General features: G+C 72.5%; 35 protein-coding genes and 2 pseudogenes (1 of these 37 running past the window's edge). 19 read left to right on the top strand and 18 right to left on the bottom strand.

Annotation, left to right across the window (positions count from 1 at the left end; all coding sequences use genetic code 11):
- Positions 1–1074, top strand: the 3' portion of a protein-coding gene (locus AB0P06_RS23435; protein WP_363610339.1) for a phosphocholine-specific phospholipase C. Its footprint begins 2046 nt before the window's first position; 1074 of the gene's 3120 nt are visible here — the last part of the coding sequence; the start codon falls outside the window, past its left edge; its stop codon occupies positions 1072–1074.
- Positions 1075–1183: 109 nt separating this feature from the next.
- Here AB0P06_RS23435 and AB0P06_RS23430 read toward each other — a convergent pair whose 3' ends face one another.
- Positions 1184–1387 carry a hypothetical protein gene (locus tag AB0P06_RS23430; RefSeq protein ID WP_363610337.1) on the bottom strand — a complete coding sequence of 68 codons (204 nt, stop codon included), beginning with the start codon at positions 1385–1387 and terminating at the stop codon, positions 1184–1186.
- Positions 1388–1657: 270 nt separating this feature from the next.
- Here AB0P06_RS23430 and AB0P06_RS23425 point away from each other — a divergent pair, with 270 nt between their 5' ends.
- Positions 1658–3778, top strand: a complete 2121-nt coding sequence (locus AB0P06_RS23425) for an MMPL family transporter (RefSeq protein ID WP_363610384.1) — start codon at positions 1658–1660, stop codon at positions 3776–3778.
- An 82-nt stretch (positions 3779–3860) separates the two neighbouring features.
- Positions 3861–4364: a MarR family winged helix-turn-helix transcriptional regulator gene (locus tag AB0P06_RS23420; RefSeq protein ID WP_363610335.1), complete on the top strand. Its 504-nt coding sequence runs from the start codon at positions 3861–3863 to the stop codon at positions 4362–4364.
- 79 nt (positions 4365–4443) lie between these two features.
- On the opposite strand, the gene AB0P06_RS23415 is transcribed toward AB0P06_RS23420, so the two are convergent.
- The 4 genes from AB0P06_RS23415 to AB0P06_RS23400 form a co-directional block, all read right to left on the bottom strand.
- Entirely contained in the window at positions 4444–4815 is a 372-nt protein-coding gene (locus tag AB0P06_RS23415; protein WP_363610333.1) for a nuclear transport factor 2 family protein, read from the bottom strand.
- A gap of 54 nt (positions 4816–4869) precedes the next feature.
- Positions 4870–8271, bottom strand: a complete 3402-nt coding sequence (car, locus tag AB0P06_RS23410) for a carboxylic acid reductase (protein ID WP_363610331.1) — start codon at positions 8269–8271, stop codon at positions 4870–4872.
- 124 nt (positions 8272–8395) lie between these two features.
- Entirely contained in the window at positions 8396–9592 is a 1197-nt protein-coding gene (locus AB0P06_RS23405; RefSeq protein WP_363610329.1) for a cytochrome P450, read from the bottom strand.
- A 148-nt stretch (positions 9593–9740) separates the two neighbouring features.
- Positions 9741–10487, bottom strand: a complete 747-nt coding sequence (locus AB0P06_RS23400) for an SDR family oxidoreductase (RefSeq protein ID WP_363610327.1) — start codon at positions 10485–10487, stop codon at positions 9741–9743.
- 407 nt (positions 10488–10894) lie between these two features.
- On the opposite strand from AB0P06_RS23400, the gene AB0P06_RS23395 reads away from it, so the two are divergent.
- Entirely contained in the window at positions 10895–11983 is a 1089-nt protein-coding gene (locus AB0P06_RS23395; protein WP_363610325.1) for an NADH:flavin oxidoreductase, read from the top strand.
- Positions 11984–12079: 96 nt separating this feature from the next.
- Here the strand turns inward: AB0P06_RS23395 and AB0P06_RS23390 are convergent, their stop codons facing one another.
- The 7 genes from AB0P06_RS23390 to AB0P06_RS23360 all read right to left on the bottom strand — a co-directional run bounded on the left by AB0P06_RS23390 (position 12080) and on the right by AB0P06_RS23360 (position 39368).
- Positions 12080–31153 carry an SDR family NAD(P)-dependent oxidoreductase gene (locus AB0P06_RS23390; RefSeq protein WP_363610323.1) on the bottom strand — a complete coding sequence of 6358 codons (19074 nt, stop codon included), beginning with the start codon at positions 31151–31153 and terminating at the stop codon, positions 12080–12082.
- The gene (gene asnB / locus AB0P06_RS23385) at positions 31150–33144 is read right to left on the bottom strand and encodes an asparagine synthase (glutamine-hydrolyzing) (protein ID WP_363610322.1); all 1995 of its coding nucleotides are present in this window, start codon (positions 33142–33144) and stop codon (positions 31150–31152) included. Before asnB ends, AB0P06_RS23390 begins: the two co-directional genes overlap by 4 nt.
- Positions 33145–33155: 11 nt before the next feature.
- Positions 33156–33407 carry an acyl carrier protein gene (locus AB0P06_RS23380; protein WP_363610320.1) on the bottom strand — a complete coding sequence of 84 codons (252 nt, stop codon included), beginning with the start codon at positions 33405–33407 and terminating at the stop codon, positions 33156–33158.
- 3 nt (positions 33408–33410) lie between these two features.
- Entirely contained in the window at positions 33411–34256 is an 846-nt protein-coding gene (gene fabD / locus AB0P06_RS23375) for an ACP S-malonyltransferase (RefSeq protein WP_363610318.1), read from the bottom strand.
- Positions 34257–34364: 108 nt separating this feature from the next.
- Positions 34365–35348 (bottom strand): LysR family transcriptional regulator, encoded by a 984-nt coding sequence (locus AB0P06_RS23370; protein WP_363610316.1) that lies wholly within the window; start codon positions 35346–35348, stop codon positions 34365–34367.
- A gap of 531 nt (positions 35349–35879) precedes the next feature.
- Positions 35880–37769: a hypothetical protein gene (locus AB0P06_RS23365; protein ID WP_363610314.1), complete on the bottom strand. Its 1890-nt coding sequence runs from the start codon at positions 37767–37769 to the stop codon at positions 35880–35882.
- Positions 37770–37835: 66 nt separating this feature from the next.
- Positions 37836–39368, bottom strand: a complete 1533-nt coding sequence (locus tag AB0P06_RS23360; protein ID WP_363610312.1) for an SDR family oxidoreductase — start codon at positions 39366–39368, stop codon at positions 37836–37838.
- 362 nt (positions 39369–39730) lie between these two features.
- On the opposite strand from AB0P06_RS23360, the gene AB0P06_RS23355 reads away from it, so the two are divergent.
- Both AB0P06_RS23355 and AB0P06_RS23350 read left to right on the top strand, forming a co-directional pair.
- Positions 39731–40357 carry a CBS domain-containing protein gene (locus tag AB0P06_RS23355; RefSeq protein ID WP_363610310.1) on the top strand — a complete coding sequence of 209 codons (627 nt, stop codon included), beginning with the start codon at positions 39731–39733 and terminating at the stop codon, positions 40355–40357.
- Positions 40358–40475: 118 nt separating this feature from the next.
- On the top strand, positions 40476–41126 hold the full coding sequence (locus AB0P06_RS23350) for a beta-glucanase (RefSeq protein ID WP_363610308.1): 651 nt from the start codon (positions 40476–40478) through the stop codon (positions 41124–41126).
- Between the two features lie 45 nt (positions 41127–41171).
- Here AB0P06_RS23350 and AB0P06_RS23345 read toward each other — a convergent pair whose 3' ends face one another.
- A complete protein-coding gene (locus AB0P06_RS23345) occupies positions 41172–41543 on the bottom strand; it encodes a hypothetical protein (RefSeq protein WP_363610306.1) in 372 nt (123 codons plus the stop codon).
- Between the two features lie 149 nt (positions 41544–41692).
- Between AB0P06_RS23345 and AB0P06_RS23340 the strand changes: the two genes are divergently transcribed.
- A complete protein-coding gene (locus AB0P06_RS23340; RefSeq protein WP_363610305.1) occupies positions 41693–42031 on the top strand; it encodes an SHOCT domain-containing protein in 339 nt (112 codons plus the stop codon).
- A gap of 174 nt (positions 42032–42205) precedes the next feature.
- On the opposite strand, the gene AB0P06_RS23335 is transcribed toward AB0P06_RS23340, so the two are convergent.
- Both AB0P06_RS23335 and AB0P06_RS23330 read right to left on the bottom strand, forming a co-directional pair.
- On the bottom strand, positions 42206–44782 hold the full coding sequence (locus AB0P06_RS23335) for an SdrD B-like domain-containing protein (protein WP_363610303.1): 2577 nt from the start codon (positions 44780–44782) through the stop codon (positions 42206–42208).
- Positions 44783–45151: 369 nt separating this feature from the next.
- On the bottom strand, positions 45152–45562 hold the full coding sequence (locus AB0P06_RS23330; protein WP_363610301.1) for an organic hydroperoxide resistance protein: 411 nt from the start codon (positions 45560–45562) through the stop codon (positions 45152–45154).
- A gap of 113 nt (positions 45563–45675) precedes the next feature.
- Here AB0P06_RS23330 and AB0P06_RS23325 point away from each other — a divergent pair, with 113 nt between their 5' ends.
- From AB0P06_RS23325 to AB0P06_RS23315, 3 genes are all read left to right on the top strand, one after another.
- Positions 45676–46152 carry a MarR family transcriptional regulator gene (locus tag AB0P06_RS23325; protein ID WP_363610299.1) on the top strand — a complete coding sequence of 159 codons (477 nt, stop codon included), beginning with the start codon at positions 45676–45678 and terminating at the stop codon, positions 46150–46152.
- A 287-nt stretch (positions 46153–46439) separates the two neighbouring features.
- Positions 46440–47039, top strand: a complete 600-nt coding sequence (locus AB0P06_RS23320) for a sigma-70 family RNA polymerase sigma factor (RefSeq protein WP_363610297.1) — start codon at positions 46440–46442, stop codon at positions 47037–47039.
- Entirely contained in the window at positions 47036–47854 is an 819-nt protein-coding gene (locus AB0P06_RS23315; protein WP_363610295.1) for a hypothetical protein, read from the top strand. Before AB0P06_RS23320 ends, AB0P06_RS23315 begins: the two co-directional genes overlap by 4 nt.
- Positions 47855–48003: 149 nt before the next feature.
- On the opposite strand, the gene AB0P06_RS23310 is transcribed toward AB0P06_RS23315, so the two are convergent.
- A complete protein-coding gene (locus tag AB0P06_RS23310; RefSeq protein ID WP_363610293.1) occupies positions 48004–48648 on the bottom strand; it encodes a hypothetical protein in 645 nt (214 codons plus the stop codon).
- Between AB0P06_RS23310 and AB0P06_RS23305 the strand changes: the two genes are divergently transcribed.
- From AB0P06_RS23305 to AB0P06_RS23275, 7 genes are read left to right on the top strand one after another with little or no spacing between them, the layout of a single operon-like run.
- Positions 48642–49454, top strand: coding sequence for an ABC transporter substrate-binding protein (locus AB0P06_RS23305; protein ID WP_363610291.1), 813 nt, complete (start codon positions 48642–48644; stop codon positions 49452–49454). The genes AB0P06_RS23310 and AB0P06_RS23305 overlap by 7 nt on opposite strands.
- Positions 49455–49460: 6 nt before the next feature.
- On the top strand, positions 49461–51416 hold the full coding sequence (locus tag AB0P06_RS23300; protein ID WP_363610289.1) for a S9 family peptidase: 1956 nt from the start codon (positions 49461–49463) through the stop codon (positions 51414–51416).
- A 60-nt stretch (positions 51417–51476) separates the two neighbouring features.
- The gene (locus AB0P06_RS23295) at positions 51477–52853 is read left to right on the top strand and encodes a serine hydrolase domain-containing protein (protein WP_363610287.1); all 1377 of its coding nucleotides are present in this window, start codon (positions 51477–51479) and stop codon (positions 52851–52853) included.
- Position 52854: 1 nt separating this feature from the next.
- Complete coding sequence (locus AB0P06_RS23290; protein ID WP_363610285.1) at positions 52855–54024, top strand: M20/M25/M40 family metallo-hydrolase; 1170 nt, start codon at positions 52855–52857, stop codon at positions 54022–54024.
- On the top strand, positions 54021–54947 hold the full coding sequence (locus tag AB0P06_RS23285; RefSeq protein WP_363610283.1) for a GNAT family N-acetyltransferase: 927 nt from the start codon (positions 54021–54023) through the stop codon (positions 54945–54947). The genes AB0P06_RS23290 and AB0P06_RS23285 overlap by 4 nt, the downstream gene beginning before the upstream one ends.
- A complete protein-coding gene (gene menC / locus AB0P06_RS23280; protein WP_363610281.1) occupies positions 54944–56050 on the top strand; it encodes an o-succinylbenzoate synthase in 1107 nt (368 codons plus the stop codon). The genes AB0P06_RS23285 and menC overlap by 4 nt, the downstream gene beginning before the upstream one ends.
- Complete coding sequence (locus tag AB0P06_RS23275; RefSeq protein WP_363610279.1) at positions 56047–56367, top strand: hypothetical protein; 321 nt, start codon at positions 56047–56049, stop codon at positions 56365–56367. The genes menC and AB0P06_RS23275 overlap by 4 nt, the downstream gene beginning before the upstream one ends.
- Here AB0P06_RS23275 and AB0P06_RS23270 read toward each other — a convergent pair.
- Positions 56364–56564, bottom strand: a pseudogene (locus tag AB0P06_RS23270) (IS630 family transposase); the annotation flags it as partial. The gene AB0P06_RS23275 and the pseudogene AB0P06_RS23270 sit on opposite strands and share 4 nt — an antisense overlap.
- 84 nt (positions 56565–56648) lie before the next feature.
- Here AB0P06_RS23270 and AB0P06_RS23265 point away from each other — a divergent pair.
- Complete coding sequence (locus AB0P06_RS23265; RefSeq protein ID WP_363610277.1) at positions 56649–56939, top strand: transposase; 291 nt, start codon at positions 56649–56651, stop codon at positions 56937–56939.
- Positions 56936–57571 (top strand): IS3 family transposase, encoded by a 636-nt coding sequence (locus AB0P06_RS23260; protein WP_363610275.1) that lies wholly within the window; start codon positions 56936–56938, stop codon positions 57569–57571. The genes AB0P06_RS23265 and AB0P06_RS23260 overlap by 4 nt, the downstream gene beginning before the upstream one ends.
- Here AB0P06_RS23260 and AB0P06_RS23255 read toward each other — a convergent pair.
- A pseudogene (locus AB0P06_RS23255) lies at positions 57543–57671 on the bottom strand (IS30 family transposase); the annotation flags it as partial. The gene AB0P06_RS23260 and the pseudogene AB0P06_RS23255 sit on opposite strands and share 29 nt — an antisense overlap.

Raw genomic sequence — 57671 nt, 5'->3', positions numbered from 1 at the left:
GCCGTCCGCGGCGACCTCGCCTTCCGCCGCCGGATCGCCGGCCGCTTCCCGTGGGACGAGCGGACCGTCACCGACCCGGCGCTGGGCCTGTCCGACCCGCTCGCCCTGGAGGTCGCCCTCAGGGCCGCCTCCACCACCATCGACGAGGCCGTCCTGCTGCCCGGGCGGCCCGCCCGGATCAGCGCCCGGTTCACCGCCGCCGCCGCGCTGAGCGCGATCGAGGCACAGCCGGTCGTCCCGGCCGGCTGGACGGTCACCGCCGTCACCGCGCCGCCCGCCACGCTCGCGGCGGGCGCCACCGGCACCGCCGAATGGGACGTCACCCCGCCCGCCCAGCTGCCCGACGGTGCCACCCACCGCGTCCTGGTCACCGCCCGGGCACTGGCCGGGAACCGCTTCGCCGTCGCCGACGGCGAGATCGCCGCGCGTACCGCCCCCACGATGGCCGGCCACCTGCTCGGCGAGGACTTCGAGTCGCTGGCCGGGGCCCTCCAGCCGCTGGACGGCGTGCTCGGCTGGACCCCGCAGGCCCCGCAGGGCTGGTCGGTGGTCAACGCGCCGGGCATGCCGCAGGGCACCGTCCGGCTCCAGGGCTGGACCTTCCACACCAAGCGGGCCTGGTCCACCCCGGCCGGCCAGGACCGGGGCAACTTCACCCGCGGTCTGGGCGTCCTCGCGGTCGCCGACCCCGACGACTGGGACGACACCGGCGCGCCGTCCCGCAAGGGCGTCTTCGACTCCACCCTGGTCTCGCCCGCTGTCCAACTCCCGTCCGGCGCGAGCACGCTGTACCTCGCCTTCGACTCGCACTACCGTCAGGAGGCTCCGCAGAAGGCCGCCGTGACGGCCGTCTTCGACAACGGCACCGAGATCCGCCTGCTCAGCTACAGCAGCGACGCCACCGGCAACGACAACGCCGGCAAGGACGTCCAGAACGCCTTCGTCACCAAGCAGTTCGCCGTTCCGGCGGGCGCCCGTACGGTGACCCTGAAGTTCCGGATGTACGACGCCGGCAACAACTGGTACTGGGCCGTCGACCACATCCGCCTCGACACCGGGCCCATCGCCGGCTGACCCCCACCGCCGTGCCGGTCCGGCCCGCGCACCCCGGTGGGTGCGCGGGCCGGACCGGGCGGGGCGACGGCCCCGGGCCGGAGCCCGGGGCCGTCGGTGCCGCGAGGGCTCAGAGGAAGTAGATCGCGTCCACCTGCCCGTCCGGGCGGTAGGAGAACCCGAACTCCCCGGCGCCCTGGGCGGGCGCGAGGTTGACGAAGGTCACGGCGTCCTGGACGGTCGCGAACGTGAGGGAGTGCCACGTCTTGACCTGGTCGACGGTCACGGCGAGGGCGGACTTGAGGGTCTTGGCGTCGGCGATGGGGAGGGCCATGGGAACAACTCCTATGGTGAGGGTGTGAGTTGAGGCTGATGGGTCAGCCATGGACTAGTGTTTCCGGGCCGATTTGTTTCTATGCGCACCAACCGCCACTCGATCGGGTGAATCTGCGTGTCCGGATCCCGGAGGCCCTCGGCGGGTGCGCGCTCCCGGTGACCGCTCCGCCGACGGGGCGGGAGGCCTCTCGACGGTGAAGTATCTCGATCATCGAGAGATATGATCCCGCTGTCCGTGACCCGCCCCCGCGCGAAGGGCGTTCCCGCCATGCTCACCGCCCCCCCTGCCGTCCGGCGCCGCACCAGGCTGCTGATCCCGCTGGCCCTGCTCGTCGTCTGGCTCGGGCTGGGCGGAGCCTTCGGCTCCTACGCCGGAAAGCTCTCCCAGGTCGCCACCAACGACCGGGCCGCCTTTCTGCCGCGCAGCGCCGAGTCGACCGAAGTGGCGAGGCTCGGACGGGAGTTCCAGACCGGGGCCGCGATGCCGCTGATCGTGGTCTGGGAGAGCCGCACCGGAGCCGTGGACGACGCCCAGCGGGCCGCCGCCGAGCGGGCGCTGCGCGCGGCCGCCGGCGTCACCGGTGCCACCGGGCGGGTCTCGCCGGCCGTGCCCGCCGAGGACGGCCGGGCCCTGCAGGGCGTCGTCCAGTTCCGCTCCGACCTCGGGAGACAGACCGGCGACAGCGTCCGGGCCGTCCGCGAACTCGCCGGGCAGGTCCCGGACTCCACGGTCGGCCTGACCGGGCCGGCCGCGATCCTGGCCGACCTCGGCGGTGCCTTCGCCGGGATCGACGGGCTGCTGCTCGGTGTCGCCCTCGGGGTGGTGCTGCTGATCCTGCTCGCCGTCTACCGCAGTGTGCTGCTGCCGCTGCTGGTGATCCTCGGCGCGGTGTTCGCCCTCGGCATCGCCTGCGCGCTGGTCTACCTGCTCGCCGACCACGGCGTGGTCCGGGTGGACGGCCAGGTGCAGGGGCTGCTGTCGATCCTGGTGATCGGCGCGGCCACCGACTACGGGCTGCTGCTGTCGGCCCGCTTCCGCGAGGAACTGCACCTGCACGGCGACCGGTTCGCCGCGATGCGCACCGCCTGGCGGCAGTCCGTCGAACCGGTCGCCGCCTCCGGGGCGACCGTCGCCCTCGGCCTGCTGGTGCTGCTGATCTCCGACCTGACCAACAACCGGGCGCTCGGGCCGGTCGGCGCGATCGGGATCGGCTGCGCGGTGCTCTCCGCGCTCACCTTCCTCCCGGCCGCGCTGGTGCTGCTCGGCCGCGCCGCGTACTGGCCGGCCCGCCCGGCCGCGGACGGGCGGGCACCGGTGCACGCCGTCTGGGCCGGGGTGGCCGGGCTGGTCGGCCGGCGGCCGCGCGCGACCTGGGCGGTGAGCCTGGCCGTCCTCGCCGGGCTGGCGGCCTTCGCGCCCACCCTGGACGCGGGCGGGGTGCCGCAGACCGAACTGTTCATCAAGGCCCAGCCCTCGGTGGCCGGCCAGCGGCTGCTCTCCGCGCACTTCGCGGGGGGCTCCGGCAACCCGGCCGTGGTGATCGCCGCCGCCGGGCGGGCCGAGGCCGTCACCGCGGCGGCCGGTGCCGTCCCCGGGGTGGCGGCCGTCCGCCCGTACACCGGCGGGGCGCCGGGCGGGCCGGCCAAGGAGGTGGACGGGAAGGTCCGGCTGGACGTCACGCTCGCCGACCCGGCCGACAGCGACGCCGCGATCGCCACCGTGCGGAGCCTGCGGCAGGCCGTGCACGCGGTGCCGGACGCGGACGCGCTGGTCGGCGGGTACACCGCGCAGCAGTACGACACCCGCGTCACGGCCGAGCGCGACCGGACACTGATCATGCCGGTCGTGCTGGTCTGCGTCCTCGCCGTGCTCGTGCTGCTGCTGCGCTCGCTGCTCGCCCCGGTGCTGCTCGCGGCCACCGTGGCGCTCTCCTACCTGGCGACGCTCGGGGTCAGCGCGCTGGTCTTCCCGCACGTGTTCGGCTTCTCGGCCACCGACCCCTCGGTGCCGCTGTACGGATACGTGTTCCTGGTGGCGCTCGGGGTGGACTACAACATCTTCCTGATGACCCGGGTGCGCGAGGAGGCGCTGCGGGCCGGCACCCGGGAGGGGGTGCTGCGCGGCCTGACGGCGACCGGCGGGGTGATCACCTCGGCCGGGGTGGTGCTCGCCGCGACCTTCGCCGCGCTGGGCGTGATCCCGCTGGCCTTCCTCGCCCAGATCGCCTTCATCGTGGCGTTCGGCGTGCTGCTGGACACCCTGCTGGTGCGCTCGCTGCTGGTGCCCGCGCTGGTCCGGGACCTCGGCGACCGGGTCTGGTGGCCGGCCCGGCCGCGTCCGGTGACGGTCCGCCAGGCCGTCCGGGAGCCGGTCGCGGACCAGGTGTGAGCGGCCGGCGGCCGCGTCCGGCGCTATCCCGGCCGTTAGGCTGAACGGGTAGGAACGCCGTCCGCGACCGGAGAAGATGACCTTGTCGGAGCAGGAGCCGATCACGACCCCGCCGCCCCCGGGGCCGTCCGACACCCCGGTACTCGGCCGGCTGCTCCAGGACCTCGCCTCCGAGATGAACCTGCTCGGCCACGGCTTCGCCGCCGCGAGCGGGCTGCACGCGACCGACGTCCAGGCGCTGCTCGCCGTCATGCGGGCGGCGCCCGGCCCGGCCGGCGAGCCGGGCGGGATCACCCCCGGCCGGCTGGGCGAGGAGCTGGCGCTCAGCTCGGGGGCGGTCACCGCCGTGCTGGACCGGCTGGAGCGGGCCGGGCACGTCCGGCGGACCAGGGACGCCGCCGACCGCCGGCAGGTCCTGGTGCACTACCTGCCGGGGGCGGGGCGGATGGCGGCCGAGTGGTTCGCCCCGGTGGCGCGCCGGACCGAGGCGGTACGCGGCGAGTTCACCGCGGCGGAGCTGGCCGCGGTGGCGCGCTTCCTCGGCCGGATGACCGGTGAGCTGGAGGAGCTGCGCCGGTCGCGCTGAGCGGTGCCGGACGCCGAACGGGCGGCATGGACGGCACGGTTGCGACCGGCTGCCGCGCGGCCACCTGGCCGCCGCCCGACTATCCCGGCGTGCCCGCCGGCACGGTGTAGACGTACTCCTCGATCCGGTCGATGAGGCCGCCGTCGAACCGGAAGTACACCGCGGCGTGGAGTTCGCTGCGGGACCCGTCGGCCATGGCCAGGTGAAGTACTTGCTGCTGGAGCACCTCGTTCGGATTCTGGAACTGGCGGATCACGTCGTACCGCAGCGAATCGAGGGTGGTGACGAAGGACTTGAACTGTTCCAGTCGCTCGTCGATCGCCTGCTCCGCCTTGCCGTCGTTCTGCCACACGGTGGCCCCGTCGGTGCACATCGCCCGGACGCCGGCGAAGTCGTACTCCTCCAGCCGCCGCAGACACCGGATCGCCGTCTCGCTGATGTTCTGTTCCATGCCGGGTTCTCATTTCGTTCTCGTGACGCCACCGCCAACGGGCGGGACCAAGCCCTAGAGCAGGCCGAGCCGGCGCAGGTCGGTGACGTACTTGCGGATGAGGGCCGCCGACAGGTGGGGGATGTCCTCGCCGGGGCCGATCTTGGCGGCTCGTACGGCGGCGTGGAACCGCTCGGCGGGGACCGCCGGACCCGGGCCGCCTTCCTGGGGTTGCGCGAAGGCGTGCAGCAGGGGCAGCAGCGAGTGCGGACGCTGCCTCTCCGGCAGGGCGCGGACCGCGGCCGTGACGCGGGCGAGCCATTCGTCGTAGTCGTCGATCCGCTGGATCGGGTGGCCGGCCTCGGTGAGCCAGTCGGTGAAGGTGTCCAGCGAGATGCCGTCGTCGTGCGGGTTCAGCACGTTGAAGGTCCGGTAGCCCTCGGTGGCCCGCGCGCCCAGCGAGGCGATGGCCTCGGCGGTGAAGTCGACCGGCAGACCGTCGTAGTGCGCGCGGGCGCCGGTCCGGTAGAACGAGCCCGGCGCGATGCCGGTGGCGACCAGGCTGAGCAGCAGCCGGGTGAACATGTCGGGCACGTTCACCTGCCCCGCGTACCGGCTGTGCGCGAGGATCATGTCCGACCGGAAGACGGCGACCGGCAGGCCGCACAGGTCGTGTGCCTCCCGGAGCAGGACCTCGCCGGCCCACTTGCTGGTCGCGTACCCGTTGGCGTAGCCCTGATCGAGCCGCCGCACCGGGCTGGTGCCGCGGATGTCGGCGTCCTCGTCGAGGGCCGCAGCCGCGGCTCCGGCCTGCACGGCGACGCTGGACACGTAGGTGACGGGCTTGATCCGCGTGGTGAGCGCCAACCGGATCAGTTCGGCCGTGCCGACGACGTTGGGTCCGAACAACTGGGTGTACGGCAGCACGTGGTTGACCAGGGCGGCCGGATGGACGATCAGGTCCACGGTGTCGGCCAGCCGGTTCCAGGCGTCCTCGCCCAGGCCCAGGTACGGCTCGCCGATGTCACCCGCGAGCACTTCCAGGGTCCCGTCGGCCAGCTCCCGGTACCGCCGGAGCAGTTCGGCGTCGCCGCTGTCGAAGGCCTTCTCGAGCCGCTTCGCCGCTGCGACCGCGTCGCTTCCGCGGACGACGCAGATCAGCCTGCCGCCCGAGGGCGCCAGCCGCTCCAGCCATTCCAGGCACAGGAACCGGCCGAGGTAGCCGTTGGCCCCGGTCAGCAGGACGGCCCGCACGGCACCGTCGGGGCGGGGCAGCGCCGGGGCGGCGGCGAGCGTCGGCGCGTCGACGAACTTCTCCAGGGTGAGGTCGCCGGCGCGGACTTCGGAGCCGTTCCCGCCGTGGACGGAGGCGAACGTGGGCCGCTTCGCCCCGGACTCGCGCTCCGCCTCGATGTACCCCGCCAACCGCGCCAGGTCGTTGGTCGGGCTGATGACCACCCCGACCGGAACCTCGATGTGGAAGATCTCCTTCATGAGGCTGGAGAAGGACAGCGCGGACAGGGAGTCCCCGCCCAGGGCGGTGAAGTGCGCGTCGGCGCGCAGCTCGGTGTCCGGGCAGCCCAGCAGTGCCTGGGCGGCCCGGCCGACCGTTTCCAGCACCGGCTGGTCCGGCCCGGCCTGCCGCAGTTCGCGCAGTCGCCTGGCCTGCCCGTCGGCGAGTTCGGCGTAGAGCCGTTCGAGGGCCTCGCCGTAACGCTCCCTGAGCCTGGGGCGCAGCAGTTTGTGGCTGTCGGCGAGCAGGCCGTTCGCGGAGCTGAAGGGTTCGGTCTCGATCACGAAGTCGCGGGGGATCTCGTACGAGTTGAGTTCGGCCTCCCCGGCGATCCGCTGGAGCGACGCGCTGAGCAGCGGCTTGAGCGACTCGACGTCCCCGCCGCTCCTGGCCAGCGCCTCCGGGGTGGGCACCACCACCGCGAGCAGGTAGGCGCGTTCACTGTTGCCGTACACGAAGATCTGCCGGACCAGGGGGCCGGCGACGAAGAGGGCCTCCAGGCGGGAGACGGCCACGAACTCGCCCTGGGACAGCTTCAGGACGTCCTTGGTGCGGTCGACGTAGACCAGCCGGTCGGGCCCGAGCTCGGCCATGATGTCGCCGGTCCGGTAGTAGCCGTCCTCGTCGAAGATCTCGGCGGTGACCTCGGGCCGCTGGTAGTACCCGGGAATGACGCTGGCCGTCTTGAGCAGCAGTTCCCCGCGCGGATGCGGGAGGTCGGTTCGGAAGTAGCCCAGTTCCGGGACGTCGACCAGCTTGTAGTCGATCACCGGCGGGCGCTGCACCACCGTGTCGAGCAGCACCCCGCCGGCCTCGGTGGAGCCGTAACCGGTGTACAGGTGGAGATCCAGGCAGGACTCGACGAAGGCCGCCAGCTCGGCGGAGATCGGGGCGGTCCCGACGAAGGCCTTGGCGACGCGCCCGCCCAGGAAGTTCTCCCGCAGCTCCCTCCTCACCGCCGCCTCGACGTCACCCGGCTCGCCGGCCCGCCGGTCCAGCTCGCTCCGGTACTGCTGGAAGAGCATGTCGCACACGCGCGGAACCATGGTCAGCTCCGTGGGGCGGACCAGCGCGATGTCCTCGAACAGGGTGGAGAGGTCGCTCCTGGCGGTGAAGTGGCCGACACCGCCCCGGGCGAGCGAGCCCATCAGCGAATAGCGGCCGGCGAGGTGGCTCTGCGGCATGTAGTGGACGACGATCGCGGGCACGTCCGCCGAGCCGTAGGTGAACCCGTTCCACGCGGTGCCGACCAGCCGCTGGGTGTACATGGCACCCTTGGGGGTCCCGGTGCTGCCGGACGTGTAGATGAGCAGGGCCAGCGGATCGTCGCCGGCGTCGGCGGTGAACAGGGGAGCGGGCGGCAGGCGGGTTCCGCGTTCGATCACCGCGGCCAGCGATTCGACGACCACCGGGCGGCCGGCTTCGGCCAGGCGCCGCCGGGTGGACTCGAAGGCCTCGCGCTGGTCCGCGACCTCGGGGCGGTAGTCGAACACGATCACGCGCTGGATCGACGTTTCCCCGAGAACGGCTTCGACGGCGGTGTCCAGGCGCTCGGTGCTCGCGGCGAGGACGCGCGGCCCGGTCTCCGCGATGATCGGCCGCAGCTGGGACAGCGGCGCGCTGGACTGCAGCGGCACGGACACGATGCCCGAGTGGATGCAGGCGAGGTCGAGCGTCGCGTAGTCGGTGCTGCTGAAGCCCAGGATGCCGATCCGGTCGCCCGCGCCCAACGGATACTCCGGGTCGTGGTACCAGGTGCCGGCGACCGCACGGACGCGTGTCCACAGTTCGCGGTAGCTGATGGTGCCGAACCTCGGGAGCAGGCGCCCCGTCGAAGGTTCCCTGACACGTTCGCCGAGGGCCGGCCGGTCCCCGTAGCCCTCCATGACGGCCGCCATGACCTCGGCAAGCCCCTTGCCCGGGTCATGCACCGCCGCAGTGATCGCCTCCAGTGGTTCGGCCATGGTCAGCCCTCCCGTAGCGTCCCGGTGATGTCGGCGAGTCGTGCAGGTCGGACTGGGTACTGGTCGAGGGGCAGGGGACGCGGGCGACGACAGCCTCCGGCGGCCCTTCCCGCCGGTGAGAGCCTCACCAGCTGACCGGCAGCGCGGCAGCCCCGCGGATCAGGCGCTCGGTCCGCCAGGACACCTGGTCGGCCGGCACCGCGAGGCGCAGACCGGGCAGGCGGCGGACCAGGGACTCGAGCACCACGCGCAACTCCGTCCTGGCCAGTTGCGCGCCGAGGCAGTAGTGCACGCCGTGCCCGAAGGTGACGTGCGGGACGTTCCCGCGGTGGAAGTCGATCTCCTCGGGGCGGTCGAACACCTCGGGATCCCGGTTGGCCAGGGCCAGTTCGGCGACCACGGCGTCGCCGGCGCGAACGGTTCGCCCGCTCAGTTCCACGTCCTCGGTGGCGATACGGGTGAAGCCGGCCAAGGCGCTGATCGGGATGATCCGGGAGAGCTCCTCGACCGCACCGGGCACCAGGCCGGGATCGGCGACGAGCTCCCGCCAGAGACCGGGCTCGGTCAGCAGCGTGTAGACGAAGTTGCCGAGCTGGTTGGCGGTGGCCTCCTGACCGGCGGACAGCAGGCTGACCCCGAGGCTGACCAACTCCTCCTCGCTGAGCCGGTCCCCCTCGTCCCGCACGGTGACCAGCTCGCCGAGCAGGTCGTCGGTGGGGGCGGTACGGCGGAGGGCGACCAGACCGGCGAGGTAGTCGTTGAGGTCTTCGCGGGCCCGCGCGGACCGGGCCGGATCGGACAGCATCAGCAGGCCGTCCACCCAGACGCTGAACCGGTCGCGGTCGGCGACGGGCACGCCGAGCAGTTCGCAGATCACCGTGAGCGGCAGCGGCCAGGTCAGCGTCCGAGTCAGGTCGGCGGGCGGTCCCGCGGCGATCATGGTGTCGATCAGGCCGTTCACGATCTGCTCGATGCGCGGGCGCATCGCCTCGACACGGCGCAGCGTGAAGGCGTTTGCCACCGGGCGCCGCAGCCGGCTGTGTTCCGGCGGGTCCATGCTCAGCATGGAGGTGCTGGGCAGCCCGGCGGAGACCGTGCGGGGCACGTCCTCGCCGACCGCGGCGGCCCGGCTGAAGCGGGGGTCGGCCAGCACCGTCTTGACGTCCGCGTGCCGCGTGACCAGCCAGCCGTCGCCACCGTAGGGCAGGCTCACGCGCAGCACCGGCTGTTCGCCGCAGATCTCGGCCAGCTTCGGGTCCACGTCGAGCCGGTCGGCCGGACCGAACGGATAGGCCGGCACCCCGTCCTCTGTCGCGGTCATCGTGTCCGTCCTTCCCGTCCTGGCAAGCGGTTGTCTGTGCGTCCGTGGTTACTGGGCATACGTGGTGACTGGTCCGGCCGGAGTCCGTGATCCTCGGAGTTCGCGGGTCTGCGGCCGATGCCGGATCCCGTCGGGTGTCAGCCGCTGGTCACAGGGCCGTGGTCCGCCCGCCGTCGATGACGAGATTGCTGCCGGTGATCCACGAAGCGCGTCGGGAGACCAGAAAGCCGACCGCATCGGCGATGTCCTGGGACTGGCCGATCCGCCCGAGCGGAATTTCGTCGGCCCACTCCTCGGACTCGCTGCCGAGATAGTCGACGATCTTCTCGCGGGCCTCGTCCGCCCCCGGTGTCATCACGTTCCCCGGAGAGACGGCGACGACGCGGATGCCGTGCGGTGCCAACTCGGCCGCGAGCCCCTTGTTGTACGTTTCGAGCGCGGACTTGGCGGCGGCATAGTGCAGGATCATCGGATAGGACGAAATGGTGGCGATGGACGAGAGGTGCACGATGACCCCGCCGCCGTTCGCGCGCATGGACGGCACAAGTGCGGAATTGAGCCGGACGGCGGCCAGAAAGTTGATGTCCACCGTGTACTGCCAGTCGTTTTCAATGTCCAGCGCGCTCTGAAAGGCCCGACAGCCACCCGCGTTGTTGACGACGATGTCCACTCCGCCGAGATCTTCCAGCGCGGCGGCCGCGAACCCGCGCACACCGTCCGGCGTGCTGAGATCGGCCCGCACGAACGTGGCCGCGGACGGGGTGTGCTCGGTCGGGTTGCGGGCGGAGGTCACCACGGTGGCGCCGGCGTCGAGCAGGTTCTGTACGATCGCGGCGCCGATACCGCGGCTACCGCCGGTAACCACGGCCCGCTTGCCTTCCAGCCCGTCGGGCATCCTTGCGGTAAGGCGACTTTGGCTCACCCTGGGTTCTGCCCCCTTTTCCTGCCTCGACAACCCTGTCCGCGACACGGATCAGCAGGGGAAATCAATTCTCCGGTCGCGATTTGCCGTGGGAGTTTCGCTCCGGCTGATCATGGCGGTGCGGAATCACTACGACCACTATCAGCGATCTCGTTGACACGGTCAAGCTGATTATGTCGATGCACTGGATCGCATCAGGCAATCCACCGGCGGCGTCACCGTCACCACCGGCTGGACGTTTGCGGTCGGAAAGGGCGATAATCATGCGCTGCCCGTGCGGCCACAAAACTTTCCGAACAGCCTGGAAGCGCTTTGTCGGGTTGGGGGAAAGGCGCACACGGGGCGTCTGTCCAAGTAGTGCCGACCATTCGGGAGGAACAATGGCAAGCCTTGACGAGCCGTTCACCGTGGGTGATCTCAGGCTCCCCAACCGGATCGTGATGGCCCCGATGACCAGGATGCAGTCCCCCGGCGGGGTGCCGGGCCAGGACGTGGCGGAGTACTACGCCCGCCGGGCGGCCAACCAGGTCGGGCTGATCATCACCGAGGGCACCTACGTCAACCGCGCTGCCGCCGCCGCGTACGAGAACGTGCCCCACTTCTACGGTGAGGAGTCCCTGGCGGGCTGGGCCCACGTGGTCCGGCGGGTGCACCAGGCCGGCGGCAGGATCATTCCGCAGCTGTGGCACACCGGGGTCGCGCGGACCGGGACCGAGCCGCCCGCCGAGGGCCCGTCCGGGCTGGGGCTGGACGGCGCCCCGACGGGGAGGGCCATGACCCAGCAGGACATCGACGACACGGTGGCCGCCTTCACGGAGGCCGCCGTGGCCGCCGAGCGGCTCGGGTTCGACGGCGTCGAACTGCACGGCGCGCACGGCTACCTGATCGACGACTTCCTGTGGAGCGGCACCAACCGGCGTACCGACCGCTACGGCGGCGACCCGGCCTCCCGCGCCCGCTTCGGCGCCGAGATCGTGCAGGCCGTCCGCGCGGTCGTCAGCCCGGGGTTCCCGGTCTTCTTCCGGCTCTCCCAGTGGAAGGTCAACCAGTACGGGGCCCGCATCGCGGAGAGCCCGGACGAGCTGGCGCAGCTGCTGACCCCGCTGGCGGACGCCGGTGTCGACGTGTTCCACGCCTCGACCCGCCGCTACTGGCTGCCCGAATTCGACGGCAGCGAGCTCAACCTGGCCGGCTGGGTGCGCAAGCTCAGCGGCAAGGCCACCGTGACGGTCGGCTCGGTCGGCCTGGACCGGCAGTACGGGGAGGGCGAATTCGCCCAGGGCTTCACCCGGCAGGCCGGCGTGACCGGCATCGACGAGCTGGTGGCCCGTCTGGAGCGCAACGAGTTCGACCTCGTCGCCGTGGGCAGGACGCTGCTGGCCAACCCGGACTGGGCGGCGAAGGTGCTCCGCGGTGAGCTGGCCCAGACCGTCCCCTACGACCCGGCCGTGCTCAGGACCCTGGCCTGACCGTCACGTTCGGGCGAGCGACGGCATCCGGGCCGTGACGACCGTCGCGGCCCGGATGCCGTGCGGCGCCCGGCGTCGCCGGGGCGCGACGATCCCTTATCGCAGGCCCAGCTCACTCTGAATGATCGAATACCACTCGTCCGTCATACGGCGCGCGGTGGCTCCACTGAACGCATTCGCGTCGTACTTGAGGAACATCTTGTACCCGTCACCCTCCCGATAGAATTCCGCGGAGAGTACATATTCCCCGGTGTACGGCAGGTCGTCGAACAGCCGCAGGTCCAACTCGCCCTGACCGGCCGGCGAGTCGTTGGTGAGCAGTTCCGCGCCGTCGAAGTTCTGGAACAGGAAGTTCGTCAGGACCAGCGGTTCGTCGTCCGTTCCCAGCGCGCGGGTGATCTCCCGCAACGGGTAGGCGCCGTGCTCGATGCCGGCGACCATCTTGCGCTGCACGGATTTGAGCAGTTCGGGGAAGCCGTCGGTGACCGTGCAGCGGATGGGCAGGCAGTTCGCGAACTGGCCGACCACGCCCTGGAACCGCTCCTCGTGGCGGGCGGCCGTGGTCATGCCCAGGACCAGGTCGTGCTGCCCGGTCAGTTGGTGCAGGAACCGCACGTACGTCGTGAACAGCACGGTGGCGACACTGACCCGGTGTTCCCTCGCCTTGTCGGCAAGCGCGGTGACCAGCGCCGGCGGCAGCCGGACCGTCGCCACGTCCACGCGGGGCAGCCGCTTCGGGTCGTACGGACGGTCGTAGGGCAGCGCGAGCGTGGCACGCGGCCCCTCCAGCTCATGGACCCAGTAGTCCCGGTGCTGCTGTGCCCGCGGACCGGCGAGCATCGCCTCCTCCCAGGCGACGAAGTCGCCGTAGGTGGCCAGGACCGGACTTCCCTTGCCCTGGTAGGCGTCCTTGAGCGTGCGGATCAGGACCGCCGTCGACGTGCCGTCCAGCAGGATGTGGTGCGCCGTGATCAGCAGCAGCCGTCGTCGCCCGGCCAGGGAGACCAGGTGTGTCCGGACCAGCGGGCCCGCCGCCAGATCGAACGGGACGTCGACCAGGCCCCGCAGCCTGGCCAGTTGCGCGACGCGCGAGCCGGCCGCGATGTCGACCCGGTCGAACGACGGGGCCCTGGTGGGGTCGATGTCCATGTACGGCACGCCGTCCCGCTCACCGAAGACCGCGCTCAGCACCGGGTGGATCTCCGTCTGGGCGCGGATCGCCCGCTCCAGGGCCGCCTCGTCCAGGTCACCGTGGATCTCGAAGAGGATCGGCAGGTTGTAGGCGGTCGACTCCGGCCGGCGCCGCTGGTCCCGGTACATGGTCAGCTGACCGCGCGAGAGGTTCCACCGTTCGCCCGCCGTGCCCGCGAAGTGGGCGCACAGGCCGTCGACGGATTCGATGTCGAAGAGCAGGGTGGAGGAGACGTCGTCGCCGAAGTCCTCGCGCAGGGCGTTGGTGAGCTGGAGGACCAGGATGGAGTCCAGGCCGTAGCCGATGAGCGGGGCCGAGGTGTCGATCCGGTCGGCCGGGATGCCCAGGACAGTGGCGGCTTTGGCCAGGATGAGCGCGGACAGGTCGGATTTCGTCGCCGGCCCGGAGGAAGCGGAAGGAGCGGCCTCGGGGCTCACGGCCGCGGGCCGGGGCACGGGGATCGGGGTGGCCTCGGGGCTCATGGCCGGGGGTCGGGGCACGGGAACCAGGGCGGGCGTGGGCTCCGGTCGCCGGGCCGGCACCGGCCGCTCCGAAACGCCGGCTCCCTGCCGCGCGGCTCCCGCCGGCCTGACCCCGGCCCCTTGCCGAGCCACCCCGTCACTCTCCGCTGCGATGACCTGCTGCCCCAGCGGCAGCGCCTGCGGCAGCGGGAACACGACCGTGCCGAAGCCCTCCCCGGCCAGCACGTCCCGCCAGCTCTCCGGTGACAGCGCCGGCGAGCCCGGGATCCGCAGCGACCGGTCGTCGAACAGCCACCAGCCTTCGAGCAGCCCGAACGTCAGGTGGCTGAACAGGTCGAACGCCGACAGCTCGTTCAGCAGCAGCCACCCGCCGGCCCGCAGGGCGGCCTTGGTGTTGCGCAGGGTGGTGCGGGTGTCCCTGGTCGCGTGCAGCACGTTGGCGGCGATCACCAGATCGAAACCGCCCTCGGCGATGTCCTGCCCGGCCAGCGGCTGTTCGATGTCGAGCAGCCGGCAGTCCAGGTACGGCACGTCCGGCCCGTACGTGGTACGCGCGTGGTTGAGGAACGCCTTGGACAGATCCGTGTAGACGTAGGTCTCGATGCTCTCCCGGTACGGCTCGAGCGCGGCGAACATCCCGGCGCTGGTGCCGCCGGTACCGGCACCGATCTCCAGAATCCGCAGCCGGGCACCGGGTTCCCGGCGCAGCCGCTCCGACACGATGCCGACGGCGGCACGGGCCATGGCACGGTTGAACAGGTCGGCGACGTGGTTGTCCCGGTAGCAACCCTCCACCAGTTCCACGGAACCGCGCGGGAACATGACGTCGGTGGGCCTGGTCCGGCCGGTCAGGATGGAGGGCAACGCCCTGAGCGTGGCGGAGACCAGACGCAGCTCGGCCGTGCGGTCGGCGTCGGCCGACCACAGTTCGCACCGCCGGTCCCACTGCCCGAGCACGACGTCCACCGGCTCGACGGCCGACGACCCGAGGACTCGCCTGGCGTGCTCCAGCCAGTCGGCGTACAACGGCAGGATCGTGGCGTGGTCGACGGAGGCCAGCTGCGCCGCCAGAACCCTGGCCAGCCACGGATCCCGCTCGGTCCGGCGCCACCGCACGACCTCGTCCAGGAGGCCGTCCACTCGGTCGGACGTGATCAGCAGCTCACCGCGAACCCGGGACGGCGTCCGATCGTGCACGGTGACCCTGGTGGCACGATCGAAGTTCGCCAGGGTGTTGTGCTGGTCGGTCTTGACGAACGCGAGCTGCCGCTGGTCCCCACCGAGCAGTGAGTCCAGGGCGACGAGCCCCTCGCGCGGTTCGATCGACACCAGCCCGACCCGGCTCAGCTGCTCCCGGTAGAACTCGGACGTGACGCTCCCGAGGTTGCCCCACCACCCCCAGTTCATGACCCTGACCGGTGTCTCCCAGTGCTGTCCGAGCGCGTGTGCGTAGGCGTCGCTGAAGGTGCACCCGGCCGCGTAGTTGCCCTGGCCGGCCGCTGTCGTGAAGGACTGCATCGACGACAGCAGCACGGCGAAGTCCAGCTGCTCGCCGTCGAAGACCTCGGCCATCGCGGTCGTGACGTCGACCTTGGCCGCCAGCCCCGCGCGGAGCGTGGCCTCGTCCATCCTGGCGAAGGTGGAGTCCCGCAGCACGAGCGCGGCCTGCACAACCCCGTTGACCCGCGGGTGGCGCTGCTTGATCTCCGTCAGGGCACGGCGCAGCGCGGCCGGATCCCCGGCGTCGGCGCTGAGGTAGCGGACCGTGCCGCGCCCCTTGACCGTGCGAATCCTCTCCTCGATGGACGAATCGTGGGCGCTGCGGCCGATCCAGATGACGTGCGCGCCGAAGTGCCGCACCACGTGCTCGGTCCACGCCGTGCCCAGACCGCCGGCACCGCCGATCACGACGTAGACGCCACCTTCGCGGTACACCGGTTTCGCCGGTGCCTCGCACGGCGCCCAGTGCCGGGCGAGCCACTGGCCGGCCCGCCGGACCCAGGCGTCATCGGGCGACCGGGCGGGCAGGGCCGTGAGATCGGCGGGCCACTCGGGGCCGTCGAGGTCGACGCGGCGAACGGTCCACTGCTGGTACTCCCGCCCCAGCGACCCGAACAGGCCGTGCAGCCCGGCGTGCGCCGGCTGGACGGGGTCGCCGGCGTGGGTGGCGAGCGCGCGGGCCGTGACCAGCGTGATCCCCAGCGGCCGGGCGTCGTACCCGGCACCGATCAGCGCCTTGATCATGCGGAACGCCGCGACGACGCCGTCGTTCTGGGCGGCCACGTGGCCGGCGGCGTCGGTGGGCTCCAGTTTGGTCTCGGGCGCGGTCCAGACCAGGTGGTCGATCGGTCCGAGGCCACGCAGCGCGGCGGTCACCTCCTCGACGGACGCCGACGGCGGCAGCGGCCAGGTCAGGGTGGTTTCGAGCGCCGAAGGCCCGCCGACGACCAGTACCCGGTCGGTACGGGAGGGCACGTGCGCGTCGACCGCGGTGATCGGGTCCCACACGGGAGCGAACAGCGCGGGCCCGGTCCGGGCCGTGCGGCGCGAGGTGTATCCGGTCAGCCGCACGCAGACCTCGCCGTCGGCGTCGACCAGGTCGATGTCCAGCTTGCTGAGCGGCCCGGACTCGCCGCCCCGCACCACCGCCCACATCGTCGGCGTGCACGGGGAGAACAGGTCGAGCTGATCCAGGGCGAACGGCACGGCGGTGTCCCGCATCCCGGTGAGGTGGGCCGCGACCGCCGCCTGGATCGCCGAGTCCAGCATCGCGGGCGTCAGCGGCCCCGGCTCCGCCGACTCGGGCAGCACCAGTTCGGCCAGCACGATCCCGGAGCCGACGTGGGCCTGCCGGATCGCCCGGAGGGTCGGGCCGTGGTCGATTCCCATCGACACCAGGGCGTCGTGGATCCGGTCGGCGGAGACGGTTTCCCGGCAGCCCACGCTCAGTGCGGCGAGGTCGACCCGGGGCGGGCGCGGGGCGTCGGACGGCGCGATGCCGCCTTCACAGCAGACGGTTCGGCCGGTGGCGATCTCGAACCGGTGACCGCCCTTGCCGGTCGCGCGCACATCGACCCGTACGTCGACCGGACTGTCCGCAACCTCCAGCGGCTGTACCCACGTCACATTGCGCATCCGCACCGTGACGGCGCCCAGCGCCTTGCGCGCCAGTTCGAGACAGGCGACCGCGGGCAGGATGTGGCGGCCCTGCACCACATGGTCGCGCAGCAGGCCGTCCGCACGGGTCAGCGTCACCTGGTCGCGCGGCGGGCCGTCCGCACGGGCCGGCGTCACCCGATCGTCGCCGGTCGCGGGCCAGTGCCGGTCGCGGGAGAAGGGGTAGGTCGGCAGCGGGATGCGCCGGCCCTGGGCCGGCACCCGGCCGTCCTCGGGCAGCCGGGCCGGGACCGTGCCGTCGAGGACCTGGAGCAGCTCGTCACGATCGCGGACCACGCAGGCGAACCGGTGCGCGAACCGCTCCCTGCCGACGGCCAGGGTGTACGCGAGGTCGCCGAGGTCGATCGACGCGTCGGCCCGGACGTGTGCCGCCAACCGGCGCTTCTGTTCGACGAGTTGCCGCTCGCTCCGGGCCGACAGCACCACCGGGTGTTCCGCCGGCGGTGCACCGGTTCGCGCAACGGGCGGAGCCTCTTCGATCACGAGGTGCGCGTTGGTCCCGCTGGCGCCGAAGGAGCTCACCACACCGCAGCGCGGGACGCCGGGCGGTGAATTCCAGCCGTGGGTACGGGTGCTCAGGTAGAACGGGCTTCCCGCAAGGGGAATCGCCTCGTTGGCGGTCTCGAAGTGCAGTGAGGCGGGGATCTGCCGGTGCTTCATCGCCAGCAGCACCTTCAGCACGCCCGCGATGCCGGCCGCGAACTGGGTGTGGCCGATGTTGGTCTTCAGCGAGCCGACCGCGCAGTACTCCGTCCTGTCGGTGCGGGCACGGAACGCGCGGTTGAGCGCCTGGAACTCGATGGGGTCGCCGAGCCTGGTGCCGGTGCCGTGCGCCTCGACGAGTCCGATGCGCTCCACGTCGACACCGAACCGCTCGTACACCTCGCCGAGCAGGCTCTCCTGGGACACCGAGCTCGGCGCGGTGATGCCGTTGGTGGCGCCGTCCTGGTTGACCCCGCTGGCCTTGATCACGCCGTGGACGTGGTCGCCGTCGGCCAGCGCGTCCTCAAGCCGTTTGAGCACAACGACTCCGACGCCCTCACCGGGCACGAAACCGTCGGCGCGGTGGTCGAACGTGTGGCAGCGGCCGGTCGGCGAGAGCATGCCGGCGCGGTCCGCGAGCGCGTACAGCCGCGGTGTGGACTGGAGGAACACCCCGCCCGCCAACGCCATCGAGGTCTCACCGGACCAGAGGTCCTTGCACGCCAGGTCGATCGCCACGAGCGAGCTGGAGCACGACGTGTCGACGGCGATCGCCGGGCCCTTGAGGTCGAGGAAGTAGGACACCCGGCTCGGGATGACCGAGGTCATGTTGCCCCACAGGGTCTGCGCCGGTGCGTCCCGGTCGAGCAGCCCCTGGTAGTCGCCCGCCCAGGCCCCGACGTAGACGCCGCAGCGCCGCCGGCCCATCCGGCCCGCGTAGCCGGCGTCCTCCAGCGCCTTCCAGGACTCTTCGAGCAGCAGCCGCTGCTGCGGGTCCATCACGGCGGCCTCGGTGCCGGAGATGTTGAAGAACATCGCGTCGAACTCGTCGATGCGGCTGAGGAAGCCGCCCCGGGTGCAGATGCTCACGCCGTCGAGGTCGAACCGGGCCGTCCCGGTGACCAGGTCGTCGCCGTCGGCCAGGTGCGTCCACAGTTCGTCGAGCGAGTCGGCGCCCGCGAACCGGCCGCTCATGCCGATCACCGCGATCGGTCCGCGCTCCCCGTCCACGGAAGAGCGTCCCCGGTGCCCGATCCCCACGGGTACGGGTTCCACGGCCGGTCCCGGGACGGTTTCCGGCGTCGGCACGGGCACCGGCGCCGGCGCCGTCTCCGGGACGCCTTCCGTGTGGACGATGGTGTCCCTGTACTCGGTGAGCAGGTGCGCGGCCAGCCGGTCGGCCGTGCTGAAGTCGAAGACCACGCTCGTCGGCAGGTCCAGCGACAGCGCCTCGTTGAGCTGGTGCACCACACGGATCGCCAGGATCGAGTCCAGGCCGTAGTCGGCGAACGCCAGCCCGCCCTCGACCTCGGCGACCTCCAGCGCCAGCGCGCGGGCGATCTTCTCCCGCACGACGGCGGGCACGAGCTCGTCCGGACCGCGCCGCACCGCGTCCGGACTCCGCCGCACGACAACGGGTTCGACGACCGGAGCCGCAGCCGGCGCGGGCATCGGCCGGGTCAGGTCACCGATCCAGAACCGCTCCTTCGCGAACGGGTACGTGGGCAGCGACACCACCCGGCGCGGCGCCCCCCGGTGCAGGCGCTCCCAGTCCACCTCGACGCCCGACGCCCACAGCGCCGCGAGCCTGGACAGCTTGCCGGCGGCGATCCACCGCTGGACCAGCAGCTCCTGGAGATCGCTGTCGCCGGTGATCTCCGCGAGCAGACCACCGGAAGCCCCGACGGTGCCCCGGTGTCCCCGGCCGGCCCGCAGGCCGGTCCTCAGCTCCGCGGTCGACGACACCGCGACCGCGTACCGCTCGGCCATCGCCTCCCGTCCGACCTGGAGGGTGAAGGCCAGGTCGGCGAGGTCGGTGTCCGGGTTGCGGTCGAGGAACCCGGCCAGCCCGTCGACGGCCGCGGTGAGCTGCTCGGGAGTCCTCGCCGAGAGGACGACGACCTGTTCGGTGCCGCTTGTCGCACCGTCAGTGGGCTGCACGGGATACTCCTCGACGATCACGTGCGCGTTCGAGCCACCGGCACCGAAGGAGGACACCGCCGCGATCCGCGGGCCGTCGGAGTGCCACGGGCTCAGTTCGCGCTGGACCCGGAACGGGGTCCGCTCGAAGCTGATGTTCGGGTTGAGCTGTTCGGCGTGCAGGCTCGGCACGAGCTGCCGGTGCTTGAGCTGGAGCAGGACCTTGGTCAGGCCGGCCACCCCGGCCGCGGCCTCCAGGTGGCCGATGCCCGACTTCACCGAGCCGATCGCGCAGTACTGCCGGTCCGCGGTGTCCTGCTCGAACGCCGTGGTCAGGCCGGTGATCTCGATCGGGTCGCCCAGTTCGGTGCCGGTGCCGTGCGCCTCGACGTAGCCGATCTGCCGCGCGGAGACCCCGGCCCGGTCCAGCGTCCGCCGGATCAGATCGGCCTGGGCGACCGGGCTCGGCACGGTGTAGCCGGTGGTGCGTCCGCCGTGGTTGACGCCGGAGCCCCGGATCACCGCGAGCACGCGGTCCCCGTCGGCCACCGCCCGGGACAGCGGCTTGAGCAGCACGCATCCGACGCCCTCACCGGGTACGAACCCGTGGCCGCCGGCGCCGAAGCTGCGGCAGTGCCGGTCGGGCGAGAGCATGCCGGAGCGGCACAGCTCGACGTAGTCCAGCGGGTGCGTGTAGAGGTTCACGCCGCCGGCGATCGCCACCTCGCACGCGCCGCGCCGGAGTTGTTCGCACGCCTCGTGGATCGCGGTCAGCGACGCCGAGCACATCGTGTCGATCGTCAGGCTCGGTCCGCGCAGGTCGAGCAGGTAGGAGGCGCGGGCACTCAGCGAGGCGAACGACAGGCCGGGCACCACGAGCTCGCCCGAGGGCAACCGGCCCACGCCGTGCCGGGCGTGGCCGATCTTGGTGACGCCCGCGAACACCCCGATCCCGTGGCCGTGGCGGTCGGCGAGGCGTGCCCTCGTGTAGCCCGCGTCCTCGAGGACCTCCCACGCGGCCTGCACGAACAGCCGTTCCTGCGGGTCCATGGCGTACGCGTCGCGCGGGGCGATGCCGAAGAACCTGGGGTCGAAGGCCGCGAAGTCGTCCAGGAAGCCGCCCCACTTGCTGTAGCTGCGACCGGTGGCGACCGCCGTGTTGCGGTCCGGTTCGAAGAAGCCGTCCAGCGGCCAGCGGTCCACCTCACGGACGCAGTCACGGCCGGCCCTGAGGTTGTCCCAGAACTGGTCCGGGTCGGCGGCGCCCGGGTAGCGCCCGCTCAGCCCGATGATCGCGATCGGCTCGTCGGTGCCGACGGTCGGCTGTTCGACGGTGGCGGCCGGCTCGTCGGCGGTGGCCACGGGCTGCTCGGTACTGATGGTCGGCTTGTGGGCGGTGGCGGTCGGCCGTCGGCGCGCCGGTTCCGGCCGGCGGCCCGCGAGCTGGTCGGCCACCGCCCGCAGGGTCGGCTGCTCGTAGAAGATCGTCGAGGAGACATCGGGATGGCTCTTGACCAGCTCCCGGTTCAGCTGGAGGACCAGCACCGAGTCCAGGCCGATGTCGATGAGCGGGCGGTCGGGGTCGACCGAGCCCGGCGCGAGCCTGGTGACCTCGGCGAACAGGGTGACGAGGTGGTCGAGGACGTGCGGGTCGCCGGCGGGTTCGGGAGTCGCCGCCGGCAGCGGCGGGGGCGGGGCCGGCGTTCCCGTCCGCGCCCGCTCCGGGTCGCCGTGGTGCACCCACACCTGGTCCGCCCCCGCGTTCCAGGCGTCGGTCAGCGCCGTGAACCCCGCCTCCGTGGGCATCGGCGACAGCCCCCGGTCCTCCCACAGATACGCCCGGGTGCTGTCGCCGACCCGCATGCCGCCGTCCTCCCACAGCGGCCACGCGACGGACAGCGTGCGCCCACGGCGGTGCCCGTCCGCGACCAGGGCGTTGCGCACGGCGGCGAACCCGTCGAGGAAGGCGTTGGCGGTCGCGTAGTCGGACTGCCCGGGGTTGCCGGTGATCCCGGCGCCCGAGGAGAACGCCAGCACGAACTCCAGCGGACAGTGCGCGGTGGCCCGGTCGAGGTGCACGAGACCGTCCACCTTGCTCGCGAGCACGTCGTCCCACTGCTCGACGGTCTTCTCCGCGAGCAGCGAATCCCGTACCACGCCGGCGGAATGCACGATCCCGGTGATCTCGCCCGCCTCGGCGACGAGGTGCCGCACCTCCTCCCAGCGGGAGACGTCGGCGCGCACGTACCGCGCGACCGCGCCGGCCTGCCGCAGCTCGGCGAGCAGGCTCTCGACCCGGTCGTCACCCGGCGACCGGCCGGCCAGCACAATGGTCGGCCGCCGCACGTCAGCGGCGATTCGGCGGGCCGTCAGGGCACCGATACCACCGGCACCGCCCGTGATCAGATACCCGCCACCGTCTCGCCAGGGCCTGCCGGACGCCGCTCCCCGGGGCGCGGCCGGGGCCCAGGTGCGGGTGTGCCGGACACCGTCGCGGTAGACGATGAGGTCGTCGGTGGCACCGGCGTTCTCCGCCACGACGGCGGCCACGTCGACACCGCCGTCACCGCCGTCACCGTCGACACCGATGACCTGGCCGACGATCCGCGGGTTCTCCTTGGTGACGGTCCGCAGCAGACCGGCCAGGGCGATGTTCTCCGTGATCACCTGGACCAGGGTGGTGCCGTCCTGGGCACCGAGGCCACGGATGCTCTCCAGCACCTGCCAGGACAGATCACGGAACCGGCTCTCCGGCCGCTGCTTGACCGTGTCGAGGCGGATGGCCCCGGGCACGGACCCGTCGACCCCGCACAGCAGGACAACGCGACGGTCGTACCGGCCGGTCGCGGCGGCGGGCGTCGGCGTCCACCGCGGAGTCAGCAGCGTCGTGCCGGTCTCCTTCGTGGTGCCGGGAAACCAGAACCGGTCCCGGGCAAAGGGGTATCCGGGCAGCTGTGCGCGCCTGGGCGGCTCGCCGCCGGACAACGAGCGCCAGTCGACGGTGGCACCGCCGATCCACCGCCCGATCGGGTCCCCGCTGACACCACGGTCGCCGGTGGTGACGAACGCCCGCAGCCTGTCGACGAGTTCGGCACGCGAGGAGACGACCCAGCCGACTCGTTCCGCCATCTCCTCGCGGCCGACCTGCAGACTCCACGCGACGGACCGCAGCGGGACCTCGTCCGACGTCTCCAGGTAGGACAGCAGATCCCGGGCGCGGTCGGTCAACTGCCGCGCGGTGCGTGCCGACAGCGGCACCGCGACCGTCCCGGCGGCCTCCTCGGTCAGGTCGCCGGGAACGTATTCCTCGACGACGACATGGGCGTTGACGCCACCGAACCCGAAGCTGCTCACCCCGGCACGCCTCGGCGCGGGGCTGCCGTCAGGGTTGCGGGGCCGCGGCCAGGGCTCGTTCTCCCGCACGAGGTGGAACGGACCGCCGGCCAGTTCGATGTACGGGTTGACCTGCTCGACGTGCTGAGTCGCGGGCAGCACACCGTGCTTGAGCGCGAGCAGCACCTTCAGCAGTCCGGCGATGCCCGCCGCCGACTCCAGGTGGCCGATGTTGGTCTTGACCGAACCGAGGCCGCACGCACCGTCGTCGCTGCGCCCCAGCCGGCGGAACGCCGTGCGCAGCGCGCGGACCTCCACCGGATCGCCGAGGGCCGTGCCGGTGCCGTGCGTCTCGATGTAGCCGATGGTGTCCGGGTCGAGGCCGCCGACGGCGGCCGTCACGAGCTCGGCCTGGGCGTCGGCGTTCGGCGCGGTCAGCGAGTTCGCCCGGCCGCCGTGGTTGTACGCGCTTCCCCTGAGCACGCCGAGGATCGCGTCACCGTCGCGCTCCGCCGCGGCCAGCGGCTTGAGCACGACCGCCCCGACGCCCTCGCCACGGACATAGCCGTTCGCGCCGGCGTCGAAGGTCTTGCACAGGCCGTCCGGGCTGAGCATGCCCGCGCGGTGCGCGCTGACGAACGTGTCCGTGCTGAGCAGCACGTTCACCCCGCCCGCGACGGCCATGTCACACGCGCCGGAACGGATCGCCTCGATCGCGCGGTGCACCGCCACCAGCGAGCTGGAGCAGGCCGTGTCGATCGGTTCGCTCGGGCCGCGCACATCGAGCAGGTACGAGATGCGGTTGGCCAGGATCGAGTGCGTCGTCCCGGTCGACGTGAACGCGTCCGGCCGCACGCCGAACGTGGTGAGCAGCGTCGCGTAGTCGTTGCCCGTGACGCCGATGAACACTCCGGTGCTGGTCGGCAGGTCGGCCGGCCGGTACGCGCTGTCCTCCAGCGCCTGCCACACCGTTTCCAGCGCGAGGCGGTGCTGCGGGTCCATCAGCTCGGCCTCGCGCGGCAGGATGCGGAAGAAACCGGCGTCGAAGGCGTCGATGTCGTCCAGGGCTCCGATCCGCTTGGGGAAGTCCTGGGCCTCGATGGTCCTGCGGTGGTTCTCGTCGTACCGGTGCAGCGGGAACGCGGTGACGGAGTCCTTGCCCGCCACCAGGTTCGCCCAGTACTCGTCCAGGTTGCGGGCGTCCGGGAACCGCCCCGCCGCGCCGATGACGGCGACCGGCATGCGCGGATCGGACTCGACACGGACCGGCTGCGGCCGTGGTTGTGGCTGCGGCTGGACCTCGACGGTGGCACCGTGTTCGTCGGCCAGGTGGGCGCCCAGCGCCTCCAGCGTGCTGACGTCGAAGAAGACCGCCGGACTGACCGTGACACCGAGCCGCTCGTGGATCTCCTGCGCGAAGGTCACCAGCGAGATGGAGTCGAAGCCGAACGCGTCCAGGCCGGTACCCGGGTCGAGTTCCTCCGGCTCGAACTTGAGGATGCCGGCGGCGATGGACCGCAGAGTGTCCACGACGGCCGGTACGGCCGGTGCGACCGGCTTCGCGCTCACCGGGACCCGGTCGACCGGGATCAGGGCCGGGCCGGCCTGCGGCACCGTCCGGTCAGCCGGCGTTGTCCCGCCGACCCCGCGCCGCACGCCGCTCAGCTCTCCGACGATCTCACCCGTGCCCCCGACCAGGACGATCCGGTCGTCCCCGAACACCACGTGGGTGACCGGCGAACCGGCCCGCACCCGGATCTCCCCGACCCGGTTGAGCGCGACCCGGGTCCAGTCCGGCGCCCCGGCGTGCTTGGCCTCCCACTGCACGCCCTGGGCGATCACGGCGAGCACGAACGGCTCGATGGTGACGTTGCGCCGGACATGGTCCTGTTGGAATCCGGGCCGGCCGACGCCCAGCACGGTCCGACCGTCCGGCGTGCGGAACACGCCGTCGGCCGCGCACGACGCGGGCTTGTAGTCCAGCCCGCCCTCGGCCAGCTCGGCCAGGAACCGTTCCCGCGTGAGGACGCGCCGCAGTCCGCTCAGATCGACCCGGCCGGACGGTGCCGTGGCGGCCCGCACGGTGAACTCGACGGCCGCCGAGCCGTCCTCGGTCCGTACGGTGCCGTGACCGTCGGTGAACTCCGTGACGAGCCGCTTGGCCGTGGACCAGTCGACCGGCCGCAGCACACGGAGGTCGTGGACCGACGCCTCCGTGGCGAACCCGCTGACCCTGGCGGTGGCCAGCGCGAGATCCACGGCGAAGGTGGACACGACGGCCGGCACCTTGTCCAGGCGGTAGCCGTAGTCGAGCAGGTCGGCGAGGTGGACGTCCAGGCCGTAGCGCAGGCCGCGGACATCGGATTCGTTGCGCCCCAGGAACGGGTGCAGCCGCTCCCGCAGCGCCAGCGGGGCCAGCACGGACGGCGCGCCGTCGGTCTGCTCGACCCAGCAGCGCACCTTCTCGAACGGGTACGCGGGCAGCGACACCCGGCGCGCCGTCGGCAGCTGGTCCCAGTCGACGCTCCGGCCGGCGACCCAGGCCGTCGCGAGTTCGTGGGCGGGCAGATCCCGTCGGCCGGCCAGGTATCTGTCGACGGCCGCCAGCGCGGACCGCTGGTCACCCGCCACGAACGCCCAGCGGGTGGGCAACTCGTTCTTGCCCACCCGCAAGGTGAACGCGATGTCGGGAAGGTCGGCTTCCCGCACCCCGGCGAGGTGGTCACGGAAGGCGGCCAGGTAGCGCCCGAGCGCGGCCTCGTTCATCGCGGAGAACACGAACAGCTGCTCGCCGAACGGCTCCCGGCGCACCGGACGTTCGGGATACTCCTCAAGAATGATGTGGGAGTTCATGCCGCCGGCGCCGATCGACGTGATGCCGGCCCGTCGGGGGTGGGTGACCTGCCGGCCGTCGACCACGGTGACCGCCGGCCGCCAGTCGGCGAGCGACTGCTGCACCCGGAACGGCGTGTCGGCGAAGTCGATGTCCGGGTTGAGCTCCGTGCTGTGCAGGGACGGCACCAGCTTGCCGTGCCGCAGCTGGAGCAGCACCTTGGCCAGGCCGATCATGCCGGCCGCCGCGAGCAGGTGTCCCATGTTGGCCTTGACGGACCCGAGCGCGCAGAACTGACTGTCCGGGGTGTACTTCCGGTACGCCGACGTCAGCGCGCGGACCTCGATCGGGTCGCCCAGCGCGGTGCCCGAGCCGTGCCCCTCGACGTAGCTGATCGTCCTCGGGTCGACCCCCGCGTCGTTGATCGCCTTCTCGATCGCGTGCGCCTGCATGCCCGGACTCGGCACGGTGAAGCCGTTGCGGGCACCCGCGTTGGACAGGGCGGTGCCCCTGATCACGGCGTACACCTGGTCGCCGTCGCGCTCGGCGTCGACCAGCGGCTTGAGTACCACGGCGCCGACACCCTCACCGAGGATGGTGCCGTCCACACCGTGGCCGAAGCTGCGGATCACATCGGAGGTGCCGGTGGTGAAGTGCTCCTCCGACGAGGTGATCAGGTTGTACGGGTGCAGCATCAGATTGACGCCGCCCGCGACCACCATCCGGCACTCGCCGGCCCGCAGCATCTGCACGGCCTGGTGCACGCACGTCGACGAGGCCGAGCACATGGTGTCCAGGAAGATCGACGGCCCGGTCAGACCGTAGAAGTAGGACAGCATGTTGGGGAGCGTCCCGGTGTAGCTGCCGCTCTGCGGCGCGCCGCGGGTGAGGCTGTTCTGGAAGCCGTACAGGTTGTAGTGGTTGCTCATGGTCCCCACGAGCACGCCGACGTCACCCTGGTAGCGGCGGTGGATGGTCTCCCGCGAGTAGCCGGCGTCCTCCAGCGCCTGCACGCCGGCCTGGAGGAACAGCCGCACCTCCGGGGACATCTGTTCGGCCTCGCGCTTGGAGATGCGGAAGTAGCGGGGATCGAACTTGTCGAGATCGCGGAGGAAGGTGCCGCTCCTGATCACGCTCTTGCCCGGCACGGCCCGGTCGCTGTCGTAGACGGCCTCGTGGCCCCAGCGGTCGGCGGGGATCTCCTCGAAGGTGTGCCGGCCGTTCTCCAGCAGCTCCCACAGCTCGTCCATCGTGTCGGCGCCGGGGTAGCGCCCGGACACGCCGATGATCGCGATGTCGTGCCGGTCGTCGCGCCCGGGTTCGCGGACTTCGGTGGCGGCGGACCCGGCCGGGTCTTCGAACCGGGTGGCCGGGGCCTCCGGCTGCGCGGCCGGTGTGCCGGCCCCCTCCGTCGCCCCCAGCACGGCTTCCAGCTGCTCCCGCCGCGACTCCACGAAGTGCGCGGCCACGTCCGCGAGGTTCAGGTACTCGAAGAAGATCGTCTTGGACAGCGGCCCGAACAGCTTCTCCAGCCGGGCGGTCACCTCCAGGATGCTCAGCGAGTCGATGCCGTACTCGATGAGGTTGCTGGTCGGCCGGATGTGCTCCGGGGCGTGCCGAAGGACCTCGGCGACGACCCCCCTGAGCAGGTCCTCGGTCCGCTCCAGCAGGTCGCCCGCCACGTCGCCACCGGAGGGCGCCGTGACATCACCGGGCGACGCCGTGAGGCCGCCGGAGGACGCCACGGGGGCCGGTACCGTTCGGCGCTGTACGGCGAGGGTGGCCTCGGCGCCGTAGGCGACGACGATGTGCGCGGGGGCGTCGGCGAGCAGGGACCGGCCGAAGGAGCGCAGCCCGTCCTCGGTGGGCAGGGCCTCCCACCCGCGCTCGCGGCGCATCGACTCGCGGGTGACCTCGTCCAGCGTCATGCCGCCGTCGGCCCACAGCGGCCAGCTGATGGCGACGGTCCTGCCGTTGCGCTCACCCGCGTCGACCAGCGACTGCCGGTGCCGGGCGAACGCGTCCAGGAACGCGTTGGCCGCCGAGTAGTCGGACTGTCCCGGGTTGCCGTAGACACCGGCGACCGAGGAGAACAGCACGAAGAAGTCCAGGTCGAGGTGGCGGGTGGCGGCGTCGAGGTTGAGCGTGCCACGGACCTTCGGCGCGGTCACCAGCCGGACGTCGGTGAGGTCCTTGCGCAGCAGGTACTGGTCGCGCAGCACACCGGCCGCGTGCACGACGCCGTCGAGCGAACCGTGCTCCCGCAGGATCGTCCCGACCGCGGCTCGGACGTCCTCGGCGTCGGCGACGTCGACCGGCAGGTAGTGCGCGTCGACACCCTCGGCGCGCAGGGACTCGGCGGAGCCGGCGGTGGATCGTCCGCTCAGGACGACCGTCGCCTCCGCACGGCTCAGATAGCGGGCGATGTCGGGGCCGATGCCACCCAGGCCACCGGTGACCCAGTACACGCCGCCCGCCCGCAGTTCCGGCACCCGCGGACCGGCGCCGAGCCGCGTCTCGACGGGTTCCAGCACCTGCCGGGTGCCGTCGGCGGAGTAGCGGACCTCCGTGTCGGCGGAGTCGTCGGCGCACTCCTCCCGCACGATCCGCGCGACCTGTGCGGGGGAGGCCGAACCCAGGCCGGCGACCCGGACCACACGGCCCGAGACGAGCGGGTTCTCCAGCGTGACCGTTCGGAACAGGCCCGCCAGCGGTTCGTGGAAGTGCGCCGGCGTCCGGCCGTCGACCAGCACCACGAACCGGTGCCCGGCCCGGGGCCCGGACGCGAGCAGCCGCTGGACCTCGGCGAAGACCTGATCCGTCATGGCGTCGATGCCGTCGGCCGGATCCGCCGGAGTGATCTCCGGCAGGGTCACGGTGTGCGCGGTGCGGGAGCCACCGTCCGGGTTCAGCGGCCTGTCGATCCACCGCGAGGTCGCCGTGACGACGCGCGGGCCCGCGGCGGTGGTGCGCTGGGCGAGCCCCCGCAGACTGGCGCTGATCACGCCGTCGCGGTCGCACAGGTCGATGTCGAACGTGGCGAGCGCTCCGGAGTCCCCGCTCCGCCGGACCCACGCCCAGGTCTCGGACGGGCAGGGCCGGTACACCTGGAGCTCGTCGAGGGCGAAGGCCAGGGTCGGGCCGGCCGTCTCGTCCATCAGGAGCACGGAGGTCTGGAAGGCGGCGTCCAGGACACTCGGCGGCAGCACGCACCCGTCGGTTTCGGTCGCCAGGATGCGGGCGATCGCCTCGTCCCGGCCGACCCGGACCCCGCGCAGCGCGCGCATGGCCGGCCCGTACTCCAGGCCCTGGGCGCGGAACCGGGCGTAGATCTCCTCGGTGCCGCGCGTGGTACGGCAGGACGCGCGCAGGGCGTCCAGGTCCAGTGGCGACGGCTCCGGCACCGTGACGATCTCGGCGGAGCCCGTGCTGTGGATCGTCTCGCCCTGGCGGAACTCGAACGCGATGGAGTCACCACGCGGCGTCAGTCCGATGGGGACATCGACCGGTTCGTCGACGACGATCGGCCGCATCCAGGTGACCTCGCGCAGCCGGACCGACCCGTCCCGGGTGGCCGCGAACTCCACGGCGGCCCGTGCCATCTCCAGGTACGCGACCGCGGGCAGCACCCGCCGGCCGCGGACCTGGTGCGAGGCGAGGAAGGGCTCGGAGCCTGTGAACGTGGAGGTGTAGCGCTGTTGTGCCAGGTCGGAGGTGTTGCGGTGGACGAGCGGGTGCAGCGTAGCGGTGCCCGGAGCCTCGGTCCGCGGCGCGGCATACCAGTGCCGGTCCCGGGCGAACGGGTAGGTCGGCAACCGCACGCGACGGGCCCCGGGCTGCCGGGGCCAGTCGGCGGTTCCGCCGCGCACCCACGTTTCCACCGCCGCCACCACCTCCGGGCCGGCCCCGGCGGGGTTGCCCACCTCACCGGCCACCTCACCGGCCACCGCGGACTCCAGTGCGGACTCCAGCGCGGCGACGAGCTGGTCCCGGTCCGAGACGACGAACGCGACCCGGGCCGCCATCGGCTCGCGGCCGACCTGGAGCGTGTGGGCGATGTCGGCCAGCGACTGGCGTGGCCGCAGCGCGTTCTCCGGTGCCAGCAGGTGGTCCAGCAGCCCCTGGGCCAGCACACGCAGCCGCTCCGGGTTCTTCGCCGAGAGCGGGACGACGTACGGCCCCGGCGCCTCGGCAGCGGGCGCCTCGCCGCCGTGTTCCCGGCCGACGTGTTCCTCAAGCAGCACGTGGGCGTTGGTCCCGCCGAACCCGAACGAACTGACGCCCGCCCGGCGCGGTACACCGTCGCCGCCCGGCCACGGCCGGGTGTCGCCGACGATGTAGAACGGGCTGCCGTCCAGGTCGATCAACTGGTTCTGGGTCCGGAAGTTGACCGTCGCCGGCAGGATCCCGGCGGCCATCGCGCCGATCACCTTCACCACGCCCGCCACGCCCGCGGCCGATTCCAGGTGGCCGATGTTGGTCTTGACCGAGCCGATGCCGGTGCTGTCCGGCCGCGGCCTGGTCCCGTTGGTGTCGTGCAGGCTCTGGAAGGCGCGCTTGAGGCCGACGATCTCGATCGGGTCGCCGACCGGGGTGCCCGGCCCGTGGGCCTCGATGTAGCTCACGGTTTCGGGCGCGACCCCGGCGCGGGTGTAGACGTCCTCGATCAGCGCGGCCTGCGCGGCCGGGTTGGTCACGGTCAGCGAGTTGGTCCTGCCACCGTGGTTGGTGCCGACCCCCTTGATCACCGCGTACACGGAGTCGTTGTCCGCCAGCGCCCTGGCCAGCGGCTTGAGCAGCAGGACCGCGCCGCCCTCGCCGCGGACGAACCCGTCGGCGTCCTGGTCGAAGGCGTGCGACCGGCCCGTGGGCGAGAGCATGCCGGCCTTGCTGAACGCGACGAACAGCTTCGGCGACCAGCACAGGTTCACGCCGCCCGCCAGCGCCAGGTCGCAGTCGCCGTTGTGCAGTGCGGCGACGGCCTCGTAGACCGAGACCAGGGAACTGGAGCAGGCGGTGTCGTTGGTGATGCTGGGGCCGTGGAAGTCGAAGTAGTAGGACAGCCGGTTGGCGACGATCGAGTACGCCGTGCCGGTCGGGAAGTAGGCGTCGGTCGGTACGTCGTCGCGTTCGATGAGCTCGGCGTAGTCGGCGTGGCACAGGCCCATGAACACGCCGGTGCGGCTGCCCGCGAGCTCGCCCGCCCGGTATCCCGCGTCCTCGATCGCCTTCCAGGCCAGCTCCAGCGCGAACCGCTGCTGCGGGTCCATCGTCTCCGCCTCGCGCGGAGAGATGTTGAAGAAGGCCGCGTCGAAGCGGTCGGCGTCCTCGACGAACCCGGCCCAGACGCTGTTCGTCCGCTCCTCACCGCTGCGCGGATCGCCGAAGTAGCGTTCCTTGGACCACCGTTCCGCGGACACCTCGGTGATCAGCGAGCGCCCCGCCGCGAGGTGGTCGAACAGCTCGACCAGAGTGTCGGAGCGGGGGAAGCGCAGGGCGAGACCGGTGATCGCGATGTCGTCGGCACTCATCGGCTCTCCCTCGCTCGCCGCACGGCACGGCGGTTGTCCACGGTCACGCGCAGGTTCGGCGCGGCGGTCGGCGGCGTGGCCGGCCTGCTCTCGTCGCCCAGTACGAACTGCTGGTTGAGCACGGCGGTCGTCAGCAGGTAGAGGAAGGTCTGATCCTCCTTGGTGCTGATCTCCTCGACCGGCGACGACATGATCTTGTTGACCAGGCGGCGGGCGAACTTCTGGTCCACGCAGCCGATTCTGGCCAACTCGTGGTCGGACAGCAGCAGTTCCAGGTAGTCCGGGCGGCTTTCCTTGAACGCGGCGCTGCCCGGCGCGCGGTAGGGCTGCTTGGGTCGGCTGGTGGTCCACTCCGGGAGCTCGGCGCGGAACGCCTTCTTCAGGATGGCCTTCTCGATCCGGCCGTCGTCGTAGCGCAGGTTCACCGACGCGGCCGCGCGCACCACGGCCGGGTCGAGGAACGGGCAGCGGTTCTCCACGCTGTGCGCCAGCGCGGCGCGGTCTCCCTGCGTGGACAACAGGAATCCGGGCAGCAGCGTCTTGTACTCCAGCCACTGCGCCTTGTGCACCGCGGGCATGTCCGCGTAGCCCGGGGTCCCGGCGACGAGGTCGAGCAGGTCGGCGAACGGGTCGAGGCGGTCGGCGAGCAGCCGGGCCGCGAACCTGCCGTTCTGGTAGCGCATCTCGTGGGAGAACAGGCCCGGCAGCCGTTCCACCGAGAACTGCTGGTACAGGCCGAGCAGGTGGGCCTGGTGGGCGGGGCCGAAGTGATCCAGCTCCGGGTGCAGGCCGGCCAGCCCGCTGCGGCGCTCGTCCTCGGGGAGCTCGTTCCACCGCCGGCGCAGCAGGGTCTCGCGGAACAGCGAGTAGCCGAGGAACGCCTCGTCGGAGCCCTCGCCGCTGAGGACCGTCTTGATGCCGGCGTCGCGGACGTGCCGGGACAGCAGGAACATCGGCACGAAGGAGGTGCGGAAGGTGGGGACCTCGGCGTGGTACACGGCGGTCTGGAAGTTGTCGGTGATGTCCGCGCTGGTGATGGGAACCGTGGAGTGCAGGGTGCCCAGGTGCTCGGCGACTAGGCGCTGGCTGTCGGACTCGTCGAAGTTCTTGTCCTGGAACGCCACGGAGAACGTGCGGACCCGGTGCGGGGAGAGCTGGGTGGCCAGCCTCGTCACCACCGAGGAGTCCAGACCGCCGCTGAGGTAGACGCCGACCTCGACATCGGTCCGCAGGCGCAGCTCCACGCTGGTGCGCAGGGTCTCCCTGACGAGGTCGATCGCCTCGGCCTCGGTGCCGTCGAAACCGGGCACGTCGAAGGTGAGGTCCTCGTAGGAGCGCAGCGAGCGGCGGTCCGGGTCGATGGTCAGCACGGAGCCCATCGGCAGCTGGCGGATGCCCCGGAACGGCGTGCGGTCGGGCAGCGGCGTCCACACGGCGTAGGTGGTGGCCAGCTCCCTCGGGTCGAGTTCGAAACTAAATCCGGGAAAGGCGCGGAACGCCTTCATCTCGGACGCGAACAGGAAGTCACCGCCGTGGTCGGCGTAGAACAGCGGGCGTTTGCCGTAGCGGTCCCTGGCGAGGACGAGTTCGCCGGTCGCCGCGTCCCTGATGGCGACCGCGAAGGCGCCGTTGAAGCGTGTGAAGCAGGCCGCTCCCCACTGGATCCACGCCTGGAGCACCACTTCGGTGTCGGAGTGGTCGGTGCGGAACGGGCGGCCGAGACGTTCCAGTTCCGCGCGGAGCTCGATGTGGTTGTAGATCTCACCGTTGAAACAGATCCAGTAGCGCTGTGACGGGTCGGACATGGGTTGCGAGCCATCGGGGAGATCCACGATGGCCAGCCGCGCCGCCCCCATGGCGATGCCGTCGTCCAGGTAGTAGCCGGCCTCGTCCGGCCCGCGGTGGCGAATGTTCGACAGCATCGAGGTGATGACCTCGGCGGTGGCACCGGGGTGCAGCGAGGTCGAGAGGAAACCAGCCAGCCCGCACATGATCCGTCCTTCTAGTTCGCGGAGATCTTCCCGTCAACGAATCCGGCGATATCGGTGAGCGACACAAAGACGTTCATGAGGATGTCCTCCGAGACGATCTCGACGGAGAACTCGGACTCCAGGAACTCCATCATCCTGACGTAGCCGAACGAGTCGATGACACCCGCCTTGAAAAGGTCGGTGTCCGGGGTGATCGCATCGTCGAACTCGAAGAGGAAGCGGTCCTCCAGGTACTGCCGGATCGTTTCTTTCGTCGTTGCCATCCGTCACACTCCAGACCTGATCTTCTGCACCATGTGGGTGAGGGCAGAGCCCCCTATTTCGGTGAATTCCAGCCCGTCGTCGCCGTCGAGCAGGGTGCGGACGCTGTCGGTCCAGCGCACCGGGGTCACCAGCTGTTCCGTGAGCATTCGGGCCACCTGTCCCGGCCGGTAGGGCCGGCCCGTGACGTTGGAGACGACCGGTACGGCGGGTTCGGCGAAGCTGAACCGCTTCAGGAACTCGGCGAAGCGCACCCGGGCCGGCTCCATGTACCGGGAGTGGAACGGCGCACTCACCCTGAGCCGCACGAAACGGATTTCCCGGCGTTTCAGGCAGGCGTGCGCCACGGCCAGTACGGGTGGTGTGGCCGCGATGACGATCTGCGAGGCGGTGTTGAAACCGGCGATGTCGACGCCGTCGACGCCGTCGTCCGCGAAGATCTTCAGGAGGTGTTCCGCCGGTGTGTTCAGCACCGCGGTCATACCGCCGTCGGAGGCCGCCGCCATCAGTTCACCGCGCTTGGCGACCAGCCGTAGTCCCGTTTCGAAGTCGAAGACGCCGGCCGCGAGCAGGGCGTTGTACTCGCCCAGACTGTGGCCCAGGTAGAAATCGGCCGGCCGGTCCTCGCGGTGAACCCGCTCGAAAGTACGCAGCGCGTTGACGACGTAGAGCGCCGGCTGGGTGTACTCGGTACGGGCCAGCAGTCCGTCCGGATTTTCCGTGCACAGCGAAACGAGGTCGTATCCCAGCGTGTCCGACGCGAACTGCACCAGCCCCGGGTAATACCCGAAGACCTCGGCACCCATCCCCTTTTCCTGACTTCCCTGACCTGCGAAGATAACCGCCAGCACAACACTCCTCACCTACGGTAACCCGTGCCGGGCAGCCGTCCGGCAGAAATATGCAAAACGCTGGTACCGGGGAATGGAACCCGGTTTCGAGCCCGACCGGAACCGCGCTCAGGACGGCCGCGTGCCGGCGGTCGCGCCGAGGGGTCTCCCGGGTCGCGCAAGTGAATTCATGCCGTAGCTGATCGAAACCGCTGATCTGAGCACGTCCAGGAAGGCGTCACCGCGGCTGCTCATGGCCAGCTCGGGCATCATGGCGACACCGAGGGACGAAGAAGGCGTATCGCCGGTGATCTCGACGGCTCGAACCTTCCCTCCGTCCAGAGTCGTCATGTTCGAAGCGCGTTGATACATCAACGTGAACCCGGAACCGGCGGCCACCAGACCGCGCATTGTCTCAAGGCTCGTTGTCGTCATCACCTGCGGCATGGGGACGCCGGTGTCGGCGAACATCGTTTCGAAATGGCGGAGAACGGCCGGGATGTTCAAAGTGACGAGCGGTCGGGCGGCCAGCTCCGCCAGATTGACCGGGCCGGCCCTGCCGATCGGGTCGCCATCGGCCACCAGGGCATGGACGGGCAGGTCGACCAGCGGGTGGAACGTGGAATCGCCCGACAGGAAATCATATGTCACAGCCAATTCGCACCGGCCGTCCTGCAGAAACTCCAGAAGCCGGTCGGCGGATTCCTCGTGAACGTTCAACTGCAGCGCCACGGACCGCTCTCTGGTCATTCGGCAGACCAGGGGCAGCAGAAACGGGGCGACCGGGAAGAAGAACCCGACGTCGAGCCGGCCGGCCGTGCCGCTCGCCAGGGCGTCGCCCTGGGCTTTGAGACTCCTGGCCTGCCCCAGCAGGGTTCGTGCCGCTCGCAGCAGGTGCCGACCGCTCGGGGTGAGGGTGACCCCGCGGGCGTGATGGCGAAGAAGCAGCTGAACACCGAGCTGACGTTCCAGCCGCATCACGGCCGACGAGACCGTCGACTGTGATGCGCACAGCTTCTCTGCCGCCTCCGATATGTTGCCGAGCTCGGCGGATACCACAAAGTAGCGCAATTGCGTCAGACTGAAGCCCAGGTGGTCGGTCGTAGTGAACATTCGGGGACCTTTTCCCGGAGTGCGACCATGCGGATTTCACGTTCGACGGCGTCACGGCCGGGATGTCATCCTGGGCGGTGACCGGACCGGCATCGGTCCAGAATTAACGGACTGTTCACCGGAATTTCGACCTGGCTTGGTCTGTGCGAGGCCGCCGGGGGCGGAAAATCGGACGGGAAGCGTGTCCGGTCCACTCTTGTCTGCTGCGGCTGTCGAAATCCCGAAAATGTTCCGGGTGGGCGAGCGGTGGGAACATGCGCGATGACCATGATGACACTCTCCTCAGCTCCGATCGGCGATGAGCAGATATCGGGCGGGATGCCGCGGTCCGGGTTTTACCTGGCGGGATCAGCTCACTGAACAAGGAGTCCGAAGTGGACGGGCCTTCGATGAGCCTCTGTCCGGGCCACCCAGCGTGAGGCTGTATGTCATGCACAGATCAAAGTGGACCGCGTGTCACACAGTAACCGATTGGTCGCCGGTTAACAAGGCGGGGCAGGCAGGCGAATGGATCAAGCTCGGACGGTACGGCTACCGCATCGGCGTGATCCTGGCGCCGCCGTCCAGCAGGGCCTCGACCGAGACGGCGGCCCGGGCCGGGCGCTCCACGGCGAGGGTCCGGTCGGGGACGGGCCGGTCGGCCGACCAGTCCGGGCCCTTGACGGTGATCCGGCCGACCCGGCGGCTGCCCGCGGCGAGCAGGAACTCCGTGCCCTGCGGGGAGCGCCACCACGTCCAGCCGACGGTGTCCTGCTCGAACCGGCTGCACGCCCGGCCGGGGCCGCCGCCGGTGCGCTGCGGGCCCCGGGCGCCCGGCAGCAGGACGGCGGTGGCGGCGCTGCCCTCGCCGGCCCAGCGGTCGGCGCGCAGGCAGACCCAGGACGCCGCGCCGGCGTTCTGCGGGAGCTGCTGCACCGCGAACGCCCAGAGGTTGAGCCGTCTGACGCCGGGAGTGCCGTCGGGCACGGCGCAGCCGCCGCGCGCCCAGGCCTGGAGGGCGTCCGGGGTGACCGCCTCGCGGGGCGACCGGGCCGGCTGGGCGCGGTCCGGCGCCGGGGTGTAGGTGAGATGGGCCGGGACGAGGCCGCCCAGATCGGCGAGCAGGAAGGCCTGCTTCTCGGCGATCACGGGGGAGGAGCGCAGCAGGAGCAGGGCGGCGCCCTGGCAGTCCGCGACCGTTCCGTCGGGAGCCCCGCCGGGCGTCGCGGCGGTGACGCCGTCGGCACGGTCCAGCGGACGGGCGGGCGCGTCCGGCTGGTCGATCCGCCGGGTCTCGGCGGTGTCGATCCAGGGGGCGAGCAGATAGCGGGCGGCGGTGCCCTGACGGCGCAGCACCACCGCGCCCGCCGTGGTGACGTCGGAGCCGTCGGCCCGGGCGAGGTCCAGCCCGCCGCCGCGCCCGTCGGTGTACCGGGCGAGCAGCCACCCGTCGTACAGCACCACCACGGGGGTGTCGTCGACCGTGCCGGCGAACAGCAGCTGCGGCTCGCCCCGGGGCGGGGCGGGCGCGGTGCCCGGTTCGGCCCTGCTCCGCGGGCCGGCCCCGGTCCAGGCGGTGAGCGCCCGGCCGAGCAGGGCGGTGTCGTCGCGGCGGTCGCCGCGCGCGGGCCAGGCGGAGAAGTCGACCCGGCTGGTGTGCTGCCACTGGTCGGCGGCCACCCGGACCAGCCGGGCCGGGTCGGGCGGGGGCGCCGTACCGCCGGGCGGCCGGGGGAGTGGCGTGGCGCCGGGGGCGCCGCCGTCCGGGCCGGTCAGGACGGCGGCCGTGGTGGTGAGCGCGAGCACGGCGACGGTGAGGGAGGCGCCGAGCGCGCGGCGCCGCCGCAGCAGGTCGGTGGGCTGCACCCGGACCGCGCACGGATCGAAGGCCGGCCGTCCGGGTTCGGGCCCGGCGGAGAGCCGCCCGGCCGCGTCGACGGCCTGGTCGGGGCGGTCCGCACCGGCCCGCTGGAGCACCTCGGCGGCCACGGCCGGCGTCAGCTCCTCCACGGCCAGCAGGGCGAACGCGGCCCGGGCGGGCGCGTCCAGACCGGCCAGCGCGCGGTCCAGGGCCGCGTCCTCCTCGCCGCCGCCCGGGGTGAACAGCCGCAGCCCCCAGACCCTGGGCGCGAGCAGCCGGTGCGCCGGGCACGGCCGCAGCGTGGCGCGCAGCACCCGCAGGCGCAGTGCGGCGTACACCTGCTCGCCGTCCGCGGCCGCCGGGTCGATCCGGCGGGACCAGCGCGTCCAGCGGGACGGCAGGGCCCGCTGGACGGCGGCGTGCGCGGCGAGGACCCGGCTGTGCCGGTCGCGGTCGGCCGGCAGGGCCAGGTAGGCGAGCCGGACCAGGCGGCGGTAGTGGCGTACGAGAGCAGCCTCGGCCAGCGCCACCGGGCGGGCCGGGCGCGCGGCCCGGTTCGCGGCTGGTTCTGTGCCGTCCATCCGTCCTGCCAACGGGCCCTCCCCGGAACCGAGCGTTCTGTCGTGACGGACGGTCCAACGAGTCGATCATGTGATGGTTGCGCCGTCCGGGGAGGTTTCCCGGGGCTCGGCCGCGGCGCGTTCGGTGATCCGGCGGGCCATGCCGCCGAAGACCACCGCGTGGAACGGTGCCACCGACCACCAGTAGGCGTGTCCGGCGAGCCCGTGGGGGTGGAACAGCGCCCGCTGCCGGTAGTCGCTGCCGCCCCGCCCGTCCGGGGTGACGGTCAGCTCCAGCCAGGCCAGGCCGGGCAGCCGCATCTCGGCGCGCAGCCGCAGCAGGCGCCCCGGCTCGATCTCCTCGACCCGCCAGAAGTCGAGCGAGTCGCCGACCCGCAGCCGGGCCGGGTCGCGCCGGCCCCGGCGCAGGCCGACGCCGCCGGCCAGCCGGTCGAGCCGGCCGCGCAGCGCCCAGGCGAGCGGGAAGGAGTACCAGCCGTTCTCGCCGCCGATGCCCTCCACCACGCGCCAGAGCGCGGCCGGGGATGCGGCCACCCGGCGCTCCCGGACGTCCTGGTAGAGGCTGCCGCCGGCCCAGTCCGGGTCGGTGGGCAGCGGGTCGCTCGGCGCGCCGGGCAGGGAGGCGGACGACCAGCGGGTGGCCACCCGGGCGTCCCGGATCCGCCGCAGGGCCAGCCGGACCGCCTCGTCGAAGCCGGTCAGGCCGCCCGGTGGGTCGGGCACGTACCCGGCGATGTCGTGCTCGGCGCAGACCACCTCGTGCCGCAGTGACTCCACCAGCGGCCGGGCGAGCCGGTTCGGCACCGGCGTGACCAGGCCCACCCAGTGGCCGGAGAGGCGGGGGGTGAGCACCGGCACCGGGACGATCAGCCGGTGCGGGAGCCCGGCGACGGCGGCGTAGCGTCGCATCATCTCCCGGTAGGTGAGCACCTCGGGGCCGCCGATGTCGAAGGCCCGGTTCACCTCCGGTGGCAGCGACGCCGCCGCGGTGAGGTAGCGGAGCACGTCCCGGACGGCGATCGGCTGGATCCGGGTGCCCACCCAGCTCGGCGTGACCATCACCGGCAGCCGCTCGGTCAGATAGCGGAGCATCTCGAACGAGGCCGAGCCGGAGCCGATGATCACGGCCGCCCGCAGCTCGGCGGTCGGTACCCCGCTCGCCCGCAGCGCCCGGCCGACCTCGGCGCGCGAACGCAGGTGCGGCGACAGGTCCCGGGCCGGTACCCCGGTGGGGTTGAGCCCGCCCAGGTAGACGATCCGGCGGACCCCGGCCCGGGCGGCCGCCTCGCCGAACGCCCGGGCGGCCGAGCGGTCCGTCGCCTCGAAGCCGCGGCCGGTGCCCAGCGAGTGCACCAGGTAGTACGCGACGTCGATGCCGGCGAACGCCCCGGTGAGCGTGTCGGGCCGGGTGACGTCCCCGGCGGCGGCCTCCACCCGGGCGCGCCACGGGTGGTCGCGCAGCCGCCCGGGGTCACGGACCAGGCAGCGCACGGAGTGCCCGGCGGCCAGCAGCTCCGGGACGAGCCGTCCACCGATGTAGCCGGTGGCACCGGTGACCAGACAGCGCAGCGGGGCGGCGGGGGTGCCGGGTGCGGTCATGGGAACTCCAGGGGCGTCGGGCGCGCGGCGGGGCGGCGCGGTGGCCCTGTGGCGGACTTCGCGGGGGTGCCCCGCCGGTGTTCTCCGACAGCTTCGCCCGTTGCCGGCGGGGGCGCCACGGCACGGCCCGGCCCGTGCGGACGGGTGCGGTGCGGCCCGCGGTCCGACGCGGCACGGCCGGCCGTCGTCGGGGGCGTGTTCGGCGGCAGGGCCGTTGGTCCCGGGTTTTCAGCCCCTTGGCCCCTGGCGGTGCGAGCCGTCAGAGGCGATGCTCCTGGTACCAGCCGGACGAGGGCTGTCCGGTCTAACGACGCTCGCGGACGAGGTGAACCGGCGTGCGCCACGCCACCGTCGAATCAGTGATGACCAGTCCCGTGGTCCGGGTCGCGCCCGAGACCGGCTTCCGGGAGATCGTCGCGCTGCTGGCCGAGTACGACATCACCGGCGTGCCGGTCGTCGATGCCGACGGCCGGCCGCTCGGGATCGTCTCGGAGGCGGACCTCCTGCGCACCCTGGCCGCGCAGGAGGACCCGGGCAGCCTGCTCCCGGCTCCGGAGCTCCCGGCGGGCGGTTCGGGCGCCGCCACCGCGGCCGACCTGATGACCGGCCCGGCGGTCTGCACCACGCCCGGCACGAGCGTGGTGGGCGCGGCGCGGCTGATGAGCCGGCACGCGGTGAAGCGGCTGCCGGTGCTGGACGAGGAGGGGCGGGTCTTCGGCATGGTCAGCCGCGGCGATCTGCTGCGGGTGTTCCTGCGCGAGGACCGGGTGATCCACCGGGAGATCGTCGAGGAGGTGCTCGGCCGGATCGAGGGCGTCAGCCCGGCCGAGGTCGGCGTGGAGGTGAACCAGGGCCGGGTGGTGCTCAGCGGCACCGTCCCCGAGCCGCACCTCGTCCCGATCGTGCTGAACCTCTGCCGCTCGGTGGACGGCGTGGTCTCGGTCACCGACCGCCTCGGCAGCGGCGGCCGGCCCGCTCCCGTCGGCTGATCCGGGCCGCCTCGGACCCGGAAGGTCCGCTTCGCATACTGCGGAACGTACCGGGTAAGTCACCCTGTGTGTTCGGCGGCGCCGGGTCGCCGGGACGCGGGGCTCCCAGGAGGCGGCCGTGGCAGTCGTGTTCGACGCGGACTTCACTTCGACCAGGCAGTGGACAGCGGGCCGGAGCAGCGCCTATCCCCGGATGGGGCCGACCAACCGGGGCGATCACAAACTCGACTTCCTCAGTCGCGCGTACTGCCCAGGCGGGCTCTTCACGGCCGTCCGCCGGCCGGCCGGCGGACTGTGGACATGCAGCCTGCTCACCACCGAGGGGAGCCCGGACGGCTTTCAGCTCCGCTCCGGGGACGCGCTCACCGCGCAGGTCACCCTCCCGGTCGGGCTGGGCGCCTGGCCGGCCATCTGGACCTGGCGGGACGGGGGCAACGAGGTGGACGTGTTCGAGTACCACCCCGACAACCCGGACCTGCTGGAGCTGTCCAACCACGTCCGGGGCGGCTTCCGCTACTGGCACGGGGCCGCCGCCGGCATAGCCCCCGGCTCGACCTTCACCCTGCGGACGGTGCTCGGCACGTACTCGGTCGACTGGTACGTCGACGACACGCTGGTGTACGCGGACCGGCACGGGGTCGGGCCGGACTGGCGCGCCTATCTGATCGTCAACCTGTCCGTGGCGGACGGGACGTACCACCCGCGGCCGCCGGAGAACGGGCCGGGCGTGCTCGGCTGGACCTGTCACAGCCTTCGCGTCGACCGCTGAGCGCGATCACCGGCCGCCGGGAGACGGCAGGGGCGGGCGGGGGCGTCACGAGTCGGGCGGGAACGTGGCGGTGATGTGCCCGCGCGGTCCGGTGCGCTGGAACCAGACCACCCGGCGGTACGGCCCGATGTGGGCCGGGTGGGTCACGTACAGGTCGTCACGCGGGGCGCTCTCGTTGCCGGGCGCGAGGGCGGCGTCCGCCGCTTCGGTGGCGATGGCGCGCAGCAGCGCGTGTGCGGTGGCGGTGGCCGCGGCCGGTGCGATGGCGAGGGCGGTGAGCTCCGTCCAGAGCCGGGTCGAGACGTAGCTGATCGGCGAGTGGGCCAGGGCGGGGTGCGGGAGCCCGTCCTCGTACCGGCGCAGCACCCCGGCCGCCACGAGCTGCTCGCGGTCGTCGGTCGGCGGATGGGGGTTCATGGGGCGCAACGCTACCCGGTGGGCGGGGCCGGTGTGGCCGGGGCCTTTTCTCGGAAACTCTTCAGCCCGCTCGGTCGGTCGTGAGCGCACGATGGTGGTGGAGGCGCCGATCACCTCGGCGGGTCCCGGCGGGGGCGGAGGAGGAGGTCATGATGAGGCACTGGTACGGGCACGGCCACGGGCATGTCCTGGGCGGCTGGGGCGCCGGCCTGATGGTCGTCGTGGGGCTGCTGGTCCTGGCGGTGCTGGTGATGGCCGCCATCGCGCTGTTCCGCTACGTTTCGCGCTCGTCGCGGCCCGCCCCGCAGGGTCCGGCGGCGGCGGCCGGCTCCGCCGGGGCCCCGGGGCGGGCGGCGGTGCCGACGCCCGAGCAGCTGCTCGCCGAACGCTTCGCCCGCGGTGAGATCGACGCGGAGGAGTACCGGCACCGGCTGGACGTTCTCCGCTCGGTGAACGGACCGGGGGAGCCGGGGCCCGGCGGCGGCTGAGAGGCTGTCGGGTGGGCGTCCGGCGCCTCGGCCGGGAGGTCCGGATCCCGGCCGGCCTCGATGCGGACCTGTCGTCGGTCGGTCGCACGGTCGGGCGGGTTCGCGGACCACTGGTCCGCGAACCCGCCCGACCCGGCCCGGAGGGTCACCGGTGCCGGCTGCCCCGCTCGGGGGCTACCAGTGCTGGGAGGGGGGCGGCAGCGGCCGGTTGACCGCCGTCACCGAGACCCCGTTGTCCAGGTTGTCGGGGGTCAGCACCAGCGGCCCGAACGCCCTCTCGTCCGGTGCGGCGTATCCCGGGGGCGGGCAGACCTCCTCCCAGTAGTACGTCCCCGGCCCGCCGGTGCCCCGGCAGATGCCGTCGGTCCCGGTCGTGCAGAGGTCGCCGACCTTCGTGTCCGCCCACTTCGTCCTGGTCTGCGTGCCACCGGAGTCTTTCGTCCCCTGCCACGTCTTCCACAGCTGGAACTTCGCCCCGGCCAGCGGCCTGCCGTCCGGGTCCTGCTTGATCAGGCTCAGCACGCCCTTGTGCTGTTTGCAGTGACGGAAGCCGAAGTCGTAGGTGTGGTTGTTCTCTCCCGGCCCGCCGGTGGTCAGCGCCCGCTCCGGGAACGTCCCGCCCGGCGGGACGATGCCCTTGGAGTTGATGAAGGGGTTGTCGCCGACATCCGGGACGGTGGGTACCCACTGGTGGAGCGGACCGCCCTCGGCGTAGTCGGCCGGGTTGTCCAGGCGGATGGTGTACCCGGTCCTCGGCTTGAGGCCGCCGGTGACGTTGGAGTCGTCGAAGTAGTACTCACCACGGGCCGTCGTCTTCGCCGTTCCGACCAGCTTCTCCGACGCGTCGTACAGGTTGACGGTCACGCCCGCGACCGGGTTCTGGCCCGGCTTCTGGATGCCCTTGCGCTCGGGGTCGTACCAGACCCGGTTGCCGATCTGCAGCGGGGCCTGGTCGCAGAGCACCTCCAGGTCGCCCATCGAGGCGCCCTTGCCGAACGGGGCGATGCCCCCTGCCGGGTTGAGGCGCAGGCCGTACCTCGGGTCCTGCCGGCCGTCGCGCTGGACGAAGGCGGTGCCGTACCCGAAGGCGGTGCTGTTGGGGTCGAAGCTGGAGGTCGCGATGGTGTTCTCGACCTTGGAGAGCGCCATGCCCGCGTAGGCCGCGTTGTGGTGGAAGGTCATCCGGCTGTTGTCGAAGAACCGGGTGCCCCGGGGGGAGAGTCCGCAGCCGTTGTTGGTGTCCATCACGTACATCCCGTCCGCCGGGCACGCCTTGTCCAGGTCGCCGCCCGACAGGACGGCGGCGACCGATTGGGGCGTGGGGGAGGCCGGAGAACGGTCGGCGAAGCGGTCGCGGAAGTCCAGCAGCATCGAGCCGTCGGTCTCGAAGCCGATCTCGCCCAACTCCGGCTCGGGCTGGGCCAGATTGGCCTGGCAGGCCTGGCCGTTCTGGGAGGTCGGGAAGGTGTTGGTCCAGGGGAACCAGCCGGCGCCGTCGCACGGGCCCGAGCCGACGGTGGACTGGCGCGGGTAGTCCAGCGGCTGGTCCAGCACCGGCTTGTGGAACGCGCCGGTGTGCGGGTCGAAGGGCAGGACCACCGCGCGCAGGTCCGAGGCCCTCCCGGTGGACTCGCCGGAGCACACCCCGCCGAGGTAGCCGACGCCGTCCTGGAGGCCGAGGCCGAAGGGACGCCAGTCCCCGGCCGCCGGGCAGCCCGGGGCCGGGATCGGGTAGACGGCCTTCGGCGCCGCCGCGGTGGGCACGGTGGCGTCGTAGCGGTAGAGCCGGCGGTCGTTGAGGTTGACGACGAACAGGTCCGCGCCGTCGTCGGTGACCTTGATGCCGCCGAGGCTCTCCTTGCCGGGTACGGCGAGGAAGGCGTCGTCGGTGCCGCCGCCGTGGGCGGTCGTCCCGGCGTCCGGGACGGTGGCGAACAGCGTGGTCCTGTTCTGGGCGAGGTCGGTGACGTAGATCGCCCCCGCACCGCCCGGGCCGTAGTCCGTGGACCGCTTGGCCAGCGCCGAGGAGAACACCCGCTTGTCGGCCTTGTTCCACGCGATGCCGAACAGCGTGCCGGTCTCCGCGTCGGTGGCGATGTTCGTGACGTTGACGTCGACGCCGTCCTGGCCGCGCGCGCTGTACGGGAAGGACACCAGCGTGCGCTGCGACCCGCCCTCGCGAGTGGCGGGCTGGCAGGTCGTCACCAGCGGGGCGTTCTTCTGGCAGTAGTCACCGGGGCTCCACAGCCCGGTGGTGTACGCCACGTTCTTGCCGCCGGAGAGGTCGACGAACTCCTCGTTGCTGCTCAGCTGGTTGGGCGCGCCGTCCAGCCCCTGGCGTGAGGCAAAGGCCGGGAAGAGCACGCCCGGCTTCGGATTCCTCACCTGCACCCGGTACTTGCCGCCGGTCGCCGTGCTCGTGGCCGGGGCCAGCGTCACCGTACCGTCGGCCGCGGTCGCTCCCTCGATGCTGACCCCGGCGTCGTCGGTGAGGGTCACCCGGACGCCCGCGATGCCCGGTTCCAGCGCGGGCGTCCACACGCCGCTCGCGTCCACGGCCCGGATGACCCGGACCGTCACCGATCCGTCGCCCGCCTGCGGGTACGCCGCTGGGGCCGCCGCCAACGAGAGGCTGCCGATCCCCACGGTGAGAGCCGCGACGCCGCCGACCGCGCGGCGGCCGATGGAACCCGACCTCCGCCGACCCGGTTCGCGCGCGGCGTCGTCCGATTGTTCGTTCGTAGCTGTCATCTCCTGCTCTCATCCTTCAGAAGGGGCGGCTGCCCAACCGTGTGAGGGAGTACATAGAGATGGCGGAGAACCGCCCTGTCAGCGAAGCGTAAAGGGGATTTGTGAAAGGCCGTGGCAGAATAACGAATTTGACCTGCACCAAGCTTTTACGGAATCGTTTCTTCTCGTATGAATGTTCAGATCGGCGATTCTGTGTGCGAATGTGGAATGCGTCAGTCGTGCACGTTCTTGCTGGAAAGCGTTGCGGATGTCGCGGGTTGACGCCCGCCGGTGCCCTGGTCGGGTACGGGCGGGTTCATCAGTGGCGGGCGGGCGGCGGGCCCGCCGCGCGTGCGCGTGGCGGGCCCTGCTCGTCCGGGTGGGGCCGGGTTACTCGACGACCAGCTCCACCGGGATGTTCCCCCGGGTGGCCCGGGAGTACGGGCAGACCTCGTGCGCCTGCCTGACCAGCAGCTCGCCGCTCTCGCCCGCGAGCGTGTCGGGCAGCTCGACGCGCAGCACGACCGCGAGACCGAAGCCCGCGCCGTCCTTGCCGATGGAGACCTCGGCCGTCACCGAGACCTCGCTGGTGTCGACGCGGGCCTGGCGGCCGACCAGGCCGAGGGCGGAGGCGAAGCAGGCCGCGTAGCCGGCCGCGAAGAGCTGCTCGGGGTTGGTGCCCTGTCCGTTGCCGCCGAGGGCGGGCGGCATGGCCAGTGCGAGGTCCAGCTGTCCGTCGGAGCTGACCGCCCGGCCCTCCCGGCCGTTCGCCGTGGCCACCGCGGTGTAGAGCGCGTCCATTGGTCGGTTCCCTTCCGTCTCGGCGGCCGCCCGGGCCGCCCTTCGCTCACAAGTGAAGCACGCAATTCAATTGCGCACAACTGAATGGCGTGCGTGATCGGTACCATGGGGACATGACCACGCTCCCCGAGCTCCCGGACGAGGAACTGCTCCGCCTGGACCAGCAGATCTGCTTCTCGCTGAACGCCGCCTCGCGCGCCTTCGGCGGCGTCTACCGGGTGCTGCTCAAGGACCTCGGCCTCACCTACCCGCAGTACCTGGTCATGCTGGTGCTCTGGGAGCACGGCGAGCTGCCGGTGAAGCGGATCGGCGGATACCTGCGACTGGACTCCGGCACCCTCTCGCCGCTGCTCAAGCGGCTGGAGGCGGCCGGCCTGGTGCGCCGCGAGCGGAGCCCCGAGGACGAGCGCTCCGTCACCGTCGGCCTCACCGGGGCCGGCTCGGCGCTGCGCGAGCGCGCCGGGCAGGTGCCCCGCCGGCTGCTCGCCGCCACCGGCCTGCCGGTCGAGGACCTCGCCGCCCTGCGGGCCCTGCTGGACCGGGTGACGGGCGCGCTGGACTCGGCCGTGCTGGAGGCCGCCGAAGCCTGAGGCCCGAGGCCGGGGTCGGGGTGTCGTGGGGCGGGGTGTCCTGGGCCGGGTTGCCGGCCGGGCTTGGTTGTGATCTGCGTCACCCTTTTGGCGGTGGCGGGGCGTGCGCTCCCGTGAAGCGCCAGGTCAGCAGGGGTGTGCGAAAACGAACAGAAGCGATCGCCAATTGTCGGCGGGATCGGGCTAACAACCCCCGGCCACCGGACGGTTACAGCACAAGCCCCCAAAGGGCCGTCGGCCCGCCACCCGGTGGGCCGGCCAGCTGACCCACGGAAGGGGGGAGGCGTGTGGTGAACACCCCCGGGCCGGGCGAGGAGCATCGCCTGCGGGCGGATCCGCTCGACGGGCTGCCGGTCGACTTCGCGGCCTTCTTCACCCAGGAGAACCCCGGCTACCTCCGCTACGCGCAGCAGCGCCTGCGGCACCGCGAGGACGCGCAGGACGCCGTCCAGAACGCCGGAGCCGTGCTGTACAAGAACTGGCGGCGGGCGCTGGCCAGTGCCGACCTGAAGGCGTTCGCGTTCAAGGTCGTCAAGGACGCGGTGGTGGACGTCCTGCGGGAACGCCGCCGCTCCGAGCGCAAGCGCCTGCGGGTGCTCGCCCAGCGGCGGCCCGACACCAGCCAGGACGAACTGGACGAGCTCGCCGAACTCGACGCCCTGGACTGGGCGATGGAGGAACTCGCCCGGGCCGCGCCGGTCCAGGCGGACGTGGTCCGGCTGCGCCAGGCCGGCCTCTCCTACCCGGACATCGGCCGGGCGGTCGGCATCGCGCACACCACCGCCCGGACCTACTACAGCCTCGGCCGCCGCCACCTCGAGTACCTGCTCGACCACGAGGGCGCCGGCGAGGGCGCCCGCGACGGCGGGGAGAGGCGGCCGGGATGAACCTGACGGAGCTGCTCCGCGCCGACGCCGACGGACTCGAACGGGACTTCGGCAACCACGACCCGGTGTCCTTCACCCGGCGGCTGGCCGAGCTCCTCACCACCGGTGCGCGCCCGGCCGCCGCGCGGACCACCGGCCGCACCGAACGCCCCCCGGCGGCCGCCCGGCGGCAGGCGCTCCCGGCGGCCCGGGACGGACACCTGCCACGCCAGCGCGCCGAGAGCCTGGCCGCCGGGGCGCTGACCGTCGGCGGGCGGGCCGAACTGCGGCGCGATCTGCGCCACTTGTGCGGCGGCGTCGCGGGGGCGGCGGAGGTCGGCGAACTCGCCCTCGACCTGGAGCTGGCCGACAAGGCGGCGTTCCGCACCCTGGGCTGCCTGCTCTACGGCATGGGCCGTCCGGCCGACGCCGTCTTCTGGTGGCGGATCGCCGCGCAGTTCGGCGACCCGCTGGCCGTCCACTGCCTCGCCGTCCACTACGCCGCCGAGGGGGAGCGGGGCGACGCGGCCCGCTGGGGCGCCCAGGCGCAGGACCTCAGCGCCCCCGACCGGCTGCCCGCCGTCGCCCTCGGCGCCGGGCCCGACGGGGCCGCCGAACTGGCCCGCGCGCTCACCGAGGGATTCGACGGAGAGATCGTGCTGACCCTGCGGGCGAGCGTCGCGACGCGACCGCGCCCGCGTCCGCGCGGCGCGACCGCGTCGGCCGGCGCGGTGGTCGGCGGCGCGTCGGGCGGTGGCGGGCCCGGATCGCCGCCCGCCGAGGCGATCGCCCCGCGAGCCGTCCGCGGCCGGGGTCCGTCGGCCCGGATCCGATGAGGCGGCGGCCGGGCGTTCGCGGGCACGGCCGCCCGGACGCCGCCGGACCCGGGTGACGGGTGGACCACCGGGCCGGCGAACGCGCCCGTCGGTGCGGCCGGGCGGTCGACCCGCCGCGTCGACGGTCGGCCGACCGAGCGCCGGGCGTCCTACCGGGCGCTGTTCGAACTCGCCGTCGGCGGCCCGTCGACCGTCGGGTCCTGGCCGTCGTCGCGGCGCGTCCGCGAGAACATCATGGCCACCGTGCTCAGCCCCAGGGCCGTGAGCGCCATGGAACCGAGCAGGACGTAGCCCTGCCAGCAGGCGGCGGCGGTGCCGGTGGCGGCCGCGGTACTGAGGACCGGGAGGATGTGCCGGCCGGGGCCCGCCGTGTTCCAGGTGGTGGCGAGGAGGCCGCCGGGGCGCCAGAACTGGCGCAACCAGACCGCCGCCATCACCGGGTAGACGAACGCCACGGGGCCGCTGAACCGGTCGTCCCGGGTGAACGGGGCGCCGGCCTCGCCACCGGAGAGCAGGACGATCCCGAGCACCAGCATCACGAGGCCGGCGGCGGCGAAGATCCCCCCGACCACGCGGACCAGCGGCAGCATGCCCGCTCGCTCCGGGCGTTCGGGCCGCCGTCGCCACGGCGGGAGGCGCCGCGGGCCCGCGCTCGATGCCTCGGTGCCGCGCAGGAACCACCGGGCGAAACCGCGGAAGTCCATGACGAGCAGGCCGCCCAGGACCGTGGCCAGGATCCCGAACCCGAGGGTGAACGCTCCTCCCGCAGCCGCTTCATGGCCTGCGGATGTCATCCCTGCCTCTTCTCGCGCGTTCTTCGTGCGGGAACAGGTTCCCCGGCCATCGGCATTCTCGGGGACGCGAAGCGATCGGACAAGATCTTCTCCGAACTCCCGCACGCCGTCCGCCTCCTGCCGACCGCGCTGGTCCCGGTGCCCGCCGCGCTGCCCGGTCGGGGTGCCGGGTGGCCCGGCCTTCGCCCGGTGGGTCCGTCTTCGGACGGGGGCACCATGTGCCGCCGGGTTTTTCGTTCCCCGCGACCATCACCGGCCCGGCGGCCGCTGCCTACTGTTCATCAACTCGTCCACTCGCCCCACCCACCCGCCGGACGGCACCTGAGCCGGGCCGTCCCGCGCGTCCGTCCCCACCGCCCGGCCACCCCCCACCCACCGCCCGGCCCTCGACCGGCCGGTGGACGGCCAGCAAGGAGAGACAGCATGACCCCACGAAGGAGGGCCACCGGGCGGCGGCGGGCAGCCTGTACCGCCGCCGTGGCCGCGGCGGGGGCCGTGTCGTCGACGGCCCCCTGGTGCACAGCGCCGCGGACGGCTCGATGGCGCCCGGGGTGGCCGAGACCTGGTCGGTCGAGGGCGGCACCGCGCGGTTCACCCTCCGCGAGGGCGTCACCTGTGAGGACGGTGCCCCGCTCACCGCCTCGGACGTCGCCGCCGAGTACCACCACATCGCCGACCCCGCGAACAAGTCACCACTGCGGCCAAGCCTCCTGAGCCACCGATGGCAACCCCGTGAAAGCCACACCCGACACCCCTGGGTGAGCCAAACCCCACGAACGGCTCGCTCGACCCGATCAAGAAGGTAGGACCCCGTGACCACGACCAGGCCACTGATCGTCGAGGACCTGTACCGGTTCGCCGTCCCGGGCCAGCCGGCCCTCGCCCCCGACGGCGGGCAGGTCGCCTACACCCTGACCACCCAGGACGCCGAGCACGACCGCCCGGTGAGCTCGCTCTGGCTCGTCCCCGCCACCGGCGGACCGGCCGCCCCCCGGCGGCTCACCCACGGGCCCGCCGACAGCGCGCCGCAGTGGTCGCCGGACGGCACCGCCCTGGCGTTCCTGCGCGCCGGACAGCTCCACCTGCTCCCCGCCGACGGCGGCGAGGCCCGGCCGCTCACCTACCGCGAGCACGGCGCCGGCCTCCCGGTCTGGAGCCCGGACGGCGGCCGGATCGCCTTCGCCGCCGTCGTCGGCCGCCCGGGCCCGGCGGAACCGCTGGTCGTCGACCGCCTCGGCAAGGCCGACGGCGAGGGCCTGCTGGGCCCGCAGCGCACCCATCTGTTCGTGGTGGAGGTGGACTCGGGCCGCACCACCCGGGTGACCGGTGGCGACGTCCGGATCACCGGTCTGCCCGCCTGGTCGCCCGACGGCACCCGGCTGGCCTTCCCGGCGGCGGTCGGCCCGGACGCCGATCTCACCGGAGCCGTCGGGGCCTTCCTCGTCGGGGCAGAAGAGGAGGACGCCGTCCCGCGGCCGGTCGGACCGGCCGGCGGCCTGATCCGGACCGTCGACTGGTACCCGGCGGGCGACGCGCTGCTGCTGGCCGGCCGCACCACCCTCGCCACCGGTCATGACGCGCTGCTGCGCCAGCCGCTCGACGGCTCGGCGCCCACCGCGCTCACCACCGCCCTGGACCGGAACGTGATGCCCGGAGGGCCCGGCTACCCGGGCGCCCTGCCGCAGTTCCACGGCGAGAAGGGCGGGCAGATCGTCTTCTGCGCCCGCGACCGGGGCGCCACCCGGCTGTACGGGCTGGGCCCCGGCGACGGCTCCGGCCCCGGCTTCGGCTTCGGTGAGATCGTCGAACTTCCGCTGCCGCCCGGCAGCGGTGTGTCCGGCTGCTCCGTCGCCGCCCGGGCCGGAGCGGGCGGCAGGGCCGCGCTCGCCGTCGCCGACCGCTCCTCCTTCGGCGAGATCGACCTGCTCGACCTCGCCACCGGCGAACTCACCCGGCTCACCGCGCACATGGCCCAGGCCCTCCCCGAGGTGACCCTGCACCCCGTCACCGAACGGGAGTTCACCATCGCGGACGGCACCCGGGTGCACGGCCTGATCACCCGCGACCCACAGGCCCCCGCCCCCGGCCCGCTGCTCGTCGACCTCCACGGCGGCCCGCACAACGCCTGGGCCCCGCACGCCACCCCCATCCACCTCTACCACCAGGAACTCGTCAGCCGGGGCTGGACCGTCCTCACCCTCAACATCCGTGGCAGCGACGGCTACGGCGAGGACTTCTTCACCGCCGCCCTCGACGCCTGGGGCGAGAGCGACGAGCAGGACGTGCTGCAACCCGTCGCCGCCCTCGTCGCCGAGGGCCTCGCCGACCCCGGGCGGATCGCGCTCACCGGCTACAGCTACGGCGGCTACCTCAGCTGCTGGCTCTCCGCCCGCAGCGACGTCTTCGCCGCCGTCGTCCCCGGCGGCCTGATCGCCGACCTGCCCGCCCTGGCCGCCACCTCCGACGAGGGCCACGAGATCGGTCATGCCGAAATCGCCGACGCCGCCCGGCAGCGGGAACTCTCCCCGCTCACCCACGTCGACGGCGTCCGGGCGCCCACGCTGATCCTGCACGGCGCCGCCGACGACACCTGCCCCGCCGGCCAGGCCGAGCAGTGGTTCCACGCGCTGCGGACCAGGGGCGTCCCGGTCCGGATGGTCTGTTACCCCGGGGGCTCGCACCTGTTCATCCTCGCCGGACGCCCCTCGCACCGCGTCGACTACAGCCGCCGCCTCGTCGACTGGGTCACCGAGCACACCGCCCGCTGACCGCACCACTCGCCCCACCACGCACCACCTCCCGATCCCACCGCGAACAGGAGCCGCACCATGACCGCACCCCGGAACCGCTCGCTCGACACCGCCCACTGGGCCGGCCGCCTCGCCGAACTGGCCGCCCGCCACTCGGTGCCCGGCGCGAGCCTGGCCATCTGGCACCACGGCCGGCAGATCGAGGCCGCCACCGGCTTCGCCAACGCCGACGCCCGGATCGAGGCGACCACCGACACCCTCTGGCAGATCGGCTCGATCTCCAAGGTGTGGACGACCACGGTCGCGATGGCCCTGGTCGAGGAGGGCGTGCTCGACCTGGACAGCCCGATCGTCAAGGTCCTGCCCGAACTCCGGCTCGCCGACGAACACCTGACCCAGAACGTGACCCTGCGCCACCTGGTCACCCACACCAGCGGCATCGACGGCGACTTCTTCGCCGACACCGGCCGGGGCGACGACTGCCTGGAGAAGTACACCGAACTGCTCGCCGACGTCTCCGTCAACCACCCGCTCGGCGCGACCATGTCCTACTGCAACGCCGGGTTCTCGCTGCTCGGCCGCGTCCTGGAGCGGGTCACCGGCGTCCAGTGGGACGAGCTGATGCGCGCCCGCCTCTTCCGCCCGCTCGGCCTGACCCACACCGCGACCCTGCCCGAGGAGGTGCTGCGCCACCGCGCCGCCGCCGGACACCTCGGTGACCCGCTCAAGGTCGCCGCGCACTGGTCGCTGATGCGCTCCGCCGGCCCGGCCGGCCTGATCTGCGCCACCGCGAGCGATGTGCTGGCCTTCGCCCGCCTCCACCTCGCCGAGGGCGTCACCGAGGACGGCACCCGGCTGCTGAGCGCCGAGTCCGTCCGCGCCATGCAGACCCCGCAGGTCGAACTGCCCGACCGGCACCTGTTCGGCCACGCCTGGGGCCTCGGCTGGATCCTCGCCGAGTGGGACGGGCGCCCGGTGTACGCGCACGACGGCGGCACCATCGGCCAGAGCGCCTTCCTGCGCGTCCTGCCCGGCGAGCGGCTCGCGATCTGCCTGCTCACCAACGGCGGCAGCACCAGGGACCTGTACGAGGACCTGTTCCGGGAGATCACCGCCGAACTCGCCGACGTGACCATGCCCGGCCCGATCCGGCCCGCCGAGGGCCCGGTGGCGACGGACCCGGCCGCCATCACCGGCGTCTACGAGCGCGCCTCCTCGCAGATCGAGATCCTCGAACGAGGCGGCGAGCTGATCATGGTCAGCCGCTTCACCGGCGAACTGGCCGACCTGGTCGAGCAGCCGGAGCAGGAGCACCCGATGCGCCCGCTGGAGCCCGGCACCTTCGTCGTCCAGCGCGACGGCGCGGCCGGCTGGTTCCCGGTCGTCTTCTACACCCTCGCCGACGGCTCGCGCTATCTGCACCACGGCGGCCGGGCCAACCCGAAGGTGAGCTGACATGCCGCCGACCACGACACCCCCGCACACCGCCTCCCGGCACTCGGCCGACCCCTCGGCCGTCGCCCGGCTGGAGGCCCGGCTGCCCGAGCTGGTCGCCGACATCGAGGCGCTCGTCACCGCCGAGTCCCCGACCGCCGACCGGGCCGCCGTCGCCCGCTGCGCGGACCTCGTCGCCGAGCTCGGCACCCGCCTCACCGGCCGGGCCCCGGAACGGCTGGAGACCGCCGGCCGCCCGCAGCTGCGCTGGCGCTTCGGCGCCGGCGACGGCGTCCTGCTGCTGGGCCACCTCGACACCGTCTGGCCGGTCGGCTCCCTGGCCACCCACCCCTTCGGCGTCACCGACGGCAGGCTCACCGGCCCCGGCTGCTTCGACATGAAGGCCGGACTGGTGCAGCTCTTCCACGCCCTGGCCACCCTCGACGACCTCGACGGCGTCACCGTCCTGGTGACCAGTGACGAGGAGACCGGCTCCGCCGACTCCCGCGCCCTCATCGAGGCCGAGGCCCGGCGCACCCGCGCCGTCCTGGTCCTGGAGGCCGCCGAGGACGGCGCCCTGAAGACCGAGCGCAAGGGCGCCTCCCTCTACGACCTGGCGATCACCGGCCGCGCCGCGCACGCCGGGCTGGAGCCCGAGCGCGGCATCAACGCGACCACCGAACTCGCCCGCCAGGTCCTCGCCCTGGCCGCCCTCGCCGATCCGGACGCCGGCACCACCGTCACCCCGACCGTCGCCACCGCAGGGACCACCCGCAACACGGTGCCGGACACGGCGCTGCTGCGGATCGACGTCCGCGCCCGGACCGCCGCCGAGCAGCAGCGGGTCGACACCGCCCTGCACGGACTCGCCCCCACCCTGAAGGGCGCTGCGCTCGCCCTCTCCGGCGGGCCCGACCGGCCCCCGCTCCCCGCCGACTCCTCGGCCGGGCTGTTCGCCCGCGCCCAGCGGCTGAACGACGCCCTCGGCCTCGGGCCGCTGCGCGGCGCGGCCGTCGGCGGCGGCTCGGACGGCAACATCACCGCCGGTGTCGGCACCCCGACCCTGGACGGGCTCGGCGCCGTCGGCGGCGGCGCCCACGCCGACCACGAACACGTGATCATCGCCGAACTCCCGCGCCGGGCCGCCCTGCTGGCGGCCCTGGTCGACGAGCTGCGCGGACGGCCGGCATGACCGCCCCGCACCCGGCCCCGCACCCGGCCCCGCACCCCGTCCGGCCCCCGGGGCCGGCCGACCTCCTGCGCGGCGCGCGCCGGGCCGCCGAGCGGGCCGCGCTCGGCAGCGGTGTCACCATCGGCGAACTGCACGGCCTCGACGCCATGCGCGAGGCCTGCGACCTGCTCCACCGGGTCTGGCGGCCCGAACCGGGCAACCCGATGATGACCCCCGAACTGCTGCTGGTCTTCGCCCACTCCGGCAGCTACGTCGTCGGCGTCCACCGGAACGGCCGGATGATCGGCACCTGCCTCGGCATGCTCGCCGCCGTCGGCCTCCACTCGCACATCGCCGCCGTCGTCGACGACGTCCGGGGCCGCAGCGTCGGCTACGCCGTCAAACTCCACCAGCGCGCCTGGTCGCTGGAGCGCGGCATCACCACCGTCACCTGGACCTACGACCCGCTGGTCAGCCGCAACGCCTACTTCAACCTCGCCAAACTGGGCGCGGTGCCCGCCGAGTACCTCGCCAACTTCTACGGCGCGATGCGCGACGGCGTCAACGCGGGCGCCGACTCGGACCGGCTGCTCGTCCGCTGGGACCTCGCCGGCGAGCGGGCCGCCCTGGCCTGCGAGGGCCACCCGCGCACCGTCGACCCCGCCGCGCTGCGCCCGCCCGCGGCGGTCGCCCTCGACCTCCGTCCTGACGGCCGCCCCGTCGCCCGGCGGCTGCCCGGCGGCGCCCGCGACGGCACCGTCCTGGTCCGCGTCCCGCCCGACATCGAGGCGCTCAGACAGACCGACCCCAAGGCCGCGGGGGAGTGGCGCCGCGCCCTGCGCGACGTCCTCGGCGGCCTGATGGACGACGGCCGGCACACCGTCACCGGCTTCGCCCGGGACGGCCGGTACCTCATCGAACGACGTCAGGAGAACAGAGCATGAAGCCCGTCGGAGTGGAACTGCGCCGGATCGCGATGCCACTGGTGTCGCCGTTCCGCACGTCGTTCGGCACCCAGACCACCCGTGAACTCCTGCTGCTGCGGCTGGAGACCACCGAGGGCGAGGGCTGGGGCGAATGCGTCACGATGACCGACCCGGTCTACTCCTCGGAGTACACCGAGGCCGCCGCCGACGTGCTCCGCCGTCACCTGCTGCCCGCCCTGTTCGCCCAGCCGCACCTCGACCCCTGGACGGTCGCCCCCGCCCTCGCCGCCTTCAAGGGCCACCGGATGGCCAAGGCCGCCCTGGAGACGGCCGTCCTGGACGCCTGGCTGCGGGCCCGCTCGATCTCCTTCGCCGAATGGCTCGGCGCCACCGCCGACCGCGTCCCGGCCGGGGTCTCGGTGGGCATCATGGACGACATCCCCGCCCTGCTCGACGCCGTCGAGGGCTACCTCGCCCAGGGCTACCTGCGGATCAAGCTGAAGATCGAGCCCGGCTGGGACATCGAGCCCGTCCGCGCCGTGCGCGAACGCTTCGGCGACGGCATACCGCTCCAGGTCGACGCCAACACCGCGTACACCGTGGCCGACGCACAACACCTCGCCCGGCTCGACGAGTTCGGCCTGCTGCTGATCGAGCAGCCGCTCGACGAGGAGGACGTGCGCGGCCACGCCCGGCTCGCCCGGCAGCTGCGCACCCCCATCTGCCTGGACGAGTCGATCGTCTCCGCCCGCTCGGCCGCCGACGCCCTCGCCCTGGGCGCCTGCTCGGTCGTCAACGTCAAGCCCGGCCGGGTCGGCGGCTACCTGGAGGCCCGGCGGATCCACGACGTGAGCGCCGCGCACGGGGTGCCCGTCTGGTGCGGCGGCATGCTGGAGACCGGCCTCGGCCGGGCCGCCAACGTCGCGCTCGCCGCCCTGCCCGGCTTCACCCTCCCCGGCGACACCTCCGCCTCCGGCCGCTACTACCGCACGGACATCACCGAGCCCTTCGTCCTCCGCGACGGCCACCTGGACGTCCCCCGGGGGCCGGGCCTCGGCGTCTCACCGATCCCCGAACTGCTCGCCGAGGTCACCGTGTCGAACGAATGGACCACCCGATGAACACCGCTCGCCCCGCCCTGCGGGCCGTCTTCGAGGAGGCCGGCGTCCGGGGCCACGTCTTCGCCCGCGACATCAACGGCCCCGCCGCCCTCGGACTCGACGAGGACACGCCGGTCGTCCTCGCCTCCGTCTTCAAGATCCCGGTCGCCCTGGCCTACGCCCGCGAGGCCAAGTGGAGTCCGTGCGGGTTCGTGAGGGGACCGCGCGGGTGGCAGAGGTGCAGTTCAGCAGGTCAACGCGGTGCTTCCACCTCGAAGACGAGCGTGGGGGATTCTGCTACTTACTCCTGGATTTCAGGAGTGACACATGTAATCTAGTGTCCTGCACCAGGAATTCGTTCAAGATATGAGGCGAGTCGTTCGAGGATTTCGTCGGCGGTCTTGGTCCAGGTGAACGGGCGGGGGGCCTCGTTCCAGGTCTTGATCCAGGCCCGGATGTCCTTCTCCAGGGCCTGGACGGACTTGTGGACTCCACGCCGGAGTTGCTTGTCCGTCAGCAGTGCGAACCAGCGCTTGAAGTTCCACCCTCGGCTCGGACACCTGGACACTGGGACATGTGAGCCCGGAGGAAGCAGTTTCAGGTGGGAACCAACAGCAACATGAGTAAGCGGTACACGGCGGAGTTCAAGCGGGACGCGGTCGCGCTCGTCCGGTCCTCTCCGCACCGGAACGTCACCGAGATCGCCCGTGAGCTGGGGGTCAGCCCGGAGGGACTACGGGGCTGGGTCAAGCAGGACCGCACCGACCGTGGCGAGGGCCGGCCGGGCGAGCTGACCAGTGCCGAGCGCGAGGAGCTCACCCGGCTTCGGCGGCAGACGGTCGAGCAGCAGAGGACGATCGAGGTCCTGCGCAAGGCAGCCGCCTATTTCGCGGCCGAGACGACACGGTGATCCGCTTCCGTTTCGTTGAGGATCACCATGGCGCCTGGGGCGTCAAGCGGATCTGCCGTGTCCTGGGCATCGCCCGGTCCTCGTTCTGCGACCGGCGGGCCGGCGAGCAGGCCCGTCGCGCCCGCCAGCGGGCCGAGGACCTGCTCGCCGCCGAGATCGCGGTGATCCACCTGTCGTCCAAGGGCGCCTACGGCGTCCCGCGCGTCCACGCGGAACTACGGCGCCAGGGCCGAGCGGTCAACCGGAAGAAGGTGGAGCGGATCACGCGCGAGCGCGGGATCACGGGTATCACCCGTCGCTGGCGCCGCTGCCTGACCCGCCAGGCCCGCAAGCCCGTCTTCGCCCCGGACCTGATAGGGCGCGACTTCACCGCGCCCCGTCCCGGAGTGCGACTGGTCGGCGACATGACCTTCCTGCCGGCCGAGGAGGGCTGGCTCTACCCGGCCACCGCGATCGGCCCTGCCACCCGCGAGGTTGTCGGCTACGCGATGGCCGACCACCACCGCGCCGAGCTGCCGGTGGCCGCGCTGCGGATGGCCGCCGGCCGAGGCGGCCTGGAGCGCGGCTGCGTCTTCCACACGGACCGCGGCAGCGAAGGCGGATTCAACCAGTCGTTGCAACACCGGCTCTGACCGGTGACATTAGCTGATCGGCGAGGGATTCGGCAGGAGTTCTCCAGTCGAGGGTCCTGCGTGGTCTGCTGTTGAGGGTGGCAGCCACTGCGTTGATCTC

Origin of the sequence: Kitasatospora sp. NPDC088351, assembly GCF_040685575.1 — a bacterium.
GTDB lineage: Bacteria > Actinomycetota > Actinomycetes > Streptomycetales > Streptomycetaceae > Kitasatospora.
This window is presented reverse-complemented; position numbering and strand designations above follow the sequence as displayed.

Coding starts and splice junctions, on each gene's coding strand:
- AB0P06_RS23430 (WP_363610337.1), bottom strand. CDS start 1,387: ATGGCCCTCCCCATCGCCGACGCCAAGACCCTCAAGTCCGCCCTCGCC.
- AB0P06_RS23425 (WP_363610384.1), top strand. CDS start 1,658: ATGCTCACCGCCCCCCCTGCCGTCCGGCGCCGCACCAGGCTGCTGATC.
- AB0P06_RS23415 (WP_363610333.1), bottom strand. CDS start 4,815: ATGGAACAGAACATCAGCGAGACGGCGATCCGGTGTCTGCGGCGGCTG.
- car (WP_363610331.1), bottom strand. CDS start 8,271: ATGGCCGAACCACTGGAGGCGATCACTGCGGCGGTGCATGACCCGGGC.
- AB0P06_RS23405 (WP_363610329.1), bottom strand. CDS start 9,592: ATGACCGCGACAGAGGACGGGGTGCCGGCCTATCCGTTCGGTCCGGCC.
- AB0P06_RS23400 (WP_363610327.1), bottom strand. CDS start 10,487: ATGCCCGACGGGCTGGAAGGCAAGCGGGCCGTGGTTACCGGCGGTAGC.
- AB0P06_RS23395 (WP_363610325.1), top strand. CDS start 10,895: ATGGCAAGCCTTGACGAGCCGTTCACCGTGGGTGATCTCAGGCTCCCC.
- AB0P06_RS23390 (WP_363610323.1), bottom strand. CDS start 31,153: ATGAGTGCCGACGACATCGCGATCACCGGTCTCGCCCTGCGCTTCCCC.
- asnB (WP_363610322.1), bottom strand. CDS start 33,144: ATGTGCGGGCTGGCTGGTTTCCTCTCGACCTCGCTGCACCCCGGTGCC.
- AB0P06_RS23380 (WP_363610320.1), bottom strand. CDS start 33,407: ATGGCAACGACGAAAGAAACGATCCGGCAGTACCTGGAGGACCGCTTC.
- AB0P06_RS23370 (WP_363610316.1), bottom strand. CDS start 35,348: ATGTTCACTACGACCGACCACCTGGGCTTCAGTCTGACGCAATTGCGC.
- AB0P06_RS23365 (WP_363610314.1), bottom strand. CDS start 37,769: ATGGACGGCACAGAACCAGCCGCGAACCGGGCCGCGCGCCCGGCCCGC.
- AB0P06_RS23360 (WP_363610312.1), bottom strand. CDS start 39,368: ATGACCGCACCCGGCACCCCCGCCGCCCCGCTGCGCTGTCTGGTCACC.
- AB0P06_RS23355 (WP_363610310.1), top strand. CDS start 39,731: ATGACCAGTCCCGTGGTCCGGGTCGCGCCCGAGACCGGCTTCCGGGAG.
- AB0P06_RS23345 (WP_363610306.1), bottom strand. CDS start 41,543: ATGAACCCCCATCCGCCGACCGACGACCGCGAGCAGCTCGTGGCGGCC.
- AB0P06_RS23340 (WP_363610305.1), top strand. CDS start 41,693: ATGATGAGGCACTGGTACGGGCACGGCCACGGGCATGTCCTGGGCGGC.
- AB0P06_RS23335 (WP_363610303.1), bottom strand. CDS start 44,782: ATGACAGCTACGAACGAACAATCGGACGACGCCGCGCGCGAACCGGGT.
- AB0P06_RS23330 (WP_363610301.1), bottom strand. CDS start 45,562: ATGGACGCGCTCTACACCGCGGTGGCCACGGCGAACGGCCGGGAGGGC.
- AB0P06_RS23325 (WP_363610299.1), top strand. CDS start 45,676: ATGACCACGCTCCCCGAGCTCCCGGACGAGGAACTGCTCCGCCTGGAC.
- AB0P06_RS23315 (WP_363610295.1), top strand. CDS start 47,036: ATGAACCTGACGGAGCTGCTCCGCGCCGACGCCGACGGACTCGAACGG.
- AB0P06_RS23305 (WP_363610291.1), top strand. CDS start 48,642: ATGTCATCCCTGCCTCTTCTCGCGCGTTCTTCGTGCGGGAACAGGTTC.
- AB0P06_RS23310 (WP_363610293.1), bottom strand. CDS start 48,648: ATGACATCCGCAGGCCATGAAGCGGCTGCGGGAGGAGCGTTCACCCTC.
- AB0P06_RS23295 (WP_363610287.1), top strand. CDS start 51,477: ATGACCGCACCCCGGAACCGCTCGCTCGACACCGCCCACTGGGCCGGC.
- AB0P06_RS23290 (WP_363610285.1), top strand. CDS start 52,855: ATGCCGCCGACCACGACACCCCCGCACACCGCCTCCCGGCACTCGGCC.
- AB0P06_RS23285 (WP_363610283.1), top strand. CDS start 54,021: ATGACCGCCCCGCACCCGGCCCCGCACCCGGCCCCGCACCCCGTCCGG.
- menC (WP_363610281.1), top strand. CDS start 54,944: ATGAAGCCCGTCGGAGTGGAACTGCGCCGGATCGCGATGCCACTGGTG.
- AB0P06_RS23275 (WP_363610279.1), top strand. CDS start 56,047: ATGAACACCGCTCGCCCCGCCCTGCGGGCCGTCTTCGAGGAGGCCGGC.
- AB0P06_RS23265 (WP_363610277.1), top strand. CDS start 56,649: ATGAGTAAGCGGTACACGGCGGAGTTCAAGCGGGACGCGGTCGCGCTC.